Below are 43,246 nucleotides of genomic sequence, written 5' to 3'. Positions count from 1 at the left end.
AGATTTCAGCCGGCAGCGAGAAGCGCCCGTCGATGTTGGCGCCGTCACCGGTGACATCCTCACGATGCTTCGCGCCGTTGACATACTTCGCGAAACGCTTCGGCGTCGAGGTCATGTCCGCCACCAGAACGACTCGAGCCCATTTGCCGCGCTCGTGCCTGCTGGCTTCGGTGTTCCCATCGTAACTCGAGCAGCAGCCCTTGCCGTAAGATCCATCTGAAGCGCGCCAGAACAAGTCGCCGTCGTTATCCTGGTTCAGATCGTGCGTGCGCAGAATCGTGCCGAAGCCGTGCCCTTCGCCCCACAGCACGTCGGCAATCATGGTCCACGTGTTGGCGTTCTTGCCACCGGCGCTGGGCGCCAGGCCCGGTTTCACACGGATACCGGTCTTCTTGAAGTCCGTGCCATTTTCGTTTCTGGGGATGGTCAGGAATTTCATCGGCCGGCCATCCAAGCTTGGCACATCCGCCGCAGCCCCCTGGCCGCTGGTGCCGAACGAATAAAGGGAGCTGAGGGAGGCATCGATGTAGGCGATGTCACTGCCCACTTTGGCCTTGAGACTGGCGGAGTCGAACAACCAGTAGCCGGTGGCCGCGGGACCCGCGGCGTTTTCGCAGGGTCCGGGAGCGGTCGAAAACGACCAACTGCTGACCTGGGCGGAAGCTCCATCGGAATAGCTCAGGCTGACCGTGTAGGTGCCTTCAGGCACTGCACCCGCATGAGCATATTTCACCGTGGTTACTTTTCCGCTCTTCGTCACGGTCGGCGTGACCTTGACGTCCTTGATCTTGAGCTCGATGGAGCTCGAGTTCACCGCAGCCGCGTCTTCCGTAATCAACACTTCGAAGTTCAGGCGGGCATTGACCGAAACCTCACCGGGAGCGGGTTTCGCGCTGCTGACATAAGGTGAAGCACTTCCGGACCGATCGCGATACGCCTTGATATGGCCGGCACTGGAACGGTCGTTGACGAGGATTCGAGTGCCCGCGGCATTGATGGAATAGAGTTCGCAGTTGGCATCTCCACCACCCTCGAACCAAACCAACCGGGCGCCGTAGATACCCGCTTCCGCCACGAGAAACGAAAAGACGGACTCGGAAGCACCACGGGTCGCTTCAAACGACCCCACCACTGGAGCGGTCACGTCCCGAGGATCCGCGCCAATCGTCAGCTTGAAGCCATCATCGCTCGTCACCCCCAGCGTCACGAGCCCGGCCGGAAGGTCGAGGAACGCGATGGATTCAATCGCAATGCTGTCGACCGCCACGTCACCCGCGGGATTGAGGCCCGGATAACCGGGAATGGCGTCGTCAGGCGAGAATTGCCCAACCCCGTCTCCATTGTCGTCCCAGTTAATCGTGTTCAGATTGAACAGTCCGCCTTGAGCGGCGCTCAAGTCGGCGATGTTGGGGCCGGAGGCTCCGGCGAGCAGACGTTCAGCCTGCGTCACGCTGATGGGCGCCGGACCCGCGGTCTGATAGACCCGCGCCTTGAATCCACTGGATCCCGTGTTCACGCTGCCGGCCCTGGCCTTGGCCGACGCTGGAATGGTCACAAATCGATCCACGGTGAAGTCGAACGCAAACACCTTGGTGGAATCAAATGTCAACACCACGCGATGAGAGGAACCCGACGGGAGGAACCCGGGCGGATCGTAAGTGACCGTGCGGGTATTCCCCACGCTTGTCACCACAGGAGTCACCGATTGGCCGTCAAAGGTCATGGTCACCGCCGGATTGGCGAGGTTTTCCACCACCACGGACACCACCGCATCCGCCCGAGCTCCGGACGGAGCGGGCGCGCGCGAGGAGACGAAGGCGCCGCTCGCCACCGTGGTGGTCGAGATGTTGACGTCATCGATCCAGTGGTTGTTCCGAATGGCGGCGGTCAGTTCCGCCGTTCCGGCGCCAAATCCGAATTGACCGGCAATGGGGGTATAACCGATGCCCACATTGTCATAGACTTTGATCCCGTCATAGACCACGTCGAGGGTTCCATCCGGGTCCACGTTCACTTCGACATTGGCGAATCGGGTAGCGGTCGAGTCCGCCGGATAGGTTTGGATGCCGCGGAAGGACCTTGCTGCGACTCGAGCTCCACCAATCTTGATGATGATGCCCGGCGCGTCGCCTGGCAAATTGCCTTCGGCGTTGCTGCTCCCGTCGTTGTCGATCGTGTCGAAGGAAATGACGAGCCCTTTGGAGTCGCCACCACCTTCTCGGAAGGTGCGGCCATCAACGCCCAGATCGCCCCCCAGCACGAAGCTGAACCCTTGGGCGCCCAGCGAAGTTCCGCCGCCCACCGCAGCCTTGAACTTGGCGTTGAAACTTTGGATCCGCGCGCCCGAGTTGAAGTCGGGAAGAATATAGGATCCGTTCTGAGGAAGGGGTTTAGGCGGATCGGCCGGGGGCAAATCTCCCAGGTCGGTCAACTTCAAAACCCCATCTTCGACTTCCGCCACGCCTAAGGGCGTGCCTCCAGGGTCATTGGCAAAGTTCGATGTAAAATTTGCGGCTTGCCCGGCTACGATTCCCATCGCGGCCAGACTCATGGCTAGCGGCCAACTTGTTCCGGTGATCTTGTTTCTCGATAGACTTCTCATTATCGCTGTTGGGTTATTGTCGATTAGGACCGTTTTCCATCGAACTCCCGCGTCGCAACACCGTCACGTTTTGCCCGTCGACTGCATCCGCTTCGGTTGCACACTCAACCTTCGGGCAACCATGACCGGTCAACCGCTTTACAACCTTCAAAGACACAATACATGCCTCGCAGGAGGAGCTCTCATGGAAACGTGAAGTGAGTCTCATCGACATGCCGGGGCAAAGCAAGCGGTTTTGCAAGTCTAGCGGCGGTGCATCCGCTGGTTGTCGGGGCGCGCCGTTCACGGCGCTTCCGCTCGCGCCAATCGACCGCGGCGATCTCCTCCTGTTCCATGGCCCGCCAAGGGTGGATGCCTTCGCCTTGGCAGCACCCTTGCCCGTTGAACATGCCATGCCCCTTTGAAGAGACTCCTTGAAGCGGCGTGAACGCCGCGCCCCGGCGCTGCCGCGCGCATCACCGACAACCTGTGAATGCACTATCTGGCCGGTTCCACTCAATAAAAGTCTCAGAACTCCTGACCTGGCGCGGAATCAGGTCGCGCCCACTTGGCGACCGATGAGGCGGAGGTCGGAAGAATCGTTTCTGTGGAGGCGCGCAGTCTCGCCTTCAATCCCAAAGGGATTGTGTCCTCCAGCCCAAGGTTGCGAGGAACGAGCTACCTTGGGTCGCTGTTTGGAAATGAATTCAACCGCAACGCGGTTGTGGCTTTACCCCGCCAATCGGAAATAGGTTTTCGTCGCAACCCCGTTGGGGTTGGTTTCCATTGGCGAACCGTGACCCAAGGTAGCTCGTTCCTCGCAACCTTGGGCTTTGGGACGGAATCCCGGTGGGATTCCTGGAGGGACGAGTTTGAGTTACGTGACGTCGGTTGCAAAGGGTTAGACCTCAAAACATTAATTGGCCTTGATGAATGGTTCTTCGCTGTTTTCGGTGGAATAGGAGGATGACCCAGCCCGGAGGGCCAACAGATATTCCGTTGCATTGAGGTGACAGTCAGGAAGCACTCTTTCTTTCGCCGTCGTTCTCATTTTGTCCCGGAGCGCGGCTGAGTTGTCCTTCGACCCGCCGCAGCACGTTGAAAAACCTGGAGAATTCCGACCTGTCCGCGCGCTGCAGCTGATCTTCGACACAGCCGCGCTCCCCAAAATGAGACTTCCCCGAACTTTTTTTCGCGCGCTGCGTCCGATTGATCCCGTGCACCGTTGGTTGGATAGGGCTCCGGCCACGAGTCGGAGGATAGGACCCCGCGCTGCGGGTGTGATCAGTCCGGCTCCAGAAGTCAACAACATGCAAAATGAACGGATTGGGCTGGACCGGGACGCAAGCTTGTCAGAGCCGGGCCTGGTTGATGTAGACGGCGCGGTTTGGCGCCGGACTTGCCTGATGGACCTGCCTGAGGCAGGGCTTTTCAGGCAGGACACTTACCCAATTTTTGGAAAACTTGACTGTTCATCGACTGTCATCGACGTGCGATTCCGCGGCTCGGCGATCTGCCCTTGCCCGCATGACCTCAAACGGGAGGCGGGGCACGCGGCAAGAGGCTTACCTCCACCCGCGCTCGGGAAGGCCGCGCTCGCGAGTTCCGTAGGTCATGCTATGGAGCCCAAAGAAAACCTAGGATTCTCCAAGGACCAGGATGCGGAAGTGCTCCACCGCATCGCATTGGGTGATCTCCAGGTTTTCGAGTCCTTCTACGATCGGAACGCCAAGTTTCTCTTGGGTATTGTGTTGTCGATCGTTCGGGATGAAGCAGCCGCCGAGGATGTCTTGCAGGAGGCGATGCTTCAGATCTGGGACAAAGCGCGGCTTTATGATCCTCGCTACGGCAGTGCGCTCGCCTGGGCAGCGGCTCTCACCCGCAACAAGGCCATCGATTCCCTGAGGTCCTCCCTGCGCAGGGAAAAAACGAAGCGCGAAGCCACCGCGGAGTTCGAGGTCCGTGGACCCGGCGCCACCCCTCTGGCGGACCGCGAGATGCAACTGGCCGAACGCGCTTTAACGGTCAGGAAAATGCTGGATGAGTTGCCGCCGGAGCAACTCGCGGCGATCGAAATGGCCTTTTTTCGCGGACTCTCACAAACCGAGATTGCCGCCGCTACCGGCGAACCCCTCGGCACGATCAAGGCGCGAATTCGCCGCGGCATGGCACGGTTGAGAGATTTCTTGGAAGGCAGAGTTTGATGGGCGAAATCAGGTTCTATATGATAGTATTCGAGGACTTCGTGGACGGGATAGTTCACCGCCCCAACCGAAGTCGATGAGCACCATGAGCTTAGAACGAAAATCGGAGCTGGCAGCCTTGGCCGCGCTCGGCGCGTTGGATGCAGCCGACGCCGAAGAGTGCCGGCGACTCCGCGAAGCTGGAGATCAGGAATGGGCGCGTGAGTCCGCCGCCTTCCGCGAAGCCGCGTTGGTCATGGGTCTCGCCAAGTCGCAGGTTCGAGAGCCGCGCCCTGAATTCAAGGCTCGTCTGCTGAAGAACTTGTCGGGACGTCCCCCTTCACTTCACACCCAAATCGAGCCAACGCCAGACACCTCACTCGAATTCCATTATCTCCCTTCAGGTCAGGGAGAATGGCGTCCACTGGCCGTTCCGGGCGCCTTCATCAAGGTGCTGTCACTTGAACAGGCTCGCGGTTACGCCGTGGTCCTCGGGCGATTGGAAGCTGGCACTCATTTTCCGGCGCATGCTCACGCCGGTCCAGAGAGTCTTTACATGCTGACCGGTGATTTACACGTTGGGGACCGTCTCCTGCGACCGGGAGACTTCCACCGGGCAGGACCGGGCACCGCGCATGGTGTGAATTGGTCCGAAGACGGCTGCACCCTGATCGCCGTCGTGAGTCTCGAAAACCTGGCCGCGTTGGGAATGAAGTAGGTCCGCAGGGCTTGGTCCTTTCATCCTCCCGACTGACTTGATGGTGAAGTTACTCACCGCTCCGCACCTCGGCCCGGCGGAGTTTTTTGGCTGGAAACGGCAGTTGAGCAGCGTCGAGATGCGCAAAAGTTTGAGTGTCAAAGACCTGCCGAAAGATGATGCGGATCAATTCCCGTCTCCAGGTTTAAGATCCAGCACCGCGACATCGCTCAAAATCGGCGCGATGAGCCGGGCTCAGGGCCTCCGGGCGATAAAAACGGTCGTAGAATTCGGCGTCCAGGTGGCAGGCCTGGAATCCTACGGTGGTGCGAAAAGGCGGCAGCGTCGCCGGGAAACGTCCATAACGCTTCCACACGTATTCGCAATAGGCGACGGTCGCTTCAATCGCACGCTCGGAAAGCCCCGGCACCGCCTTTTGCAACTGCACGTCCTTCCACGCATGCCCGGAGAGTGAATCGCGAAACACGCCGCTCGCACCAAACTTCGCTTCCACCACCGACAAAACCGCGTCCCGCATCGAAGGAAAGATCGGTGGACACTACGCTCGCATGAGCCAGTGTTCTTCCACCTGAAGCCCCAGCGGCAAAGGAACCGGCACGTCGCGGCCCGTCCAACTCAAGAGCATTCCCACCCACCCCGGCATCGACAGATACCGCGAGGCCCTCATGGAACTCATGCGAAAACCCAAGGACTCGAACCAGGCATATTCGTGATTGGCAAAATTGGGGAATCCACCCAATCCCATCGCTTCCGCCATCAATCCGAGATTCTGCAACATCATGCCCTGCTCGATCGCCGCGAACTCGGCCACCATGGACTCAACACGCTGAACCGTGACCGTCCGGCCGAGACGCGGATCATCCTCGAGATGCCCCCCTCGGCTGCGCCCAAAGGCGGCCAGTCCAGCCGGTCGAAACAAGGCTCGCTCGTCCACGATGAACGCCCCGGTATCTTCGTTGAGAATCTCCAACAAGCCGTTGATGTAGAGAAACGACAACTCGCTCAAGGGCAGGAAAATGGGTCGTGCCAGGCCGGTAGAGTGACCACTGATTCACCCGAATGTTGTAAATCGGGTCCAGCCGGGGAGCCGCCCGACCATCGCGCAGCTTCACTCTCGCAAGCGTGAAGAAACCCGCGTGATCTCCGCGGCGTCCGAGTTCGATGGCCTTGCGGACAGCGTCCGGAGCCAAATCCTGGGGCCGTTTCACATACCATGTCGCCTGGTCGTCGATCACGGCGAGCCCCGAAGTATGAATGGCGTCGCCGCTCGCAATCGTGCGTCCAAGGGCGCCCGCAACAATGTTCCCGCCATGCCCGGCGTCAAAACGAAGATCGATCAACGCGTGACCGGTGATGCCGCAGGCGGCAAATGCCAGGGCGCCTGTTTCCATTTCGGTCAGGGGCCTCGGTGGATACATGCTGCGATACGCCAGCGGCCCGCCTTCCATCGACATGCCGAGGCAGAATCGTCGGGAACGTCGATTTCGCAACACCTCTTCCCAAGACAGCGCTGTCTGCAGGGTTGTCCCCGGTGCCGGGGCCTGGGTTTGGGGATCCACTGAATCCGGGCTCATGAAAGGCGTCGATGACAGATCTGCGGCGGACTGGCCAGTCCGGATTTCTCGGCTGCCGCCAGACCGGCCCATCCGCACGTTGTCGGAGCGCAACGTTCATGGCGTTTCCCCCTTCTCAAACCGCCCGCGGCGATCTCCTCACGCTGGCGCCCGGCGGGTCAGCTTGGACATTCCCAATCGCGGAACGGGCAAGCATTTCCGGCTAGAACGGCAGAAAGGAACGATCGCAAATCCGTTCCGCCATCCAGGTTATTCCAAACAAGGCGATGACCACCGAACCGTAGCGCATGGCGGCGGGCTGGAAAAACCAGGACTGCTTGAAGGCCAGAGCCAGGAGCAAAAAGACGGCGGCGATGGCGGCCTGGCCCAATTCAACTCCCACATTGAATGAGGCCAGGGCCAGCGCCATGGATCCCCGCGGCAATCCCAATTCAGACAACACCGACGCAAATCCGAAACCATGGATCAATCCAAACGCGAAGGCGATGAGCCAGCCTCGGGCTGGCATCCAACCCGCCACATTGTTGGCCGCAGCCACCACCACCGAGGCCGCGATCGCGATCTCCACCAAGCGGGGAGGAAAAACTACCCAACCCAGGGCCGCCAAACTCAGGGTGATGGAATGAGCCAGCGTGAACGCCGTCACCACCTTGAGCACACTCCAAAGGGATTCGCGCCCACGGGTGACTCCCACCACCCCGCCACGCTCCCCCCGCAACAACACTCCCGAAAGCAGCAAAGCGCCCAGAAACAAAATATGATCGTATCCCACCCAAATGTGACGAATTCCTTCCGCGCAAAACCGCGAAACGACCGCGCTGGCGGAAGTCGGAGCTGACGACAACTCATGGGCGGCGCGAGCAGGACTGAATTCCGCGGTCTCGACCTCACCCGAACTCCGATGATAGGTCAGAAAACCGTGATGCTGCCGGTCGAGGTCGAAAAAGAGTCCATACCGCACTTTGAGCGATTCACCTTCCGGCACGCCTCGGCATCGAAATCGCACGACCGCATAGGAAGTCCCCATGCGCGACGAGACCATCAGATCCTCCGGCTCGGGTGCGAGCGTGACCTCACCCGCGTCCATGCTCAGCCGTGCCAGCGCGTAGGTGGTAACCGCCCCAGCCCGGGCTTTGAGTTCGCCCCACGTAATAACGCCATCCTGATTGAGGTCCAGGCCCAAGGCCAATTCCAGATCCCGCAGCGGCAAATCCCACCGCCCTTGCAATTCAGATCCAGCATGGCGCAATTCCAAAAAACTATCACTCGCGGTATGGGCTCCGGCCGAAAATGATCCGCAGCACAACCATACAAGTAGAAAACCAAACCGCGGCATGCATTTCCCAAGGGTCCACGGCGAGGTCCGGCCTGTCCCAGACCGCCATCCACACCCTCGCAACAACCCTGCTCCCAAAAACCGCCGTCCGCCTCGTGGCTTGAAATATAGAGTCATCGCATTCCTCCACCAGAGTCAGAGTGTCGCGCTCCCATGCCGGCGAGCCAGGGAGTGGAGTCGGACATCTTCGATCCGGGTCGCCGTCATCCAGTTCAGCACCGGTCGGGCGGATTCCGAGTCCCCCAAGGCGGCCGCGGCCTCCAGCAGGATCCGGGCGTCGGCGAGTTCTTTTTGAGTTTCCCAGTTGAGCTTCGCTTCTGAAAGGGCCAAGCGCGGTTGACCCAGGACACGAAGCAGCAACATCGCGTACTCCCGCCGATGCAAAGGTTCGCCCCGGCTGTCCGTGCTCTCCAACCGGCCGCGCAATCTTGCAGCAAGCTCGCGCCAGCTTCCGCCCTGAGGCGATATCGTCCGTTCAGCCCAGGCAAGCCGGAGCAACACGGACTCGGGCCCGTCTTTTCCCCGCAGCGATCGAACCACATCCATCGGACGATCCTGATCCATCAGGAAGTCGGCGTACGCGGCCAGGGTGTAGGCATGTTGAGGCTCGAGTTCGAGTGCCGCTCTGAAGTGTCGCTCCGCGTCGAAGGTTTGTTCCAAGGACGCGGCGGTTTCGGCCAGGATCGTGTGGGCCCAGCGTCGTTCACTCGCCGGCGCCAGGCTGGATCGTGTCAAGGTCTCCTCCAAGACCGCATAGCCTTGACGAGCCGAGCCCGTCACCGCCGCCAGTCCGGATGCGCATCCCACCGAAATCAACTGGGGCGCAACGGTCACGAGTCGGACGGCGGCCGCCCGGGCCTCCGCGTATTGACCCTGCACTTGCAGGATATTGGCACGCATCAGCCAGGCCTGGGCGCGGCGCGGATGGGTTCGCAACACCGCGTCCAAGTCCTTCAGCGCCGATTCGAAATCGTGCAGGAATTGGGAGACGTCCGCGCGGAAGAGGAGCATTTCCGGCGAAGGAGCAGCCTGCGACAACCAGGGATGCAATACAGCCTGGGCTTGGCCGACAAATCGCGGATCGCCCAGGTCCGGCCTTTCTGCATCAAGACCGCCGCGAGGGCCAGGGCCTTGGCGGAATCGTCCGGTTGTTCTCGAAAGGCCTTGCGTGCTTGTTCCAGCTCCACCTCCTGTGATGGAACCAACCGGGGCGGCCGGTGTGCCAGAACAACGGAGTCCTCCTTCGGGATGAACGGAAGTGAGCTCGTTTGTTCCGCCCAACCCGGGATCATCAGGTGCCAAACGCAACCCGCGAGGAACGCGGTTCGAACCGCGCCGCGGAACCGAAGCCCCGCGGCTCCAAGTGGGTGGAAACGTTTCATGATCGATTCCAGGTTCGCAATACAAGCGTGAGCGCAGCTTGCCGTGGAAGGACTATTCGGATCCGATTCCGAGATTGATGACACCCTCCACCACGCGGATGGAATCAAACTTCACCCGTCCGTCCGACAGGAGCCGGAAGAAACCAGCGCCCGCATCGGGAGCGGAGGCGCTCAGTGCCTTCGAAGCCGTGTCGAACGAGGCCGAGGTCGGACGATACGGCCCCTCCACCCGGGCCGCCGATTGAAGGATAATGTTCAGGGTCTGATCGTTGGGTGCCCCCCCCAAAGGCGGCTGGAGGTAAGGGAACTTGTCGCTGAACATGGTGGCGTTCACCAAGGCGCCATCGGTGAAGGGCAGCGGCGCCGGTGACGGCGTTCGAAATGACGGTGATGGCGCCCGTGCGGCGGTCCCCCGTAATGAGGTCGATGGCAAAGGATTCCTCCACATTCAAACTCGCCGTGTTGCCCGCGGAAAGGGGTCCCACGGTGATCAAGGGAACAGCCGTTTGCTTTTGGCTGCCGGACGGACCGATGGGAAGGGCGATGTCCTTGGTCGTGCGAGTGAACCGGAATTGAAACGTGAGATCCTCACGCGCATCGGCGGTGTTATCGAAATGAATTTCGTAGCGCCCCTCGAACGTAGTTGCGGGAGAAAAGTAGTTGGGGCCGCCATAGGCGTCTTGAAGCGGGATGTAATTCGCGATCGCCGTGACATAGTCCGCGCGTCCGGACTCGTAACTGTTGAAGAAATAGAAGTCGGAGCAATCCAGTTTCGGTGTGGAGGTGATCCCGGGCGCTTCGCGGTGACTGGAGGCGAACAAGGAGGCCGCGGACAGCGTGCAACACGCGGCGAGCAGCCGCGACGGCGAGGGAGGTGGGAAATGTTTCATGGGATTCGACAGGGTTGAGTTCAAGGTCATGGTTCGGCATCAAACAACGGAGCCCGCCCTGAAAGGCGGCCTGTTACTACACCCTTAACGAAGCCGGACGGAAATCGGATGCATGGAGATCAAAAGAGGTGATTTCGCCTCGAGCCCGGCCGGTCCTTCAAACGAACTCACCGCCCCAATGCCTTGTTCCAACCTTCATGCGGTGGAGACCAAGTGGGGAACCGGCATTCGACGGCGGACCCAACCCGCCTTGGTCTTTCCGACACCAATAAAGGGCTCGCTTTGCCCAAGCTCAGGGTAGGCTGGACGACCCGAGAGTGGCATTTTCCTACCGATGAAAGGATTGGGCTGTATATGAAAAAGAAAGTTGCTTCCAAGGTTTCCAAGCCGGTCCGGAATGCCGGCACCCCTCGGTTGAGAAGGGTGGAATCGATCCTGGTGCCGGTCGATTTTTCAGACTGTTCCATAAAGGCCCTCTCCTACGCCGTTCCGATGGCCAAGCTGCTCGGGGCCAAGATCGCCCTCCTGCATGTCGTCGAACCCTTGGCCACCCCCGACTTCGTGGGAGCATTTCCTTTGTCCATGGACAACGACCGCGCCGCCGCCGAGGCGAGGAAGTCACTGGCAACCACGTCCAAGAAACTCCGCATCCCGCCCGCCCTCATCGAGCGGGCCTCCGTGCGCTTCGGAACCGCCTATCACGAAATCGCCGAGGCTGCCCGGGATTTGAAGTCGGACCTTGTGATCCTTTCCACCCACGGGCACACCGGGATCAAGCACGCGTTCCTGGGGAGCACGGCGGAACGTGTGGTGCGGCATGCTCCCTGCCCTGTCCTGGTGGTCCGCGAATCGGAGAAAGACTTTGTCGCCACTCGAAAACCCTCAACCTGATTCATGCCATGAAAGCCAAACTGGGAAAAAAAGCTGGCGGTGTTGTGCTCGAATTGAACCGCAAAGACGAGCCCATGATCAACGCGGCCGAACGGACGCGGCCAAACTCGGCCTTCCTCATCAAGAGGGTGCTGGTGCCGGTGGACTTTTCGGAGTGTTCCCGCAAGGCCCTGCGGTATGCCGTTCCTTTCGCGGAGGAACACGAGGCGGCCATCACCCTGCTTTACGCGGTGGCGCCTCTTTACGCGGCTTCCGAATTCGCGGTGCCCGACTACACCGAATTGCAAGCCAGCATGTCCGCTCATGGCGAGAAGGAGCTGGCCAAGCTCGCGTCGGAAGAAATCGGAGGCCGCGTGCCCTTCACGCTGCGCGTCCGAACCGGCCAACCCACCGGCGTCATCACCGAAACTGCCAAAGAATTGGACGCGGACCTGATCGTCATCTCAACCCATGGACGCACCGGTCTGAAGCATGTCCTGCTGGGCAGCGTAGTGGAAAACGTGGTTCGCCGCGCACCGTGCCCAGTGCTGGTGGTGCGGGAGGATGAGCATGAGTTCCTCGCTCGCTGAAGCCTCCTCACCCGCACCCGCTCATGTTCCAGAGGCCAGGCGGCGAGATGCCGTGAAACCCTCCACCGCGTTCGGTTGTCCCCGCGACCCACTGAATCATCGTTACGTTTACGCGGTCATTTCGTCCCGTGCCCGGGGACTCTCGCTGGGAGTGAATCTCAACCCCAGGCGCGTCTGCAATTACGATTGTGTGTACTGCGAAATCGACCGGGGCGGTGAAGGAGCCGAGGAGATTTCGGTGGACAGCCAAAGGCTTTCCTTTGAACTTTCCGAAGGTCTCGATCTGGTCCTGTCCGGCCGCATTCAATCCCGGCCCGCCTACGCGCATGTGCCCCGGGAAATGCTGGCCCTCAAACAGGTGGCCATCAGCGGGGACGGAGAGCCAACGCTCTGTCCAAATTTTACCGAAGCGGTCGAAACTGTCGTTCATTTGAGGGCGGGCGGGTGTTTTCCCTTTTTCAAATTGGTCCTGCTGACCAACGGAGCGGGATTACAGGAGCGCGACCGCCTTGAAGCGCTCGATTTGTTCGGACCGCGCGACGAGGTGTGGCTCAAACTGGACGCCGGCAGCCCGGAACATTTCCAGCGCATCAACCGAGCCCCATGCGAATTCCCCGCCATGATCGAATCCGTGCGACGAATCTCGCAGCGTCGCCCGGTGGTCATCCAAACCATGATGCCATCCCTGGACGGACGCGGCCCGTCGGGCGAGGAAATCCAAGCCCTGGGGCGCACCTTGCACGAACTGAAGGAGTCCGGGGCGCGGATCACCGAGGTTCAGGTGTATTCCGCCACCCGTCCTTCTCATCGTGGTCACTGCGGCCATCTCCCGTTGGGCTCGCTGACTCGAGCGGCCCGTCGAATTCGGGAAATCTCCGGACTTCGTGCGGCAGTTTACTGATCCTTTCGCGGGCCGACCGCGGCCTCGTGGTCAGTGCTTGGAGCCGATGCAGTAGAGATTGCCCGCGGTGCGGATGAACAGTCGCCCGTTCGAAACCGCCATGCTGGCCTGGGTCTTCTCTTGAATCGCGTTCCGGGCGACGACGCTGAATTCCGCACCCTGGCGAATCACAACCGTCTCGCCATTCTCACTCAAAAAGTAGATGTGTCCGGCGCCGGCCACAGGCGAAGCCGAGTAGTTCCCCCCCACGCGCTCGGCGTAAATCACCTCTCCCGAGGCCGCTTGATAACAATGCGCAACCCCGCCGTCCGTCACGCTGTGCAAATGGGGCGCAAGGTAAAGGAGCGATGGCTGTGACGGCACCCCCCGGCGCTGCTCCCACGCCACGTGCGTCGAAGTCACATCGCCACGCCCGCCCAACCGCAACGTGCGAATGGTCGTCTTCTCGAATCCCGAGGCGGTAAAGACAAGCCCTTCTCCCATGGCAAAGCTCGGCGTCACTCCTTCGCCCTGGCTGTAGGCCGTCCACAACCGTTCTCCTGTCCGGAGATCGAATCCTTGAATCACATCTCCCGCGGGACTGATCAATTCGGCCTTGCGACCGGTCCCGTGAATGTTGGGGGTCACATGCGCGATGCGTGACTTGCCTCGAGACGCCGTCCAAATCCGTCGTCCCGTGCGGGCGTCCACGGCCACAATGAAGGCCTTGTCCCACGGAATCTGCCAGCCCAACCGCTCTTCATCGGAGGTGTTCGGCCAGATGCCCGCCTTCAAGACTCGGTTGCTGCCGTCGAACGGCATGATCAACAACCCGTCGTGCAACACCGGCGAAGCTCCCAAGCCATGCCGACTGTAAAAGGAGATCTCACGGTTAGTCCAAACGACGCCGCCTTTGAAATCCAACGCGGCCATGCTCCCATCGCCGAATACCGCATAAACGCGCTTCCCATCCGTCACCGGGGTGGGCGTTGCATAGGAATTCTTGCTCTCCTTGCGCAGCGGTACGATCTCGAAGACCGTCCGGTCCCAAATGAGCTCACCCGAATCACGGTCCAGGCACAGCACACGACATCGCGTGGATTGATCCGTCACCGTCGTCACAAACACGCGCTTACCCCAAACAATCGGAGAAGACCAGCCTTCCCCGGGAATCGCCACTTTCCAAACCACATTGGAAGTCGCGCTCCAATGCAGCGGCAGACGCTTCTCCGTCGAAAGTCCCTGGCCGGAAGGACCTCGAAAACGCGGCCAATTCTCAGCATGCATTAGGCCGATGCCGCCCAAGAAGCAACTGAGCAAGAGGAGGGACTTCAGACGGGCCGGTAGGGGGGAGGATCGCGTTGTCATGGTCGTCAAGCAAAGAGTCGTTGGATCAACTAAGGATTTTTCTCGGATTCCATCCGTCGGATGTCCTCCGCGAGAAACTGCGCCACGTCCTTGAACTTGGCGACATTGGCGGGATTCAAGGACATCAAGATCTCATGGGCCTCGAGACACGTTTTGGAAACCTCGGTCTTGCTCGCCGCGGCCGAAGAGGCTTCCAGGAGTGGCCCCGGAGCTGGCGGAACAGCCTCGCCGCGCACCAGCGTGAACAGGTGGGCCACTCCGAGGCTCTCGAGCAGATCCGCGACGCGAGGGGCGGGATTGACCAACTTGACCAGACAGGGAAACGCCCCGGCGGCCCGTTCCATCCCAAAGCCCGCCATCACCCCCATGAACGTGCTGTCCATCAACGGACACTCGGACAGGTCGAAGATAAATTCGGTGTGGCCACGCTGAACCAGGGATTGGAGGGCGGTCTTGAGATCGACGCTCACCGAGAATGAGGCTTTGCCGACCACCTTCACCCACACCTTCGGGCCCGAGACCGCAAGCAAGATTTTGGCGCCAGGAACACTCATATGCGTCAACAGAGGCGCTGATCCTTTGGTCCGATTCGGGCCATGTCAAGGCACAGACCTCACCCCCAGTCGTTCTCATTTTGCCCGGAGCGCGGCTGGGTTGTCCTTCGACCCGCCGCAGCACGTTGAAAAATCGGGAGTATTCCGCCCCGTCCGCGCGCTCCGGCGTCTTCGGAGCGCGACGGTGCTGAAAGCCAGTCGCAGCAGACCGAGCAGAATCACTTCGTTGTTGGGGGACGATTGCCCAGGACAACCACGGCGTGCATGCGGATCTTCCGAGGTGTCCATGCACCTCGGTTCCGGGAGGGCGGCGTTCCACCGCCGTCCCACGTTTTCCGAGGGTGATCAAGATGGGCTGCGGTGGAACGCAGCCCTCCCGGCGTGGCTCCCCGTTTGCGCACCTCGCCACGACGCCCCGCCCCCGCTTCAAAAGCGAAACCGGTAACTCGCGGAAGCAAGATGCACCTGCACCTGGTAGCGTCCGTTGAAAGCGGGATTCATCGCCGCCGTAATGTCGCGGTCCTCGTAAAAGATCCCCCCGTAAGCCAGTCCCAACTCTTGCCTTCCGAAATGAAACGTTCCGCCCACGGTGAATACCTGCTGATGCGCGTCCGGAATCGTCGGCGAAAAGGCTCCATCCGGAACCGGCGACTTGTAGAATTGATAACTGGCCCGAAGCGTGAAATGCGGGCAAACCGCCCAGTCGCCCCCGATTCCCGCCGTGAAGGTGTTATGCCAATCCTGGGGAATCCGCGTGGAGGGAAACAACGCTCCGTTCGCTCCCAACTCCAGATTCAACTCGTCGAATTGTGAGAACTGAATCCATTCGAAATCGACACCCAACCGGACGCGCTCGCCTCACTTGAAGCCGTAGCCGACGCCGGCAATGGCCGGAAACGTCACTTCAGTGTCCATCGGCCCGCGCTCCATCGCGCCGGCATGTTGCCCAATGTGGCCGAACCCGAATAGTCCACTTTCATCGGCGAGCGAAAGGTCAATCCCAAGGCGTGATCATCCGCCGGACGCCAGGTCAATCCCACGTTTCCACCGAAACCCACTCCATCCCCCTTCAACCGCACAATGCCATCCGGATCCGCGCCGGTCCCTCCGGGAAAAATCGCCCAGGGATAATACTGTTTCAGGGTCAATTCCGACCAGAGCACATTGAAGCCCAACCCGATGTCGAGGCGTTCCCCCAGCTTAAAGGCCAGCGTAGGCTGGGCATTCACGGTCTTCAACTCCGCGAAGTAAGGTGCGGCATAACGCAAAGAGCCGAAAGGCGCCGCGAACGCCCCATCCTGTTCCCATTCATTGGAGATCCCGAACGGGCTGGTCAAGCCGAGTCCCAAGGTCCAGCGCCTGTCCTCACCCACCGGCATGGAGGCAAAGAGGGAAGGGAGCAGCTTGAACGGTTCGACGGTAGAGCTCCTCGCCCCCGCGGGCGAATCGTACTACACGGAGAAATGCACCATCGTCATTTCCACCAGCGCCTCGGATTCCGTTTGCCCGGCCAGGTTGGCGGGGTTGATCCAGGCCGCCGACGCGTCATCGACCAGAGCGATCTTCGCCCCCGCCTGCCCCAGCCCCAGCGTTCCCGGTGGCGGATTGCGAAAGCCTTCTCCCACAACCAGGATCGCGGCGACCGGAAGACTCGCAGCGGCAACCTAACGTCTCCCCGAAGCTCCTAATAACCTCCGCGCATCGTTGAATCGGGCGGTCATAGCAGCGGGATCGGGCTTCGCACGGGGCGTTATTTATCCTCCAGAATGATCTTGCTGCCCACCCACCTGAGGTCGGCGCGATCCTTGTCGGTCTTGACCTGGACAAAACCGCCCGTGTTTTTGAATAGAGGCGTGCTCTCGCCAATCCAGCGCTTCACTTCGGCATGACCGTCGGCAAACGACATCCCCGCCGCCTTGTTGTGCCTCGAGGAGGGATAATTCTGCCAAGTCGTCGTGCTGAAGGCGTCGATGATGAAATACCCGTCGTCGATCACATACTCGCTCTCGTCGATGAAAACCAGCGCGCCAGAGGGATCGGGATTGGTGATCTGGGCGACTTTGTCAAACGCTCGGTGCGACTTCACCTTGGCGCTCGGCTGCAGATCGATGAACAAGGGATTGGGGCCGCCCATGCGGCCTTGAATGGAGTAACTGCGGTTCCGCTTCTGCTTGATGCGCGCCTTGGGCGGCCAGAGCGGATCCGTCGGGCATTGGTAAATCTCGTAGGAAGTGTTGTAGTTCCAGAGCTTGCCGCGCGAGATGATGTTCCGGTTCGTGGCGTCCGGACTCATGGTCGTCAGGTCTCCGCTCAGGATCCACGCGTTGTCGATCCACGAATTATTGTCGAATGTGTTCGGCACAATCCGCTCGTTGTTATCGCCGGAATACAGCGTCCACGCCAACACCAACTGCTTGCTGTTGCTCATGCAACGGATGCCGCCCGCCTTGCTTTTGGCTTTGCTTAAGGCCGGCAGCAGCATGCCCGCGAGAATGGCAATGATGGCAATCACCACCAGAAGTTCGATCAGCGTGAAAGCCCGCGAGCGCGAGAAGAGGCTCGGAGCGGAAAAGGAGCGAATCATTTTCATAGGGTTAGAGGGTTGAAGGGTAAGGGCCTCGCCTTCGCGGAAAGCTGGCGGGTCAGCGCTACGCCATGGTTTGGGAGATTCATTTGGATACCAATCACTTATCTCAAAACCCACCGCCAAGACAAGCTTTTCGTGGCTCACCCCGGCAAGTCCCGTGTATCCCGATGTTGTTGGTAGGGCGCGTCCGTCCCAGCCCGCCGCCCACGGGATGCAAAACATCATGCTCCGGCGGCGCGCCGGGACGGACGCGCCCTACCTGCATCACCGGCAACATCGGGATGCACCGCGGCAAGTCTCATTTTGGGGAGCGCGGCTGGGTCGGCAACCAGCCGCAGCGCGCGGACAATTCGGAAGACTCCAGATTTTTCAACGTGCTGCGGCTCGTCGAAGGACGACCCCGCCGCGCTCCGGGGCAAAATGAGAACGACTGGGCTCACCCCGGCCACGATATCCGCGCAGACCACGACTCTGGTCCCGAATTGCAGTTGGCTTGACCGGGTCAGCGCCAGTAATGTGGCCCCGCGCAACGCGAAATTATTCATGCGAAAAATCGGTGAAATCGTTGGCGAATCCAAAGCCAGGGTGTTGAGCGATTACCTCTACGTCGAGGGAATCGAAAACCAGGTGGAGGAGGAATCCGGCGAGGAATGGAGTGTCTGGGTTCATGCCGAGGAACATGTGTTGCGAGGGCAGCAATTGCTCCACGATTACCTCTCCAATCCCGCGGACCCGAAGTTTCCGAGGATCGTGCGGGAAGCCGCCGAACGCCGCGCTGAAGAGGAAAAGTCCGAGGAGAACTACCGGCGCAAAGTCCATTCCCGCGAAGAAACGCTGCGTCGCGCCGCGCGAGGCAGCCTCGCCCCCCTTACGCTGGCGCTGCTCGGCATCACGGTCGCGGTTTACGTGCTCCAACAAATCAAAGGCGAGATGGGTGTGCGCAGCCTTGTCATCTCCCAGTTCTATCCCATCGGCTCCTTGGTGGACCGTCTGCTCGGCCTCACCGAAATCCGGCAAGGTCAAGTCTGGCGGCTGTTTACTCCGATCTTCCTGCATTATGGGATCCTCCACATTCTGTTCAACATGATGTGGCTGGTGGACCTCGGCAGCGCCATCGAGCGCAAGGAAGGCGCCGCCACCCTGCTGCTCTTCATCCTCGTCGTCGCGGCCATCTCCAACCTCAGCCAGTTCCTCATTTCCGGACCGCGTTTCGGCGGCATGTCCGGGGTGGTTTATGGCATGCTCGGATACGTCTGGATTCGCGGCAAATACGACCCTTTTTCAGGCTATTTCCTCAATCCACCCGTGGTCTATATGATGCTGATCTGGCTGGGGGTTTGCATGGTGGGCTGGATTCCGAACGTGGCCAACACCGTCCACGTCGTCGGCCTCGTCACCGGCATGGCGTGGGGCTACATCGCCTCGTGTTCCCGAAGCTGAAGTTCCCCGAAACCGAGGAGGTCTCCCCCCTCCGAATTTCCCTGTCCCTCAGGGGGATCCCACGACGAAGTTGACCAACTTCTTGGGCACCACCACCACCTTGAGCACGGCCTTGCCTTCGAGAAATATCCGGACTTTCTCCGAATTCCTCGCCGCAGCTTCAATCTCGGCCCGTGTCGCCTCCACTGGCACACGAAGGACGTCTCTCAGCTTGCCGTTCACTTGAACCGGGATCTCGATCGTGTCTTCCACGAGGCAAGCGGGATCCCATTTCGGCCACGGCGCGTAAGTCAGGCTCGGCACCACGCCCGGAGTATCGGCGTGCAGTCGGAGCCACATTTCCTCGCTCAGATGCGGCGCGAAGGGCGCCAGCAACTGGATAAACACCCTCATGACCTCCATGGGACGCGTCTCCCAGGAAGTGGCCTCGTTCACAAACACCATCATCGCCGAGATGGCCGTGTTGAAGCGCAGGCCTTCCAGGTCTTCCGTGACCTTCCGCACACAGGTATGCAGAGCTTTCTTCTGGGCCGGAGTGGATTCGACCGGGCGAATCGATTCATGGAGTTGGATCGCATCCAGCAAACCCGCATGAGCGGGCGCGGACGCGGCGGTTCGGGCCTGCTCGAAAGCGTCTTCGGACTTCTCATTCACCATCAGCCGCCATACCCGCCCCAGAAAACGATAGACCCCTTCAACCCCCTTCGTGCTCCAGGGTTTCGAATCCTGCAAAGGACCCATGAACATTTCGTAAAGCCGGAACGCATCCGCGCCGAATTCCGCCAAAATGTCGTCCGGATTCACCACGTTGCCGCGGCTTTTGCTCATCTTCTGGCCATCCTCACCCAGGATAAGTCCCTGATTCACGAGCTTATGGAATGGCTCCGCCGTGCTCACCCATCCCAAGTCAAAAAGCACCTTGTGCCAAAAGCGTGAGTAAAGCAGGTGCAACACCGCGTGCTCGGTGCCGCCCACATAAAGATCGACGCCCGGCACGGACTTCATCCCCGGTTCCCCACCCCCGGCGGGTTCGCGCCCCATCCAGTAACCCTCCGCGTCCGCTCCGACAAACCGCTTCGCATTGCGCGCGTCCAAATATCGGAGGTAGTACCAACAACTGCCTGCCCATTGCGGCATGGTATTCGTTTCCCGCGCAAGTCCCGCCGCCGGCCGGACCCAGTCCCCCGCCCGCGCCAAAGGCGGCTGGCCGTCCGGAGTGGGCTTGTAATCATCCAACGCCGGAGGCATCAGCGGAAGTTGAGACTCGTCAATCCCCTCGTGAAAGGTTCCCGAGGCATCCTGCTTCCAGACGATGGGAAACGGTTCGCCCCAATAACGCTGGCGGCTGAACAGCCAGTCGCGCAGCTTGTAGTTGACCGTGCGCGTGCCCAGCCCCTTCGATTCCAACCATTGAGTGATAAGACGCTTCGCTTCACCCGTGGGCAATCCGTCGAGGGCGATCTCCGCGTTCGAGGAGTGCACCGCCGTCCCTTCGGCCGTGTAACCGCGCCACTCGGCCTTGGGATCCGCGGGTGCCACCACTTGCACGATGGGCAGGTTGAATTTTTGGGCGAATTCCAGATCGCGCTCGTCATGAGCGGGCACCGCCATGATGGCGCCGGTGCCATACGTCGCCAGCACGTAATCCGCAATCCAGATGGGTATGTTCTTTCCCGTCACGGGATTCCTCGCGAAGGCTCCCGTGAACACGCCCGTCTTCTCCTTCGCCAAATCGGTTCTTTCGAGATCCGATTTCTTCGCGACGGCTGCCCGGTAAGCCTCCACCTCCGCCTTCCGTTCCCCGGTGGTGATGCGCTCCACCAGCCGGTGCTCGGGCGACAAGACCATGTAAGTGGCGCCAAACAACGTGTCTGGACGTGTCGTAAAAACCCGAATCCTGGCCTCCGCTCCAGCCCGTCCAGGTGGGTCGCCCGCCACCGTGAAATCCACTTCCGCCCCCTCGCTGCGCCCAATCCAATTCCGTTGCATCTCTTTGAGCGAATGGCTCCAGTCGATGGTCTCGAGATCAGACAACAGCCGCTCCGCGTAGGCCGTGATCCGGAGCATCCACTGCCGCATCGGCTTCCGCACCACGGGATGCTGGCCCACCTCGGACCGGCCATCCACGACTTCCTCGTTGGCCAGCACGGTGCCAAGGGCTTCACACCACCAAACCGGTGCTTCCGTCACATAGGCGAGCCGGTGGGAATCACGAAAGGCCCGGCGCTCAGGTTCGCTCTCGCATCCTTCAGGATAACGGAGCGTCGAAATCGGCTCCGCCCTCCGCGTCTCGGGGTTGAACCAGGCGTTGTACATCCGGCTGAAAATCCACTGCGTCCATCGAAAATAGCCGGGATCCGTCGTGTCCACCTCCCGCGACCAATCATAGCTGAAGCCCAAAGACTGAATCTGCCGCTTGAACGTGGCGATGTTGGTCTCCGTCGTCTTGCGCGGATGCTGGCCCGTCTTGATCGCATATTGCTCCGCCGGCAACCCAAAGGCATCCCAACCCATCGGATGCAACACATTCAACCCCGCGGCCCGACGATAGCGGGCAAGGATGTCTGTCGCCGTGTAACCCTCCGGATGCCCCACGTGCAACCCCGAGCCCGAGGGATATGGAAACATGTCGAGAATGTAAAACTTCCGCGGCAGCTCCCCGGACCTCGGCGCCCTTCCCCCCAGCCCGTGCCGGATTGCGAACGGATGCTCCGCCGGAATAACCTCGCCCGGATTCCAGGCCCGAAACGTCTCCTGCTCGCTCCAAAATCGCTGCCACTTCGGCTCAATCAAATCAAAAGGATACTGCTTCCGGCTCGACATAGGGCGGCGATCTTGTGGGAACCCTCCGTGCACCCGCAACCCCAGAATCAAGCTGTCCCGATCCCCGGGCGGGCGGTCAACACCGTCGCGTTCCGACAAACACCTTGCGGATCCACCCGAGAGCCAGCGCCAGCCGTTCTCATTTAGGTGGGTAGGGCGCGTCACTCCTTGCGCGCCGCCTTTGGAAACACCCGGTTTCGGCGCGCAGCGGAGTGCGCGCCCTACCTTGATCCGTCAAAATGAGAAATGCTGAGCCAGCGCGGTCCGACATTGGCATTCCGACGCAACTATGCTGTCCTCTTGAGATGCGTCATCCCCTTCGCGCCGCCCCCTTGCTGCTGCTCATTTTCCTGGGCGCTCTCTCGGCTCAGCCGCACTGGAAAGCAGGCACCGCTGCCTTCGACATCACGCCCCAGCAACCGCTCTGGATGGCCGGCTACGGCGCGAGGACCAATGTCGCGCAAGGCACCGCGCAGCCGCTCTGGATCAAAGCGCTCGCCCTCGAGGACCAACGCGCCCAGCGTGGACTCATTCTCTCGACGGACACCTTGGGCATCCCGCAATCGATCCACTCCAACGTCACCAAACGCCTGCAGCACGAACTGAATCTGGAACCCCGCCAGATGATGCTTCACGCCTCGCACACGCATTGCGGCCCCGTCCTTCGTCGAGCGCTCTACGACGCCTACCCGATCGCCAGCCCTGAGATCGCCCGCATCGAGCAATACTCGAACCAACTGGAGGAACGCATCGTGTCCACCGTCAAGGAAGCTTTCTCGCGATTGGCCCCCGCCACCCTCTTCGCCAGTTCCGGCCAAACCCGCTTCGCCATCAATCGGCGCAACAACCTCGAAGAACAAGTCCCCACGCTGATCGCCACCCAGGCTCTGAAAGGACCCGTCGATCACGCGGTCCCCGTCCTCAGCGTTCGTGATCCTCGCGGTGTCTTGAAAGCCGTCGTCTTCGGCTACGCCTGCCACAACACCACGCTTTCTTTTTATCAATGGTGCGGGGACTACGCGGGTTTCGCCCAATCCACCCTGGAAAAAAGCCACCCGGGCGCGCTGGCCATGTTTTTCATGGGATGCGGAGCCGATCAAAATCCTCTGCCCCGCCGCGAACTCCGCCTGGCCGAACGTTACGGCAATATGCTCGCGTCCGCGGTGGAAGAGACGCTTCTCGGACCCCAAGACAATCTCGAACCAGAGCTTCGTTCTTCCATGGAATCCATTCCTCTTCCGCTCGGACCCGCCCCCACTCGGGAGGAGCTCAAGCAAATGTCTGCCGGACCCGCCGGCGGGACCACCCGCTGGGCGTCACGGTTGCTTGCCGAGTTGGAGGCCGGACGATCCTTTCCGCGGCATTACGACTATCCTGTGCAAGTCTGGAAACTCGGCGCCCGCCAATGGTGGTTTGCCCTCGGCGGCGAGGTCGTGGTGGATTACGCCCTTCGATTCAAGAAGGAGCACGGCGAATCCACCTGGATCGCCGCCTATTGCAATGATGTCATGGCCTACATCCCCTCGGAACGCGTGCTGCGCGAGGACATGCCGCCCCGGGCGAATCCGCGTTGGGGATACGAAGGCAACACTTCGATGTATGTTTATGGATTTCCAGCCCACCGTTGGGCGGAAGGCATCGAGGATCGCATTGCCGCATCGATTCGAAGACAGACCGAGGCCCTCCGGTAACGCTCTCACCTGGAAGCCGCGGCTGGCACGGCCGACAAGAGGGAAGGCCGGATCCCGCAAAGGAATCCGGCCTCACCTGGATCCAAGTTTGTGCGGCGATCTTTGAACCGCCGAAGGGGTTGAGTTAGGGCTTCACCAGTCGGTAAAACTTGGCCGAACCCGTGGCGCTCACTTCCAACACCGCCTGCGCGCCCTCCGTGGTGGGATTACCCCCCACAGGCTTCCAAGCCGGCGACGACAGCGAATCCGTCTCCTGCCAGAACGAATCCCCCTGCGCCGGCGGGCCAGGCCAGCCGAATGCGTCCGCCCGCGGTCCGCGCCGCGCCGAGCGTCACATCGGTCACCGGCTTGCAACCTTCGAGCAGGTTCTTGTTGGCGTTGGGTCCGCAGGGGCGGATGACCGCGTAACGCACGCGGGTGATGGGGATCTTGCCCGACATCACGAAGCGCGCAGCCGCCTGAGGTCCTTGATTGACCCCATTGAATTTCACGTCCGGCAGTTCAAAATAAGCATCCTTCCAGGTCCCGGAACCTTCGAGCACCACCGCAATGTTTCCAGGAGTAAACGCGAAGGTCACCAATCCATTGCGCTCGGATTGGTAAACCTCGGGACGAAAACTCGCCCCCGCCAGTTCCGGCGCGTCATAATACGTCATGCAGATCGCCAGCTTGGCGTTGGGCTGGCTGTTGGGACCCAACTTCTCGTCCGTGATCGCCAGATTCAGATAAATGTGGCGGAAGGCGGGCGAACCGTCGTCCAGCGCGGCGCGAATGGATGGACGACGATCATTGGCCGGCCCCGCTTCTTCTTGAATCATTTCCTGATCCCCGCCACTGGAACCCGGCGCCAGGCCGTCCAACAGACCCTTCGCCAAATCCATCTCGGCATAGTCACCGTAGAGTCCCAGGCAGATGTTCGGATCCGTGTAGCAATCGGCGAGCGGATCTTGCCCAGCCAGCGGGTGGGTGCCTTCACGGAGCACCGCGAGATCGACCCGGCTGACGAAAACCGCCCCCCCTTCGAAAGCGAGGCGGGGTCCGCCCGTGTGCGGAGCCGTGTTCACACCCCGCAGATTCACCGCCGGCACGATCCACGATCGACGCTGCCATTTCCCCGACCCCTTCAGTTTTTCGCGGCTGGCCGCCGGGTAAAATCCAATCCCGCCCAGCGCGTCCGTGGCGTAAGCCTCCGGGCCGAAAGTCACGACGTCCTTCAAGGCCGCGTCATCAAAATATTCGACGCAGATCTTCACCGAGCGGGTGTCGTTGCAAGGTTTGCCCAGAAAGCTATCCGTAATGCCGAAATTCATGTAGAGGCCGTTCGGACGCGAGGCACGAGTGGGGAGAGAGCCGGAGAGAGGGGCATTCTCAGCCTACCCCTCCTCGGTCCTCTCCCCGCTCATGGTTCGCAGGGAGAGGAAGAAGTTCTTCGGGGACAGCGATCTCGGAGATGATCCAAATCTTGCCCCAACTCCCTCTTCGCTGGCTTCATGAACTTCGGTGATTCCGCTGTAGGTTTGAACCCGACATGAAGCCGTGACCTTCGGAGCACGCCGTTCACGGCGCCTCATCGTGGACAGCCTGACGACGTGGTTGGGCCATTTGAGCTGTGGCTGATCTGCGGGGGAGTTCTTCGGGGACAGAGATCTCCGGTTGCTTCCCGCAGAGGAAGCACCGTGCCCATGATGAACACCGCAGGACGACCTTTCCCGGTCCGTCCGCCATTGCCACCGACCGCGTCGTCAGGGTGGATGCGCCACTCTGCCGACCCCATCGGAAGGTGCGCATCCGTTCTCATTTTGCCTGGAGCAAGGTAGGGCGCGCACTCCGCTGCGCGCCGAGACCGGCTGTTTCCAAGAGCGGCGCGCAGCGGAGTGCGCGCCCTACCCGGCCAAATGAGAATTGCTGGGAAGCGGGCCCGATCGCTCTTGGCGTGCGGAATTCGCTAGGGACAGCGGAATTCGCTGGGGACAGAGATTTTGGATTCGTGCGTCGCAACCGACGTCACGCAACTCAGATTCGTCCCGACAGGAATCCCAGCGGGATTCCGTCCCGCAGCCCAAGGTTGCGAGGAACGCGCTACCTTGGATCAGAGTTTGCCCACGGAAACCAATCCAAATGGAAGGTTGTGCGGAGGCAGCTTCGATGGTATAGGTTCCTGGTCGTAACGTTCAACTCCCGCCGAACTCCCTGTGGTGCATCCTCTCGCTTCTTCACCCCGACGGGTGGATCCCGGCAGCATCAGCGGCGGCACGTTCATTCGACCACCGCGTTTCTCCCCGGCCGTTCAAGCACCCCGGCAAGCTCGATGGAAGCCTTTCCTGCATTCATCCTCCCGCCTGGGATTCTCCTTGATCGAACTTCTGGTGGTGATCGCCATCATCGCCATTCTGGCCGGACTGCTCTTCCCCGCCTGGTCGGGCGCCAAAGCACGCGCCCAAAAGATCAAATGCCTCAGCAATCTCCGCCAACTCGGCCTCACCTGGCAACTCTACGCCGCCGACCATCAAGACACCATGGCACCCAACGGATACGGCCTGCCGGATTTCCTTGCCGGCGGACGCCTCTGGGTGGTCGGCGCCACCCACCAGCAACCCTGGGCCGTGACCAACACCGATTTGCTGGTCAATCCGGCCCATGCGGCCTTCGGCGCCTACCTGCAAGACCCCGCGATCTACAAATGCCCGGCGGATCGCGGCAAAGCCGAACTCGAGGGCCGCTGGCATCCCCACGCGCGAAGTTACAGCCTCAATGCTTATCTGGGCTGGCAGTTCCCAAGCGCGAGCTTCAACAGCTCGCGATACTGGACTTTCTATAAAATGTCCGAACTCTCCCAAGGCAGCCCGTCGCAGATCTTCACGTTCCTGGACCAAAACCCGGCCACCCTCTGTCATTCCGCCTTCGTGGTCCACCTGGGCGCCCTCGAAGGGCTCTACTATCACGTTCCCTCGTCGGAACATCGCGGTTCGGGCGTGATTGCTTTCGCGGATGGCCACGTGGAAACGCGGAAATGGAAGGATCCCCTGGAGTTTCACGCGGAAAAGCGGCCGTTTCCAGGCCACTTCGGCATGTATTTTCACGGCAATCGCGACCTGCCTTGGCTCAAGGAACGCGCCTCCATGCTTCGAACCGAACCCTCCAATTGACGGCCTTCTGCCGGGGAAATTCGGGGCCGGATCTCCAGCCACCTCCAGGCGCGCGGCACCGCGAAACTCCCCTTCGATCAGGGCCGGTGTTGAGGCGTTGAGGCTTCGTCCACGCCGCCCTCCGACCCGCCAGCGCCTTTGCGCAAGGCGCCGAATTCAGACGGTGCGTCCAGAGGTTTTCGGTGACCGGGTTGTCGTGGTCACGCAGACAGCCCTGTCTGCTGTTTCGCAGGCTGCCTAGCCTGCGGGGCGACGAAGGGAAGCCGGCGGGTGGAGAGCATGGAAGGGCCACGTTCTTCACCCGCCGGGCCGCCGGGCCGTCGGCGATACGGCAGGCTGGGCAGCCTGCGCCCCACGACAGATAACTTCGGGATGCACGGAATTAATACGTATAGGTATAAATTATTTGCCTCGCCTCCCTTCCTGAGCCAAACTCAAAGGGTATGATGGCCTGGAAGATGAAGCGTTGGTGCATGGGGTTCGGCAGACGGCCCAGACCCTTCCTCGCCGTCCTGGCCTGGCTCCCCCTGCTCACGCTCAGTCTCGCCCAAAATGCGCCCGCCACGGCCACGGATGCAGGTGATTGGCCCATGTTTAGAGGGCATCCTTCTCTGCAAGGGGTTGCCTCCGGCAAACTGAGCAGTTCCCTCAAATTGCTCTGGACCCATCCATCGGGCGGACCCGTCAAAGCCTCGCCCGCGATTGTCGGAGGCCAGGTTTTCACCGCTTCCGGCGACAGCAATATCTATGCGCTGAATTTCCAAACCGGCGCCAAGCGATGGTCCTTCACCACCCAAGCCGAAATCGAATCCTCACCGCTCGTGCGGCAGGGGCGCGTGTTCGTAGGCTCCAGTGATGGCATCCTTTACGCCCTGGATGCCCAATCGGGAGCCTTGATTTGGAAATACAAGACGGACGACAAAATTCTCGGCGCACCGAATTGGTTCCGCGCGGAAGGCGCCAAAGAAGACTGGATCCTGGTCGGCAGCTACGACTTCAAACTGCATTGCGTGGGGGCCGAAACCGGGCGAAGCAACTGGGTTTATGAAACCGGCAACTATATCAATGGCTCGCCGGCGATTGCCAGCGGACGCACCGTGTTCGGAGGCTGCGACGCGATCCTTCATATCATCGGGCTCGCCGATGGCAAGAAAGTCAAGGAAGGGGACGCCGGGGCCTACGTGGCCGGATCCGCCGCCCTGATCAATGGACGCGCTTACTTCGGCAATTATGAAAACGTCTTTCAATGCGTCGACCTCGAGAAAGGGACGAACCTTTGGTCCTATCGAGATCGCGCCTTTCCCTACTTCTCTTCACCCGCGGTAACCACGGACCGGCTCGTGTTTGGCGGACGCGACAAGCGCCTGCATTGCGTGGACCGCGCGACGGGCGAGGCGAAGTGGGTTTTTGGCACGCGGGGCAAGGTGGACAGTTCCCCGGTGATTTGTGACGGCAAAGTGGTGGTCGGTTCCGAGGATGGGCGTGTCTATCTCGTCTCCCTCGCCGATGGCAGCGAGCTTTGGCAGTATGACATCGGACAGGGTGTCACCAGCTCCCCGGCGGTGGCCCATGGACGCGTCGTCATTGGGAGCGACGATGGTTCAACCTATTGTTTCGGACCCAAACCTTGACCCTGCTATGAGCGCCCAGACATCCCCCGCACCGCCGCTGGCCAGAGAGACCAAGGCGGGGAACTACTTTGTCTCCAACTATCCCCCGTTCAGCTCCTGGCGAACCGACGCGATCGGTGAACTCGAAGCAGCGCTGGCGCGCCCGCCCTTGCCCGGCACGGAACTCGGTGTTTACTTGCACATTCCGTTCTGCCGGAAACGCTGCCATTTTTGTTATTTCAAAGTTTATACGGACAAAGACTCGTCCGAGATCCGCGCCTATCTGGACGCCGCCTTGAAGGAGTTGGAGTATTACGCGCGGCAACCCTTTGTGGGAGGGCGCCACCCCAAATTCGTCTATTTCGGAGGCGGCACCCCGAGTTATCTATCGGTGGATCAATTGCTGTGGCTGACGCGGGGCATGAAAGCCCAACTGCCGTGGGATCAGGCAGAGGAAGTGACGTTTGAGTGCGAACCGGGAACATTGACGGATCACAAGCTCAAGGCATTGCGGGAGATCGGGGTCACGCGCTTGAGCCTCGGAGTGGAGAACTTCGACGATCACATCCTGGAAATCAACGGACGCGCCCACCGGTCCAAAGAAATCGCCCGCGCCTACGGCTTCGCGCGTGAGCTGGGTTTTCCCCAGATTAACATCGACCTCATCGCGGGCATGGTCGAGGAAACCGACGCGAACTGGAAGACCTGCGTCGAAAAGGCCATCGCGCTGAATCCCGACAGCGTCACCATTTACCAGATGGAAGTGCCCTACAACACCACCATCTTCAAGCAGATGAAGGCCGAGGGACGTCTCACGGCGCCGGTGGCCGATTGGGAGGTCAAGCGGGCCTGGGTGGATTACGCCTTCTCGGAGTTCGAAAAGGCGGGATACGCGGTGGGCAGCGCCTATACCGTCGTGAAAGACAAAGCGAAAACACGCTTCGTCTATCGCGACAAATTGTGGGCCGGCGCCGACCTCCTGTCCCTCGGTGTTGCGAGCTTCGGACACATCGGAGGCACGCATTACCAAAACCAGCACGACTTCGAACCCTACCTCGCGGCTCTGAATGCGGGCAAGACGCCGGTTTACCGGGCTCTGACCCCCACCCCACAAGAACGCTTCATTCGGGAATTTATCCTCCAAATCAAACTCGGCACGTTGAATTTCGATTATTTCACCCGCAAATTTGGCGAAGACCCCCGCCAGCGGTTCGCCGAACCGCTCGCGCGTCTGGCGACCGAAGGATGGTTGACCTTGGAACCGGATCAGGTCCGACTCGACCGGCGTGCCTTGTTGCAAGTCGATGTTTTGATCAAGGAATTCTTTCTGCCGCAGCATCTGGGCTCGCGTTACACATGAGCGACCGCGCCATGACTCCCTCCACCACCACCCCGCTTCCGCGCGTCTTGCCGGTCGCCCATCCCTTGGACGACTTTTACGCGCGCGCCGGCCTGGCCCTGCCTCCCATCGAACCCATCGAACCCATGCGCATTCCGGAACCCGCCCGAAGCCTGCTGGTTCATGACGCGGACATGACCCCCACTCTGGAAGCATTCCATGGAGGGGAAGTCGAGTTGAGCGTTCTGGGGCGGGAGATCCGCGGTGAAACTTATTTCCGCGAAGTCGTCCTGAGGTTGAAGGATTCAGGAAAGCCCGTCGAATTCGGAGCCATCAAAATCTACCTCAACTTCTTTTCGACCGAAGCCCGCCGTCTGATCCTGGAGGAAAGACTCCCGCTGGGCCACATCTTGCGCCAATGCGCAGTCCCCCATCAGAGCCGTCCAAAGGCCTTCCTCCAAGTCACCTCCGACGAAGTGATCAACCAGGCGCTGGGACTAAGCGGCGCGGTCACCCTCTATGGACGCCGCAATACCCACTGGGATCCGCAGCAACGTCCACTCTCGGAAATTGTCGAAATCCTTCCCCCCGTCATTTTTCCCCGCACATGAATCAGGAACTTTCAACCCATTGGGACGCGATCATCATCGGGGCAGGGCCTGCCGGCAGCGCCGCGGCCACCCTGCTCGCGGAATACGGCCATCGAGTGCTGGTGGTGGAACGCGAGAAGTTTCCACGCTACCACATCGGCGAGTCGCTCATTCCGTTTACCTTTCATCCCTTGCAGCGGCTCGGGCTCATCTCCCGCATGAAGTCCTCTTGCTTCGTCAAGAAGTACAGCGTCCAGTTCGTCGCCCCCAACGGCAAGACTTCACAGCCATTCTACTTCTTTAATCGCTATGACCGCGAAACGGTGGCTCAGACGTGGCAGGTCACCCGCGCCGAGTTCGATCAGATGCTCGCGAATCACGCACGCAGTCGCGGCGCCGTCGTGGTGGAGGAAACCAAAGTGCTCTCCCTCCTGAGGGAAGGCGACGCCGTCGTGGGTGTGGAAACCCAGGGGCCCTCGGGCGAAACACGGGTCTTCCGGGCACCCATCACCCTCGATGCTTCCGGCAAGGAATCGTTCGCCTCCGCCCGCCTCGGCTGGCGGATGCGCGATCCCTATTTGAACAAAGTCGCGGTGTGGACCTACTACCGCGGAGCCCAGCGCGATCTCGGGCTGGATGAAGGCGCCACGACCGTGGCGTTCGTTCCTGACAGGGGCTGGTTTTGGTACATTCCCCAACAGAACGATCAAGTCAGCGTCGGCGTCGTTGCCGAAGGCAACTACCTCACGCGAGGAGGCGTCAAGTCTCCCGAAGACATGTTCAAGCGCGAGGTGGGCCAAAACCGCTGGATCGAAGACCATTTGTCGTCTGGACGTCAGTTCGGCCCTTATTTTCTCACGAGTGAATACACCTTTCACTCGAGGCATTGCGGTTGTGAAGGGTTGCTGCTGGCCGGGGACGCCTACTGTTTCTTGGATCCGGTTTTTTCCTCGGGATTGATGCTGGCCTTGAAGAGCGGGGTCATGGCGGGCGACGCGATCCATGAGGCCATCGTCGCGCGTGATTTCTCGCCGGGCCGCTTCGCTCCCTACGCCGCTTCCTTGCGCGAAGGCATCGAGAACATGCGGAAGCTGGTGTACGCGTTCTACAATCCTGACTTCAGTTTCCGCACCATCACCGAGCGCTATCCCGAAATGGCCGGTGACATCACCGACTGCTTGTCGGGGGACCTCAACAAAGACTACACCAGGCTCTGGGAAGTCATCCGGGAATTTGCCCCGCTCCCCGATGCCCTGCCCGTCGGCATGCCAAAAGCAGCCACACCCACCGGCGTCGCCGCTTAGGCTCCACCTCTCTCACACGCGATCGGACTGGAAAAGGATCATGATGGAGTCGTCGCCGAGCGGGCCAACCGTGGAGAACGAAGACCTTCCGTGAACTGGGTCCAGATCACACCGGGCGCGGGGGGGATGTATTGCGGAAACTGTTTCCGCGACAACGCGCTCGCCGGCGCCTTGCGTCGGCAGGGACATCAAGCCTTGCTGATCCCATTGTATCTGCCGATGACCCTGGACGCGCCGGACCAAAGCTTGGGAACCCCGGTGTTCTTCGGTGGCATCAGCGTTTACTTGGAGCAACGCTCCGCGTGGTTCCGAAATCTTCCCGCCTTCGCCCGCCGCTGGTTGAGCCATCCGGCCTTGCTGCGCTGGGCCTCGGGCAAGGCGGCCAAAACACAAGCCGCCGACGTGGGTGACCTCACCGTCTCGATGCTGCGCGGTGAACAGGGTTTTCAAGCCTCGGAACTCGACGCCCTGATCGCCTGGCTTCGTACCCAGCCCAAACCCGATGTCATCAGCCTCTCGAACGTCATGCTGGTGGGTCTGGCACGGCGGTTGCGCTCGGAAATCAATGCGCCCGTCTACTGCATGATGCAAGGCGAGGACGCCTTCCTCGACGGACTGCCAGAACCTTTTCGAAGCCAAGCCTGGACCGAACTCGCTTCGCGCATCCGTGAAGTCGATTATCTGGCGGCGCCCACACGGTACTTTGCCGAACACATGGCCCGGCGAATGAACCTCCCGCCGGACCGTGTTCAAATCATCGCCAACGGCATCAATGTCCAGGACTATCATCCTAATCCCCACCCCAGGAATCCTCCCGTCGTGGGCTTCTTCGCCAGGCAATGCCCGGAAAAAGGACTCGACCTTCTGGTGGAAGCCTTCATCCGGCTTCAGACCAGGGCAGGCATGGGGAATGTCCGGCTCAAGATAGGCGGCAGCCACGGACCCTCCGATGCTGCGTTCGTGGAAGCACAGAAGCGGAAACTGGGTGAAGCCGGCTTGCTCGATCGCGCGGAATTCCATCCCAACCTCGATCGCGCCTCGAAAATTCGGTTCTATGAATCGCTTTCCGTATTTTCCGTGCCCGCGCATTATGGGGAGGCTTTCGGACTCTATCTGGCCGAGGCGTGGGCCGCCGGGGTGCCGGTCGTGCAACCCAAGGTCGCCTCTTTCCCGGAGTTGATCGAGGCTTCGGGCGGAGGCGTTTTGTGCGAACCGCGCAACTCCGAATCCTTGGCCGAAGGCTTGGCGCGATTGATCAACAGTCCGGAGGAAGCCGTCCGCCTCGGCGCATCGGGGCGAACCTACGCGGAGCGCTGCCTCACGGAAGACGCCATGGCGGAACGGCTGGTCCGCTGGATTGCTCCCCAACCGAAGTCCTCTCCCTCCCCACGTGCTCCGCTGAGCCCGGCCCTTTCCTAGCCATGCCCTTCGAACATCGCATCCGTCGCCGTGTCGAGTTTTCGGAAACCGACATGGCGGGCATCATGCATTACTCGAACTATTTCAAATTCATGGAAACGGCGGAGCACGATTTCTTTCGTTCCTTCGGTTTTTCCATCGTCACCCGCCAGGTCGAGCCTCCCGTGGGCTGGCCGCGAGTTCACGCCTGGTGCGATTTCCACGCGCCCCTGCACTTCGAGGACGAGGTGGAAGTCCGGTTGCTCGTCGCCAAGAAGCGCTCCAAATCCATCGACTATTTGTTTCGCTTCTCCAGCCTTGGAGGCCCGGAACCCGTCGAAACCGCACGGGGCGGTTTGACCGTTGTATGTGTACGAAGAGCCTCGAACGGCGCCATGAAGGCGGCCTCCATCCCTGATTCCATCGCGGTTCACATCGAACCGGCGCCGGGCGAACTGCTCTTCGACCGGCGCGTGCATTGAAGGGGAAGTCGCCCCTCGGCCCGTGGATCCCAAAGGGGTCTGTCGTGTGGCGCAGGCTGCTCAGCCTGACGTATCGCCGACGGCCCGTCGGCCCGGCGGGTGAAGAACGAGGCCCTTCCCTGCTCTCCACGCGCCGGGTTCCCTTCGTCGCCCCGCAGGCTGGGCAGCCTGCGCCACAGCAAACAGGGCGGTCTGCGTGACCACGACAACCCGGTCACCGACATCCTCTGGAGGCACCGCTCCTTGGCGTCACCACGCAAGGGTTGCATCCGAGGGAGACAAGGTGTTGGATCATCGCATGAAGCTCGAAGCCCTCACCCGCAGGGCGGCATTGCGCCGCGCCGCGGCAGCCACCGCCGCAGTTTGTGCCGCCCCCTTGATCCCGCCCCTCGCAGCCCATAGCGGCCATCGGGGTCGCTCGTTCTTCGCCTACGTAGGCACCTACACCGGCGGCAAAAGCAAAGGCATCTTCGCTTTCCGGTTCGACGCCTCGCACGGTGTATTGGAACCCGTGGGTTGGGTGGCGGAAATCGCCAGTCCGGCGTTCCTCGCGGTGCATCCCAGCAAACCCCTGCTCTACTCGGTCAACGAAATGGGCGAGTTCCGAGGCAAGAAAGCGGGGGGCGTCAGCGCCTTTCGCGTCAATCGAAAGGACGGAAAACTGACCCTCATCAATCAAGTTTCCGCCGGCGGACCGGGTCCCTGCCATCTGACCGTCGATCGCACGGGACGTTGTGTACTCGTGGCCAATTACGGGGGGGGCAGCGTCGCCTCATTCAAGATTGGCCCCGGCGGCGAACTCAGCGAGGCGGTGAGTTTCATTCAACACCAAGGTTCCTCCACCAATCCCAACCGCCAAAAGGAACCCCACGCCCATTCCATCAATGTCTCGCCCAACAACCGCTTCGCCTACGCGGCGGATCTGGGGCTGGACAAAGTCTTGATTTACCGGCTGGACGCCAAGGCCGGAACCTTGAAAGCAAGTCAGCCCGCCGCCGCCTCGGTGGCGCCGGGATCGGGTCCGCGCCATTTCACGTTCCATCCGGGCGGACGTTTCGCCTACGTCATTAATGAGATGGTGTGCACCATCACCGCTTTCGAACATGACGCCAAGTCCGGGGCGCTGCGGGAGATCCAGACGCTTTCCACTTTGCCCGATGGCGAACCTCTCAAGCCGGAGTATTCGACCGCCGAAATCGTGGCGCATCCCAGCGGCAGGTTTATTTACGGATCGAATCGGGGACACCACACGATTGCCGGATTCCGCGTCCGGTCCGATGGCCGACTGGAGCCGGCCGGCCACGCCTCCACGGAAGGCAAAACCCCGCGAAATTTCGCGATCGACCCGACGGGAGCCTATTTGTTGGCGGAGAACCAGAGCAGCGACACCATCGCGGTGCTGGCCATCGATCCAAGCACGGGTGCCTTGCGCTTTTCCGGCCATAAAGTGGATGTTCCGAGCCCGGTTTGTGTGCGATTTGTCAAAACCGCGTGAGACGTTGACACCCCAAGAGGTCGTGAGTAGTGTGCCCAACACAGTTCAACACCCAACCATCATTTTCCAATGCTTAGAGCCTGTTTGATCGTCGGCCTCCTCTCGAATATTGGGGCGCTCGTCATCGCCTTTCTCGTTGTCGGATCGGGATTTAAGGAGAAAACCCAGCAGCTCGAAGAAGCCACGGCGGCCAAAACCACGGCGGAAGGCAATGAGCGAACCGCGAAGCAGAACGAAAAGAAGGCTTTGGACGAACAAAAGAAGCTCGTCGCCGAACGGGATCAGCTCGCCGATGAATTCCGCACGGCCAGCAACGATTTGCAAAGCACCCGCAGACGCTTGAAGGAAGTCAGCGACAACCTCATCACCTCGAACGAGGAACGCGAAACCGCTCGCGCCGGCTTGGCCCGCTGGAATGCCACGAGTGTCACCATCGAACAGATCAACCAACTCAAGATCGACCTCAAGAGCGCGCGGGAAGAAAAGGAGGCGCTCGCGGGCGAAAACACCATTTTGGAACGTAACACCCGCATTCTGCAGCGCAAATTGGCGGCTTTCGAAGGCGACAAAGAACCCAAAGTCACGTTGCCCGCAGGGTTGAAAGGCAAAATCGTGGCCATCGATCCCAAACACGATTTCGTCATCTTGAACATCGGCTCCGAACAGGGCGCCGAGGAACGCGGCGAAATGCTGGTGAATCGCGCGGGCAAACTCGTCGCCAAAGTCCGCCTGACCAAAGTTCACTCCGATCGCTCAATTGCCAACATTCTCCCCGAATGGAAACAGTCGGACGTCGTGGAAGGCGATGCCGTCATCTCCGGGCTGTAATCCCATCCCACCCCCAACATTGTTGAGTCGACCATGAAGCGAGCCGCGCGACGAGGTTTGGGGATGATTGGAATGCTGGCCGTGGTCCTGTGGATGACCGGGTGCGCCAGCACGGACAATCAGGTTTCAACCCGCCCCTGGAATTCCCCGCGAGGCTGGGAACATGGCCTTCCCACTCAAATGCTGGAAGGCCGCTGATTCGCGACGGTGAGCGGTTATCTTCTGGCGGTTCTCGCCGGTTACCTCCTGGGATCCCTTCCCACGGGCTATTGGATGGGTTTGGCCAAGGGCGTCGATATTCGCAAAGTCGGCAGCGGAAACATCGGAGCCACCAATGTCTTTCGAATTCTCGGAAAACCCGCCGGTGTTTTTGTGCTTCTGGGGGACGCCGCCAAAGGAGTCCTCGCCTGTTTCGCCGGGCCTTGGGCAGCGGCATGGATCTCCACCGCATCGGCTGATCCGGAACTCGCTTCTCGCCACGCGTTGGCAGGAGGCCTCGCGGCCATCCTGGGGCATAATTACACCTTCTGGCTGAACTTCAAAGGTGGCAAAGGAGTCGCCACCACCGCGGGAGTTCTCGGGGCCTTGATCACTCCCGTCTTTCTCGCGGCGCTCGGCATCTTCGCCGTCGTCTTCGCCCTTTCCCGCTTTGTTTCACTCGCCTCCATCTGCGCCGCCGCCGCCCTCCCTTTGCTGGCCTGGCTCATGAATCGCGGCTGGGGCTGGACCGCGATCCTGGCTGCCATCGGAGGACTCGCGATCTACAAACACAGGGGCAACATTCAACGTCTGCTCAACGGCACGGAGAACCGCTTCGGCTCGAAAAAGACGGAGGCAGCGACCCCGGAGGTTCGCCCGTGAAAGTCGGAGTCTTGGGATCGGGTGCTTGGGGAACGGCGCTGGCACGCCTCCTGGCCCTGGCCGGAAACCCCGTGATCCTCTGGGGACACGACCCTGGGCACATCGAGGAACTGGCCCGCCGCCGCGAAAATGTCCGTCATTTGCCCGGCATCGCCATTCCGGAGCCTTGCGCCTTCGAGTCCCAATTGGAACGAGTCGCCGGGGAGGCAGAACTCATGGTGGTGGCCGTTCCCAGCCAGGCCGTGCGATCGGTGGCCCTGGCGTTGTCCGACTTCAAAGGCATCATCGTAAGCGTCACCAAGGGCATCGAGTACGAAACGGGACTCACGATGTGCGGCGTGATGCGTCTGCTTTGTCCCCTCGCATCACCCGTGGCCTTGTCGGGACCGAGCCTGGCCATGGAAGTAGGCCGCGATATTCCGACAGCAGTGGTTTCGGCATCCGTCGATCGCGACGCGGCGGAAGCGGTCCAGCGTTTGTTTCATCGCCCGGCGTTCCGTGTTTACACGAGCCCGGATCCATTAGGCGTGGAATTGGGCGGCGCGTTGAAGAACGTGGTCGCCATCGCAGCCGGGGTCTGCGACGGATTGGGCTTCGGGGACAACTCCAAAGCCGCGCTGATCACCCGGGCCATCGTGGAGATCCGGCGCCTGGGCGTCGCGTGCGGAGCCCAGGCCGAAACATTCGCCGGACTGGGTGGGCTGGGAGACTTGACCGTGACCTGTTTTTCAAGACTGAGCCGCAATCGCGCCTTTGGGGAGCGGCTCGGACGAGGGGAAACTGTGGACGCCATTCTCCGGACCTCAACCCACGTGACCGAGGGGTTCCCAACCTCGCGCTCGGCGTTTCACCTGGCCCGCCAACTCGCGGTGGAAACCCCCATCATCGATCAGGTTCATGCCATGCTCCACGAAGGCAAAGCCGCGACGATGGCCGTGCAGGACCTCACCTCGCGCGAATCAAAATCGGAGCAGTCCTGAGCCGGGTTTACGCATCGAAAGGGTTGGGTGATCCGCAACGCGGTTCCATCTGGACGGCGCGGTGGATACCCGCTTGATCCGGCTTCCCGTCCCATCGCAAACACACCACGCGGGCGAAAGGAAAGGCTAGGCAAGATACGGAATCGTAAGCGGGCCTTGGGGAAGCACGGCCACGCGGGCGCCGGGCTTGTCACGATCCAAATGGGCCCTGACTTCGGCTCCAATGTCGTGGCACGGTTCGAGGTGGCATCGGCGAATGACCTCATCCGGCAGCGAGCTGTACACCAGAAGGCGGGCCTTGCGCTGGATCAGGGATTGAATCTGGGCCTGCCATTGTTCAGGACGGACAAATCCGGGCGTGGCCAGCATGGCCAGAATTTCCTCGGGGCTCGAAGCGCTGCGCAACAGCTTGTCGAGAGGACTTCCATCCGGCACGCCTTCACGGCATTCGCAGGCCAGGATGATCAAGCCCTTCTCGCACACGACGCGGGCGGCGGCGCTGGCCCCCTTGACGCCCTGATAAAGATTGAGATCGAGCGGGTATCCGCTGTTGGTGGTGACCACAACCTCGTGAGGTTCCTTGACCTTCTGCATCGCGGATTCCCGGACAAATTCAGCGCCCGTCCGGTGCGCCTTCAAGAGGTCCCCCGCAAAGACACCCGTAATCTGGCGTTGTTCGTTGAGGGAAACGTTCAGGAGAAAACTCGGCCCCACGCGCAGGGCGATGTCCCGAATCTCCTCCCACAGCGGATTGCCGTCGAGGATGCCAAAAGCCGCCCGCGGATCGCCGATGTTCTGAACGCCATGGTTGCTCATCACCGTTTCAAGCCCCGCGCAGCCCGGCATGATCCCTTTCGGTCCGCCGCTAAACCCCGCGAAGAAATGGGGCTCGATGAATCCGGTGATGATCCTCACGTCCGCCGTGGCCAGGTGTTTGTTGATGAGAGCGGGCACGCCTCCGCGAGTGACACCAAAGGCGGCCAGTTCGCCGGGGTTCTCAGGTTCATGGTTGAGCACGCGGTAGTTCCTCACCACTTCCGGGGTGAGCATTTTCTCGAGCTCGGCCTGAGTGTTGGGTCGATGAGTGCCGAGCTGGTTCAGCAGCGTGATGTTCTCGCGAGGGATCCCATCCAGGTGTTCGAGCAGCCAGGGAATCAAACGATGATTGGGCGTGGCACGCGTGATGTCGGTAAAGGCGATACAGACCTTGTCCCCGGGCTTGATCCAGTCCCGCAACGGCTTGGCGGCGATGGGAGAGCCGAGGGCGTCGTGAATCGCAGCGCGTTCATCCGCCAACCCCGGAGCAGAACGCGGTTCAATCACGGTCGTGCGTCCGTCAGGGAGATCCACGTCGAGGTGGCCTTGTCCGTATGCGAGTGAAACCTTCATGGGTGGCGAATCGTTGTGTCAACCTTACGCGGACTTCAGTGACTAGGCCAGCGGCCTTTTGACAGACGGCGAAACATCCCCGGAGCACGACGGTGCTATCGGCCTGTCACATCGCATCGCACAGTGGCACGAATGGAACTTGCCGGTTACCATGCCGCCCATGGAATCGAGCGGTTCACCACCGTGGGCTTGCCACAAACCGCACGATTCGCGGATGCTCCCGACCCTATCCCGCTCTGCTTATGAACGAATACGTCGAACGCGTGGTGGATCTCCTGGATCCCGCCCTCAACCACATCCACAACATGACCGAGGACGAAGCCCGTTCCCGTGTCCTGTCCTGCGACCCGGAAGCCGTCCGGGCAATCGGGGGATCTTTCGCCCTGCTGGCCCGGGACGGCAAAACGGTGCGCATGTGCCGCTCCCTGGACCGGCCGATGCGCTACTTCCTGGCCAAACGCCACGAGGGTCCGGCGTTGATCGTGGCGGACCGCATCGATTCCATCCACGCCCAGTTGAAAAAGGAGGGATTACACGAACAGTTTCACCCGAGCTACACCCGCATGGTGCCAGCCCACTACGTCGTGGAAATCAAACTGGTGGGATGTCCAGACCCAGATCCGAGCTACACGCGCTTCTTCACACCGCGGCGGAACGTTTTGCCGCCGGATTTGGACGCCATCGGGCGGGAATACGTTGGGGCGCTCGCCGAAATCCTGCGGATGCGGCTGGAACAAATCCCAGAGAAAGAACCGGTCGGCGTCTGCTTCTCGGGCGGCATCGATAGCGGGGCGGTCTTTCTCATGACGCTGCACGTCATGAAGAAACTCGGCATGCATCCCGGGCGGCTCAAGGCATTCACTCTGAGTTTTGAGGACGGCCCCGATCTCGATCAGGCGCGCCGTTTCCTGGAGGCACTGGACTTAGGAATGTTTCTGGAACCGATCGAGGCCGATCTCGCAATGCTGGACGTCGCGGAAACCATCCGCATCGTGGAGGATTACAAGCCGCTCGATCTCGAGTCGGCCAGCATGGCCATCGCCCTCTGCCGGGGGATCCGCCAGCGCTACCCCCACTGGGTGCATCTTCTGGACGGCGACGGTGGTGACGAAAACTTGAAGGATTATCCGATCGAGGAAAACCCCGAACTCACCATTCGAAGCGTGGTCAACAACCTCATGCTGTACCAAGAAGGCTGGGGCGTGGGGAAAATCAAACATTCGCTGACCTATTCGGGTGGACTGAGCCGGAGTTATACCAGGACCTACGCGCCGGGCCGCTACTTCGGCTTCGACGGATTCAGCCCATTCACACAGCCTGCTGTCATCGAGGTGGCGGAAGGGATCCCTTTCATTGCCTTGACCGGATTCGACGTGCCAACGCTTTATAGCCTCAAAGGCGAAATCGTGGCCCGAGGGGTGAAACACTGGACAGGAAAGACCATGCCCGTCTTCGAGAAGCGGCGATTCCAACATGGCGCTGTGAGGAAAGAAACCATGCGATCGAGACTGCCCTCGGAAGAGGCGCACTATCGGAAGCGGTTCCTCGCGCTTTACGCTTGATCTATCCCGAAGGGAAAAGAGAGAGGGACGCCTGGGTCCTCGCACAGCGTCCTGCCGTGTCCCGGCCCCGGCCAGGAATGGGCCGGGCGGAAGTGTTGCTTGAAACTGAGCCCGACGGCTGCCGGGAGGCAGCAAGGGTCGTTACGATTTTTCTGATCAATCGCGAATGTCCGTGGCGTTGCACGATGTGCGATTTGTGGAAACACACCTTCCCGGAGGCCACTCCCTCGGGTTGGGTTTCCAGCCAGGTCCATGAAGCCCTGAACCGTCCAGAGGTTGTGGAATGGATTTCCACGTCACCGGCGGAATGCTGGGTCAAACTTTACAATGCCGGCAGCTTCTTTGATCCGCGGGCCATCCCTCTCGCGGATCAGGAAACGATCGCACGGGAGGTGCGACACTTTGACCGGGTCGTGGTCGAATGCCACCCCAGGCTCGTCGGCGCAGGCGTAATCAAGTTCAAAACTCTCTTGAAATCAGGCTTCTCCCCGCCCCTTCCTGCTCAACCCTCGAATACCACGCCGAACGCCGAACGATCGGGGCCAAGGCTGGAGCTGGCGCTGGGACTGGAGACCGTCGAGCCGCATGTGTTGAATCGCTTGAACAAAGGGTTCGAAGTGCGCGATTTCGACCGCGCGGCGGACTGGATCAAGCAGCAGGATCTGGATCTGCGCGCCTTCCTGCTGGTGCAGCCGCCGTTCATGGATGCCGCGATGACGCGAAAATGGACGCTGCGTTCCGTTCGCCATGCCGTCGAGCAAGGAGCTCGTGTCGTCACACTCATTCCAACCCGGGCGGGCAACGGCGCGATGGAATCCTTGGCAGCTCAAGGGCTGTTCACCCCACCCTCTCTGCCTCTGCTCGAAACCTGCCTGTCGGACGCTTTGAACCAGACCTTCCGCCCCGCGGTGATCCTGTCCGATCTTTGGAACCTCGATGAATTCAGCCGTTGCCACCATTGCCTTGAGGCGCGCCGGCAGCACCTCGAGAACATGAATCGAACACAGAGGACGAGCGCTCCGGTGCTTTGTCCCAAGTGCGACGCCTCGGCGGACTTTCCGAGGGAGTGACATGAGAGCTTCGCGGCAAACAGACTTCGACGTCGTGGTGCTGGGCGCGGGTTTCGGCGGATCCATCCTCGCGTCGGCACTGGCGCGGCGCGGCCGGCGAGTGCTGTTGCTCGAGAAGGGCCGGCATCCGCGATTCGCCATCGGCGAATCCTCCACCCCGCTGGCCAATCTGCTCCTGGAGGAGGTCGGACGGCGGTTCGATCTGCCTGAACTGATCCCGTTCACCCAATGGGGCACCTGGCAGCGGCATCATCCCGAGGTAGGTTGCGGACTAAAGCGCGGCTTTACTTTTTATCATCATCGCCCGGGTCAGAAATTCGAACCGGGGACCTTGCGTGAAAACGAGATGCTTGTCGCCGCGAGCCCCAACGACGAAGTGGCGGACACGCATTGGTATCGTCCAGATTTCGACGCTTGGTCCGCCCGGCTCGCGGTCTCGTGCGGTGTCCACTACTCGGATCGATGTGCTCTGCAATCGGTGGAGCTTGATGCTTCGCGCTCGCGCTTGCGATGGTCTCACGAAGGCCATGACCAGTCTTGCACCGCAGGCTTCGTCGTCGATGCAACGGGTCCCCGCGGCGCGCTGTCGCGGCTGTTGCCAATCGAAGAGTCTCCTCCGCGCTGGATGCCGGCGACGCAGGCCGTGTTCGCGCACTTTTCAGGTGTCGAACGGATCGACCAGCGCTTTCCGCCGGGACCCGGAGCGCCTTATGCGCCGGATGACGCCGCGGTGCATCACCTCTTCGACGGGGGGTGGGTGTGGATCCTGCGGTTCAACAACCGCCTTACGAGCGCGGGCGGCGTCTGGACCGGGCAAGCCAAACGCAAGCACGGATGGCGGCCTGGACCGGAGTCCTGGGCGGAACTCTTGAAGACCTTCCCGGGGATAGCCGAAGATTTCGCATGCTCGCGGCTGGAAACGGCTTTGCATTGGATGCCGGAGGTGGGCTATCGCGCGAGTCGCGTTGTCGGGCCTGGTTGGGCGCTGCTTCCCTCGGCGGCGGGGTTCATCGATCCCTTGCTCTCCACGGGGTTTCCCCTGGCCTTGTGGGGGATTCTCCGGCTCGTGTCCTTGCTGACTGAACGTGACGGGAATGAATGGGATGCCAGTTTGAGAAACTACGAGGAAGACACTCTTCGGGATTTGGATTCTGCAGAAGACTTGGTTTCGGCGCTCTATGCAGTGCTGCCCGACTTCACGTCGTTCAAGCGCATGGCCCTGCTCTATTTTGCAGCGGCGAGTTACTCGGAACTGGCTTGGCGTCTGGGTGTGAGCGAGAAAGCCACAGCCTTCTTGCTGCGAAAAGAGCCGCAATTCTCTCGAGCATGCCGGGAGCTTTGCGAACGTTCCCGCCAAGCTGCGGCCCAGGGCGCGTGGGAAACTCTACGCTCCGAACTGGCAACGGCCATCCCCCAAGCCATCGCCCCCCTCGACGCGGCAGGACTCAGCGTTCTCCGGAAGCCCTGCTGGTATCCCGTAGACGCTCAGGACGTAATACGCAACGCCGACAAATTCGGATTACAACCGCAAGTGGTGGAAGCAAGGTTGAAATCACTCGTTGGAGCGTAGCGATCGAGCTGATCGATTTCCCCTCGTCTGCGATGGCATGCAGGGCACGGTGATTGGGGATATCATCACAGTCTCGATCCGAAGTTTCACCCTTCTCAATTGCTTTTACCCACCTTCATCCCGTTCCGGCACTCGCACCACCTTTAACCTCAAAT

General features: G+C 60.8%; 34 protein-coding genes and 1 pseudogene. 21 read left to right on the top strand and 14 right to left on the bottom strand.

Translation table 11 applies throughout. The features are described 5' to 3' along the window. A partial coding sequence (locus FJ404_10165; GenBank protein ID MBM3823233.1) for a hypothetical protein occupies positions 1 to 2,551 on the bottom strand: 2,551 nt, incomplete at its 3' end. 1,199 nt (positions 2,552 to 3,750) lie between these two features. Between FJ404_10165 and FJ404_10160 the strand changes: the two genes are divergently transcribed. Both FJ404_10160 and FJ404_10155 read left to right on the top strand, forming a co-directional pair. Beyond that, on the top strand, positions 3,751 to 4,785 hold the full coding sequence (locus FJ404_10160; protein MBM3823232.1) for a sigma-70 family RNA polymerase sigma factor: 1,035 nt from the start codon (positions 3,751 to 3,753) through the stop codon (positions 4,783 to 4,785). Positions 4,786 to 4,861: 76 nt separating this feature from the next. Then, positions 4,862 to 5,482 (top strand): hypothetical protein, encoded by a 621-nt coding sequence (locus FJ404_10155; protein ID MBM3823231.1) that lies wholly within the window; start codon positions 4,862 to 4,864, stop codon positions 5,480 to 5,482. A gap of 184 nt (positions 5,483 to 5,666) precedes the next feature. Here FJ404_10155 and FJ404_10150 read toward each other — a convergent pair whose 3' ends face one another. The 5 genes from FJ404_10150 to FJ404_10130 form a co-directional block, all read right to left on the bottom strand. Beyond that, positions 5,667 to 5,999, bottom strand: coding sequence for a hypothetical protein (locus FJ404_10150; protein MBM3823230.1), 333 nt, complete (start codon positions 5,997 to 5,999; stop codon positions 5,667 to 5,669). Positions 6,000 to 6,020: 21 nt separating this feature from the next. Continuing rightward, entirely contained in the window at positions 6,021 to 6,488 is a 468-nt protein-coding gene (locus FJ404_10145; protein MBM3823229.1) for a hypothetical protein, read from the bottom strand. A 770-nt stretch (positions 6,489 to 7,258) separates the two neighbouring features. Further along, on the bottom strand, positions 7,259 to 8,509 hold the full coding sequence (locus tag FJ404_10140) for a HupE/UreJ family protein (GenBank protein MBM3823228.1): 1,251 nt from the start codon (positions 8,507 to 8,509) through the stop codon (positions 7,259 to 7,261). Positions 8,510 to 8,527: 18 nt separating this feature from the next. Next, on the bottom strand, positions 8,528 to 9,403 hold the full coding sequence (locus FJ404_10135) for a tetratricopeptide repeat protein (protein ID MBM3823227.1): 876 nt from the start codon (positions 9,401 to 9,403) through the stop codon (positions 8,528 to 8,530). A 475-nt stretch (positions 9,404 to 9,878) separates the two neighbouring features. Further along, entirely contained in the window at positions 9,879 to 10,664 is a 786-nt protein-coding gene (locus tag FJ404_10130; GenBank protein MBM3823226.1) for a DUF4331 domain-containing protein, read from the bottom strand. 354 nt (positions 10,665 to 11,018) lie between these two features. Between FJ404_10130 and FJ404_10125 the strand changes: the two genes are divergently transcribed. The 3 genes from FJ404_10125 to FJ404_10115 are packed head-to-tail and all read left to right on the top strand — an operon-like array spanning position 11,019 to position 13,025. Further along, the gene (locus tag FJ404_10125) at positions 11,019 to 11,555 is read left to right on the top strand and encodes a universal stress protein (protein ID MBM3823225.1); all 537 of its coding nucleotides are present in this window, start codon (positions 11,019 to 11,021) and stop codon (positions 11,553 to 11,555) included. 8 nt (positions 11,556 to 11,563) lie between these two features. Continuing rightward, positions 11,564 to 12,124, top strand: a complete 561-nt coding sequence (locus tag FJ404_10120) for a universal stress protein (GenBank protein ID MBM3823224.1) — start codon at positions 11,564 to 11,566, stop codon at positions 12,122 to 12,124. Continuing rightward, a complete protein-coding gene (locus FJ404_10115; protein ID MBM3823223.1) occupies positions 12,099 to 13,025 on the top strand; it encodes a radical SAM protein in 927 nt (308 codons plus the stop codon). Before FJ404_10120 ends, FJ404_10115 begins: the two co-directional genes overlap by 26 nt. A 30-nt stretch (positions 13,026 to 13,055) precedes the next feature. On the opposite strand, the gene FJ404_10110 is transcribed toward FJ404_10115, so the two are convergent. From FJ404_10110 to FJ404_10090, 5 genes and pseudogenes are all read right to left on the bottom strand, one after another. Continuing rightward, positions 13,056 to 14,372 (bottom strand): hypothetical protein, encoded by a 1,317-nt coding sequence (locus FJ404_10110; GenBank protein ID MBM3823222.1) that lies wholly within the window; start codon positions 14,370 to 14,372, stop codon positions 13,056 to 13,058. Between the two features lie 29 nt (positions 14,373 to 14,401). Continuing rightward, positions 14,402 to 14,926: an STAS domain-containing protein gene (locus tag FJ404_10105; protein MBM3823221.1), complete on the bottom strand. Its 525-nt coding sequence runs from the start codon at positions 14,924 to 14,926 to the stop codon at positions 14,402 to 14,404. 426 nt (positions 14,927 to 15,352) lie between these two features. Further along, positions 15,353 to 15,769 (bottom strand): hypothetical protein, encoded by a 417-nt coding sequence (locus FJ404_10100; protein MBM3823220.1) that lies wholly within the window; start codon positions 15,767 to 15,769, stop codon positions 15,353 to 15,355. A 56-nt stretch (positions 15,770 to 15,825) separates the two neighbouring features. After that, positions 15,826 to 16,305 (bottom strand): hypothetical protein, encoded by a 480-nt coding sequence (locus FJ404_10095; protein MBM3823219.1) that lies wholly within the window; start codon positions 16,303 to 16,305, stop codon positions 15,826 to 15,828. A 986-nt stretch (positions 16,306 to 17,291) separates the two neighbouring features. Continuing rightward, a pseudogene (locus FJ404_10090) lies at positions 17,292 to 17,516 on the bottom strand (type II secretion system protein). A 417-nt stretch (positions 17,517 to 17,933) separates the two neighbouring features. Here FJ404_10090 and FJ404_10085 point away from each other — a divergent pair. Further along, complete coding sequence (locus FJ404_10085) at positions 17,934 to 18,953, top strand: rhomboid family intramembrane serine protease (protein ID MBM3823218.1); 1,020 nt, start codon at positions 17,934 to 17,936, stop codon at positions 18,951 to 18,953. A gap of 48 nt (positions 18,954 to 19,001) precedes the next feature. Here FJ404_10085 and FJ404_10080 read toward each other — a convergent pair whose 3' ends face one another. Then, on the bottom strand, positions 19,002 to 21,776 hold the full coding sequence (locus FJ404_10080) for a leucine--tRNA ligase (GenBank protein ID MBM3823217.1): 2,775 nt from the start codon (positions 21,774 to 21,776) through the stop codon (positions 19,002 to 19,004). Positions 21,777 to 22,015: 239 nt separating this feature from the next. Between FJ404_10080 and FJ404_10075 the strand changes: the two genes are divergently transcribed. Continuing rightward, positions 22,016 to 23,467: a hypothetical protein gene (locus FJ404_10075; protein MBM3823216.1), complete on the top strand. Its 1,452-nt coding sequence runs from the start codon at positions 22,016 to 22,018 to the stop codon at positions 23,465 to 23,467. Between the two features lie 206 nt (positions 23,468 to 23,673). Here the strand turns inward: FJ404_10075 and FJ404_10070 are convergent, their stop codons facing one another. After that, entirely contained in the window at positions 23,674 to 24,777 is a 1,104-nt protein-coding gene (locus tag FJ404_10070; GenBank protein MBM3823215.1) for a hypothetical protein, read from the bottom strand. Positions 24,778 to 25,659: 882 nt separating this feature from the next. On the opposite strand from FJ404_10070, the gene FJ404_10065 reads away from it, so the two are divergent. The 11 genes from FJ404_10065 to FJ404_10015 all read left to right on the top strand — a co-directional run bounded on the left by FJ404_10065 (position 25,660) and on the right by FJ404_10015 (position 37,500). Continuing rightward, positions 25,660 to 26,613: a type II secretion system protein gene (locus FJ404_10065; GenBank protein MBM3823214.1), complete on the top strand. Its 954-nt coding sequence runs from the start codon at positions 25,660 to 25,662 to the stop codon at positions 26,611 to 26,613. Between the two features lie 473 nt (positions 26,614 to 27,086). Next, complete coding sequence (locus tag FJ404_10060) at positions 27,087 to 28,244, top strand: Pyrrolo-quinoline quinone (GenBank protein ID MBM3823213.1); 1,158 nt, start codon at positions 27,087 to 27,089, stop codon at positions 28,242 to 28,244. Positions 28,245 to 28,251: 7 nt separating this feature from the next. Then, on the top strand, positions 28,252 to 29,583 hold the full coding sequence (locus FJ404_10055) for a coproporphyrinogen III oxidase family protein (protein ID MBM3823212.1): 1,332 nt from the start codon (positions 28,252 to 28,254) through the stop codon (positions 29,581 to 29,583). After that, the gene (locus FJ404_10050; protein MBM3823211.1) at positions 29,580 to 30,173 is read left to right on the top strand and encodes a hypothetical protein; all 594 of its coding nucleotides are present in this window, start codon (positions 29,580 to 29,582) and stop codon (positions 30,171 to 30,173) included. Before FJ404_10055 ends, FJ404_10050 begins: the two co-directional genes overlap by 4 nt. After that, on the top strand, positions 30,170 to 31,456 hold the full coding sequence (locus FJ404_10045; GenBank protein ID MBM3823210.1) for an NAD(P)/FAD-dependent oxidoreductase: 1,287 nt from the start codon (positions 30,170 to 30,172) through the stop codon (positions 31,454 to 31,456). Before FJ404_10050 ends, FJ404_10045 begins: the two co-directional genes overlap by 4 nt. 90 nt (positions 31,457 to 31,546) lie before the next feature. After that, entirely contained in the window at positions 31,547 to 32,875 is a 1,329-nt protein-coding gene (locus FJ404_10040) for a glycosyltransferase family 4 protein (GenBank protein ID MBM3823209.1), read from the top strand. Between the two features lie 2 nt (positions 32,876 to 32,877). Further along, positions 32,878 to 33,336 carry an acyl-CoA thioesterase gene (locus tag FJ404_10035; protein ID MBM3823208.1) on the top strand — a complete coding sequence of 153 codons (459 nt, stop codon included), beginning with the start codon at positions 32,878 to 32,880 and terminating at the stop codon, positions 33,334 to 33,336. A gap of 298 nt (positions 33,337 to 33,634) precedes the next feature. Then, a complete protein-coding gene (locus tag FJ404_10030; GenBank protein MBM3823207.1) occupies positions 33,635 to 34,831 on the top strand; it encodes a lactonase family protein in 1,197 nt (398 codons plus the stop codon). 69 nt (positions 34,832 to 34,900) lie between these two features. Beyond that, entirely contained in the window at positions 34,901 to 35,659 is a 759-nt protein-coding gene (locus FJ404_10025; protein ID MBM3823206.1) for a hypothetical protein, read from the top strand. Between the two features lie 207 nt (positions 35,660 to 35,866). Further along, the gene (gene plsY / locus FJ404_10020; protein ID MBM3823205.1) at positions 35,867 to 36,520 is read left to right on the top strand and encodes a glycerol-3-phosphate 1-O-acyltransferase PlsY; all 654 of its coding nucleotides are present in this window, start codon (positions 35,867 to 35,869) and stop codon (positions 36,518 to 36,520) included. Then, positions 36,517 to 37,500 (top strand): NAD(P)-dependent glycerol-3-phosphate dehydrogenase, encoded by a 984-nt coding sequence (locus FJ404_10015; GenBank protein ID MBM3823204.1) that lies wholly within the window; start codon positions 36,517 to 36,519, stop codon positions 37,498 to 37,500. Before plsY ends, FJ404_10015 begins: the two co-directional genes overlap by 4 nt. Before the next feature lie 126 nt (positions 37,501 to 37,626). On the opposite strand, the gene larA is transcribed toward FJ404_10015, so the two are convergent. Beyond that, complete coding sequence (gene larA, locus FJ404_10010) at positions 37,627 to 38,889, bottom strand: nickel-dependent lactate racemase (protein ID MBM3823203.1); 1,263 nt, start codon at positions 38,887 to 38,889, stop codon at positions 37,627 to 37,629. Positions 38,890 to 39,131: 242 nt separating this feature from the next. Between larA and FJ404_10005 the strand changes: the two genes are divergently transcribed. The 3 genes from FJ404_10005 to FJ404_09995 all read left to right on the top strand — a co-directional run bounded on the left by FJ404_10005 (position 39,132) and on the right by FJ404_09995 (position 43,091). Beyond that, positions 39,132 to 40,451, top strand: a complete 1,320-nt coding sequence (locus FJ404_10005) for an asparagine synthetase B family protein (GenBank protein MBM3823202.1) — start codon at positions 39,132 to 39,134, stop codon at positions 40,449 to 40,451. Positions 40,452 to 40,543: 92 nt separating this feature from the next. Beyond that, positions 40,544 to 41,521 (top strand): hypothetical protein, encoded by a 978-nt coding sequence (locus tag FJ404_10000; GenBank protein MBM3823201.1) that lies wholly within the window; start codon positions 40,544 to 40,546, stop codon positions 41,519 to 41,521. Between the two features lies 1 nt (position 41,522). Further along, the gene (locus FJ404_09995; protein ID MBM3823200.1) at positions 41,523 to 43,091 is read left to right on the top strand and encodes an FAD-dependent oxidoreductase; all 1,569 of its coding nucleotides are present in this window, start codon (positions 41,523 to 41,525) and stop codon (positions 43,089 to 43,091) included. The last annotated feature ends 155 nt before the right edge of the window (positions 43,092 to 43,246 follow it).

Source organism: Verrucomicrobiota bacterium (assembly GCA_016871495.1).
Lineage (GTDB): Bacteria > Verrucomicrobiota > Verrucomicrobiia > Limisphaerales > VHDF01 > VHDF01.
The sequence above is the reverse complement of the archived record's forward strand: the minus strand, read 5'-3'. Positions and strand labels throughout refer to the sequence as shown.

Coding starts and splice junctions, on each gene's coding strand:
- FJ404_10045 (MBM3823210.1), top strand. CDS start 30,170: ATGAATCAGGAACTTTCAACCCATTGGGACGCGATCATCATCGGGGCA.
- FJ404_09995 (MBM3823200.1), top strand. CDS start 41,523: ATGAGAGCTTCGCGGCAAACAGACTTCGACGTCGTGGTGCTGGGCGCG.
- FJ404_10105 (MBM3823221.1), bottom strand. CDS start 14,926: ATGAGTGTTCCTGGCGCCAAAATCTTGCTTGCGGTCTCGGGCCCGAAG.
- FJ404_10115 (MBM3823223.1), top strand. CDS start 12,099: ATGAGCATGAGTTCCTCGCTCGCTGAAGCCTCCTCACCCGCACCCGCT.
- FJ404_10135 (MBM3823227.1), bottom strand. CDS start 9,403: ATGCTCCTCTTCCGCGCGGACGTCTCCCAATTCCTGCACGATTTCGAA.
- FJ404_10055 (MBM3823212.1), top strand. CDS start 28,252: ATGAGCGCCCAGACATCCCCCGCACCGCCGCTGGCCAGAGAGACCAAG.
- FJ404_10060 (MBM3823213.1), top strand. CDS start 27,087: ATGGGGTTCGGCAGACGGCCCAGACCCTTCCTCGCCGTCCTGGCCTGG.
- FJ404_10070 (MBM3823215.1), bottom strand. CDS start 24,777: ATGAATTTCGGCATTACGGATAGCTTTCTGGGCAAACCTTGCAACGAC.
- FJ404_10035 (MBM3823208.1), top strand. CDS start 32,878: ATGCCCTTCGAACATCGCATCCGTCGCCGTGTCGAGTTTTCGGAAACC.
- FJ404_10130 (MBM3823226.1), bottom strand. CDS start 10,664: ATGAAACATTTCCCACCTCCCTCGCCGTCGCGGCTGCTCGCCGCGTGT.
- FJ404_10075 (MBM3823216.1), top strand. CDS start 22,016: ATGAGAAATGCTGAGCCAGCGCGGTCCGACATTGGCATTCCGACGCAA.
- FJ404_10110 (MBM3823222.1), bottom strand. CDS start 14,372: ATGACAACGCGATCCTCCCCCCTACCGGCCCGTCTGAAGTCCCTCCTC.
- FJ404_10150 (MBM3823230.1), bottom strand. CDS start 5,999: ATGCGGGACGCGGTTTTGTCGGTGGTGGAAGCGAAGTTTGGTGCGAGC.
- FJ404_10025 (MBM3823206.1), top strand. CDS start 34,901: ATGCTTAGAGCCTGTTTGATCGTCGGCCTCCTCTCGAATATTGGGGCG.
- FJ404_10030 (MBM3823207.1), top strand. CDS start 33,635: ATGAAGCTCGAAGCCCTCACCCGCAGGGCGGCATTGCGCCGCGCCGCG.
- FJ404_10155 (MBM3823231.1), top strand. CDS start 4,862: ATGAGCACCATGAGCTTAGAACGAAAATCGGAGCTGGCAGCCTTGGCC.
- FJ404_10160 (MBM3823232.1), top strand. CDS start 3,751: ATGAGACTTCCCCGAACTTTTTTTCGCGCGCTGCGTCCGATTGATCCC.
- FJ404_10050 (MBM3823211.1), top strand. CDS start 29,580: ATGAGCGACCGCGCCATGACTCCCTCCACCACCACCCCGCTTCCGCGC.
- FJ404_10005 (MBM3823202.1), top strand. CDS start 39,132: ATGAACGAATACGTCGAACGCGTGGTGGATCTCCTGGATCCCGCCCTC.
- FJ404_10080 (MBM3823217.1), bottom strand. CDS start 21,776: ATGTCGAGCCGGAAGCAGTATCCTTTTGATTTGATTGAGCCGAAGTGG.
- FJ404_10125 (MBM3823225.1), top strand. CDS start 11,019: ATGAAAAAGAAAGTTGCTTCCAAGGTTTCCAAGCCGGTCCGGAATGCC.
- FJ404_10095 (MBM3823219.1), bottom strand. CDS start 16,305: ATGCCGGTGGGTGAGGACAGGCGCTGGACCTTGGGACTCGGCTTGACC.
- FJ404_10085 (MBM3823218.1), top strand. CDS start 17,934: ATGAGAACGACTGGGCTCACCCCGGCCACGATATCCGCGCAGACCACG.
- FJ404_10120 (MBM3823224.1), top strand. CDS start 11,564: ATGAAAGCCAAACTGGGAAAAAAAGCTGGCGGTGTTGTGCTCGAATTG.
- FJ404_10140 (MBM3823228.1), bottom strand. CDS start 8,509: ATGACTCTATATTTCAAGCCACGAGGCGGACGGCGGTTTTTGGGAGCA.
- larA (MBM3823203.1), bottom strand. CDS start 38,889: ATGAAGGTTTCACTCGCATACGGACAAGGCCACCTCGACGTGGATCTC.